Origin of the sequence: Gluconacetobacter azotocaptans (assembly GCF_014174355.1) — a bacterium.
GTDB lineage: Bacteria > Pseudomonadota > Alphaproteobacteria > Acetobacterales > Acetobacteraceae > Gluconacetobacter > Gluconacetobacter azotocaptans.
This window is the reverse complement of sequence record NZ_JABEQF010000014.1, coordinates 1-55587: the sequence shown is the minus strand read 5'-3', so window position 1 is coordinate 55587 and position 55587 is coordinate 1. Positions and strand designations below refer to the sequence as shown.

The 55587-nt window shown below is 66.7% G+C and carries 56 protein-coding genes, 1 other RNA gene and 2 pseudogenes (1 of these 59 only partly in view); 37 read left to right on the top strand and 22 right to left on the bottom strand.

Translation table 11 applies throughout. The annotated features are described in order from the left end of the window. On the top strand, positions 1-262 hold the 3' end of the coding sequence (locus HLH34_RS15150) for a LysR family transcriptional regulator (protein WP_204737763.1). The gene continues 752 nt to the left of window position 1, outside the view; the window shows 262 of its 1014 coding nt (coding positions 753-1014); its start codon lies off the left edge, out of view; its stop codon occupies positions 260-262. Positions 263-264: 2 nt separating this feature from the next. Here HLH34_RS15150 and HLH34_RS19835 read toward each other — a convergent pair whose 3' ends face one another. The 5 genes from HLH34_RS19835 to HLH34_RS19205 all read right to left on the bottom strand — a co-directional run bounded on the left by HLH34_RS19835 (position 265) and on the right by HLH34_RS19205 (position 3783). Continuing rightward, positions 265-720 carry an amino acid permease gene (locus HLH34_RS19835; RefSeq protein WP_408871326.1) on the bottom strand — a complete coding sequence of 152 codons (456 nt, stop codon included), beginning with the start codon at positions 718-720 and terminating at the stop codon, positions 265-267. Positions 721-773: 53 nt separating this feature from the next. Next, positions 774-1547, bottom strand: a complete 774-nt coding sequence (locus HLH34_RS19685; RefSeq protein ID WP_220792203.1) for an APC family permease — start codon at positions 1545-1547, stop codon at positions 774-776. A gap of 14 nt (positions 1548-1561) precedes the next feature. Beyond that, positions 1562-2281, bottom strand: coding sequence for an alanyl-tRNA editing protein (locus HLH34_RS15140; protein WP_183120411.1), 720 nt, complete (start codon positions 2279-2281; stop codon positions 1562-1564). A gap of 82 nt (positions 2282-2363) precedes the next feature. Then, complete coding sequence (locus HLH34_RS15135; protein WP_183120410.1) at positions 2364-3203, bottom strand: helix-turn-helix transcriptional regulator; 840 nt, start codon at positions 3201-3203, stop codon at positions 2364-2366. Between the two features lie 442 nt (positions 3204-3645). Next, positions 3646-3783 carry a LysR family transcriptional regulator gene (locus HLH34_RS19205; protein WP_220792202.1) on the bottom strand — a complete coding sequence of 46 codons (138 nt, stop codon included), beginning with the start codon at positions 3781-3783 and terminating at the stop codon, positions 3646-3648. A 258-nt stretch (positions 3784-4041) separates the two neighbouring features. Here HLH34_RS19205 and HLH34_RS15125 point away from each other — a divergent pair, with 258 nt between their 5' ends. The 3 genes and pseudogenes from HLH34_RS15125 to arfB all read left to right on the top strand — a co-directional run bounded on the left by HLH34_RS15125 (position 4042) and on the right by arfB (position 5723). Then, on the top strand, positions 4042-4335 hold the full coding sequence (locus tag HLH34_RS15125; RefSeq protein ID WP_183120409.1) for a hypothetical protein: 294 nt from the start codon (positions 4042-4044) through the stop codon (positions 4333-4335). A 33-nt stretch (positions 4336-4368) separates the two neighbouring features. Further along, a complete protein-coding gene (locus HLH34_RS15120) occupies positions 4369-5268 on the top strand; it encodes a DMT family transporter (RefSeq protein ID WP_183120408.1) in 900 nt (299 codons plus the stop codon). A gap of 33 nt (positions 5269-5301) precedes the next feature. Next, positions 5302-5723: pseudogene (gene arfB / locus HLH34_RS15115) on the top strand (alternative ribosome rescue aminoacyl-tRNA hydrolase ArfB). A 9-nt stretch (positions 5724-5732) separates the two neighbouring features. On the opposite strand, the gene HLH34_RS15110 reads toward arfB, so the two are convergent. Together HLH34_RS15110 and HLH34_RS15105 are read right to left on the bottom strand one after the other, a co-directional pair. Beyond that, positions 5733-6227 (bottom strand): GNAT family N-acetyltransferase, encoded by a 495-nt coding sequence (locus tag HLH34_RS15110; RefSeq protein ID WP_183120407.1) that lies wholly within the window; start codon positions 6225-6227, stop codon positions 5733-5735. Positions 6228-6276: 49 nt separating this feature from the next. Then, positions 6277-7035 (bottom strand): SDR family oxidoreductase, encoded by a 759-nt coding sequence (locus HLH34_RS15105; RefSeq protein WP_183120406.1) that lies wholly within the window; start codon positions 7033-7035, stop codon positions 6277-6279. A gap of 207 nt (positions 7036-7242) precedes the next feature. Here HLH34_RS15105 and HLH34_RS15100 point away from each other — a divergent pair, with 207 nt between their 5' ends. The 7 genes from HLH34_RS15100 (at position 7243) to panB (ending at position 16250) form a co-directional block, all read left to right on the top strand. Then, a complete protein-coding gene (locus HLH34_RS15100) occupies positions 7243-7914 on the top strand; it encodes a dienelactone hydrolase family protein (protein ID WP_183120405.1) in 672 nt (223 codons plus the stop codon). A 239-nt stretch (positions 7915-8153) separates the two neighbouring features. Beyond that, positions 8154-8420, top strand: coding sequence for a hypothetical protein (locus HLH34_RS15095; protein WP_183120404.1), 267 nt, complete (start codon positions 8154-8156; stop codon positions 8418-8420). Between the two features lie 254 nt (positions 8421-8674). Further along, entirely contained in the window at positions 8675-11278 is a 2604-nt protein-coding gene (locus HLH34_RS15090; RefSeq protein WP_244959993.1) for a mechanosensitive ion channel domain-containing protein, read from the top strand. Between the two features lie 286 nt (positions 11279-11564). Beyond that, entirely contained in the window at positions 11565-13808 is a 2244-nt protein-coding gene (locus HLH34_RS15085; RefSeq protein WP_183120402.1) for an AsmA family protein, read from the top strand. Positions 13809-13963: 155 nt separating this feature from the next. Continuing rightward, complete coding sequence (locus tag HLH34_RS15080; RefSeq protein ID WP_244959992.1) at positions 13964-14815, top strand: EamA family transporter; 852 nt, start codon at positions 13964-13966, stop codon at positions 14813-14815. After that, positions 14812-15372, top strand: coding sequence for a GNAT family N-acetyltransferase (locus HLH34_RS15075; RefSeq protein WP_183120401.1), 561 nt, complete (start codon positions 14812-14814; stop codon positions 15370-15372). Before HLH34_RS15080 ends, HLH34_RS15075 begins: the two co-directional genes overlap by 4 nt. Positions 15373-15419: 47 nt before the next feature. After that, positions 15420-16250 carry a 3-methyl-2-oxobutanoate hydroxymethyltransferase gene (gene panB / locus HLH34_RS15070; RefSeq protein WP_183120400.1) on the top strand — a complete coding sequence of 277 codons (831 nt, stop codon included), beginning with the start codon at positions 15420-15422 and terminating at the stop codon, positions 16248-16250. An 18-nt stretch (positions 16251-16268) separates the two neighbouring features. Here the strand turns inward: panB and HLH34_RS15065 are convergent, their stop codons facing one another. After that, the gene (locus HLH34_RS15065) at positions 16269-16625 is read right to left on the bottom strand and encodes a TfoX/Sxy family protein (RefSeq protein ID WP_183120399.1); all 357 of its coding nucleotides are present in this window, start codon (positions 16623-16625) and stop codon (positions 16269-16271) included. 163 nt (positions 16626-16788) lie between these two features. Here HLH34_RS15065 and HLH34_RS15060 point away from each other — a divergent pair, with 163 nt between their 5' ends. From HLH34_RS15060 to crcB, 3 genes are all read left to right on the top strand, one after another. Next, positions 16789-18027 (top strand): GNAT family N-acetyltransferase, encoded by a 1239-nt coding sequence (locus tag HLH34_RS15060; RefSeq protein ID WP_244959991.1) that lies wholly within the window; start codon positions 16789-16791, stop codon positions 18025-18027. Between the two features lie 62 nt (positions 18028-18089). Next, complete coding sequence (locus HLH34_RS15055; RefSeq protein WP_183120398.1) at positions 18090-18914, top strand: universal stress protein; 825 nt, start codon at positions 18090-18092, stop codon at positions 18912-18914. Positions 18915-18949: 35 nt separating this feature from the next. Beyond that, positions 18950-19390, top strand: coding sequence for a fluoride efflux transporter CrcB (gene crcB, locus HLH34_RS15050; protein ID WP_373318550.1), 441 nt, complete (start codon positions 18950-18952; stop codon positions 19388-19390). A gap of 126 nt (positions 19391-19516) precedes the next feature. Here the strand turns inward: crcB and HLH34_RS15045 are convergent, their stop codons facing one another. The 3 genes from HLH34_RS15045 to HLH34_RS15035 all read right to left on the bottom strand — a co-directional run bounded on the left by HLH34_RS15045 (position 19517) and on the right by HLH34_RS15035 (position 22532). Next, on the bottom strand, positions 19517-20710 hold the full coding sequence (locus HLH34_RS15045) for an alpha/beta hydrolase (protein ID WP_183120397.1): 1194 nt from the start codon (positions 20708-20710) through the stop codon (positions 19517-19519). A gap of 29 nt (positions 20711-20739) precedes the next feature. Then, positions 20740-21528: a class I SAM-dependent methyltransferase gene (locus HLH34_RS15040; protein WP_183120396.1), complete on the bottom strand. Its 789-nt coding sequence runs from the start codon at positions 21526-21528 to the stop codon at positions 20740-20742. Positions 21529-21794: 266 nt separating this feature from the next. Further along, positions 21795-22532, bottom strand: coding sequence for a metallophosphoesterase family protein (locus HLH34_RS15035; protein ID WP_183120395.1), 738 nt, complete (start codon positions 22530-22532; stop codon positions 21795-21797). A 513-nt stretch (positions 22533-23045) separates the two neighbouring features. On the opposite strand from HLH34_RS15035, the gene HLH34_RS15030 reads away from it, so the two are divergent. From HLH34_RS15030 to HLH34_RS15020, 3 genes are all read left to right on the top strand, one after another. Continuing rightward, the gene (locus HLH34_RS15030; RefSeq protein WP_183120394.1) at positions 23046-23909 is read left to right on the top strand and encodes a hypothetical protein; all 864 of its coding nucleotides are present in this window, start codon (positions 23046-23048) and stop codon (positions 23907-23909) included. Positions 23910-24656: 747 nt separating this feature from the next. After that, complete coding sequence (locus HLH34_RS15025) at positions 24657-24893, top strand: hypothetical protein (protein WP_183120393.1); 237 nt, start codon at positions 24657-24659, stop codon at positions 24891-24893. Between the two features lie 167 nt (positions 24894-25060). Further along, the gene (locus HLH34_RS15020) at positions 25061-25441 is read left to right on the top strand and encodes a VOC family protein (RefSeq protein WP_183120392.1); all 381 of its coding nucleotides are present in this window, start codon (positions 25061-25063) and stop codon (positions 25439-25441) included. 36 nt (positions 25442-25477) lie between these two features. On the opposite strand, the gene HLH34_RS15015 is transcribed toward HLH34_RS15020, so the two are convergent. Beyond that, positions 25478-25678, bottom strand: coding sequence for a hypothetical protein (locus HLH34_RS15015; protein ID WP_183120391.1), 201 nt, complete (start codon positions 25676-25678; stop codon positions 25478-25480). Positions 25679-25933: 255 nt separating this feature from the next. On the opposite strand from HLH34_RS15015, the gene HLH34_RS15010 reads away from it, so the two are divergent. The 3 genes from HLH34_RS15010 (at position 25934) to sthA (ending at position 29507) form a co-directional block, all read left to right on the top strand. Continuing rightward, a complete protein-coding gene (locus HLH34_RS15010) occupies positions 25934-26503 on the top strand; it encodes an HPF/RaiA family ribosome-associated protein (protein ID WP_183120390.1) in 570 nt (189 codons plus the stop codon). Between the two features lie 109 nt (positions 26504-26612). Beyond that, the gene (locus HLH34_RS15005; protein ID WP_183120389.1) at positions 26613-27800 is read left to right on the top strand and encodes an MFS transporter; all 1188 of its coding nucleotides are present in this window, start codon (positions 26613-26615) and stop codon (positions 27798-27800) included. A gap of 252 nt (positions 27801-28052) precedes the next feature. After that, on the top strand, positions 28053-29507 hold the full coding sequence (gene sthA / locus HLH34_RS15000) for a Si-specific NAD(P)(+) transhydrogenase (RefSeq protein ID WP_183120388.1): 1455 nt from the start codon (positions 28053-28055) through the stop codon (positions 29505-29507). Between the two features lie 6 nt (positions 29508-29513). Here sthA and HLH34_RS14995 read toward each other — a convergent pair whose 3' ends face one another. The 3 genes from HLH34_RS14995 to HLH34_RS14985 are packed head-to-tail and all read right to left on the bottom strand — an operon-like array spanning position 29514 to position 31606. After that, entirely contained in the window at positions 29514-29852 is a 339-nt protein-coding gene (locus HLH34_RS14995) for a DUF2834 domain-containing protein (protein WP_183120387.1), read from the bottom strand. Positions 29853-29870: 18 nt separating this feature from the next. Then, positions 29871-31031 carry a heparan-alpha-glucosaminide N-acetyltransferase domain-containing protein gene (locus HLH34_RS14990; protein ID WP_183120386.1) on the bottom strand — a complete coding sequence of 387 codons (1161 nt, stop codon included), beginning with the start codon at positions 31029-31031 and terminating at the stop codon, positions 29871-29873. Next, positions 31028-31606 carry a TetR/AcrR family transcriptional regulator gene (locus HLH34_RS14985; protein ID WP_183120385.1) on the bottom strand — a complete coding sequence of 193 codons (579 nt, stop codon included), beginning with the start codon at positions 31604-31606 and terminating at the stop codon, positions 31028-31030. Before HLH34_RS14985 ends, HLH34_RS14990 begins: the two co-directional genes overlap by 4 nt. 162 nt (positions 31607-31768) lie before the next feature. Here HLH34_RS14985 and HLH34_RS14980 point away from each other — a divergent pair, with 162 nt between their 5' ends. The 4 genes and pseudogenes from HLH34_RS14980 to HLH34_RS19675 all read left to right on the top strand — a co-directional run bounded on the left by HLH34_RS14980 (position 31769) and on the right by HLH34_RS19675 (position 35580). Further along, the gene (locus HLH34_RS14980) at positions 31769-32707 is read left to right on the top strand and encodes a S1/P1 nuclease (RefSeq protein ID WP_240161944.1); all 939 of its coding nucleotides are present in this window, start codon (positions 31769-31771) and stop codon (positions 32705-32707) included. Positions 32708-32795: 88 nt separating this feature from the next. Further along, positions 32796-34316, top strand: coding sequence for a S10 family peptidase (locus tag HLH34_RS14975; protein WP_183120384.1), 1521 nt, complete (start codon positions 32796-32798; stop codon positions 34314-34316). A gap of 248 nt (positions 34317-34564) precedes the next feature. Then, positions 34565-35056 (top strand): annotated as a pseudogene (locus HLH34_RS19830) (RNA polymerase factor sigma-54); the annotation flags it as partial. Positions 35057-35316: 260 nt separating this feature from the next. Then, positions 35317-35580 carry an RNA polymerase factor sigma-54 gene (locus HLH34_RS19675; protein WP_183120382.1) on the top strand — a complete coding sequence of 88 codons (264 nt, stop codon included), beginning with the start codon at positions 35317-35319 and terminating at the stop codon, positions 35578-35580. A 162-nt stretch (positions 35581-35742) separates the two neighbouring features. On the opposite strand, the gene HLH34_RS14960 is transcribed toward HLH34_RS19675, so the two are convergent. Further along, positions 35743-36639 carry a LysR family transcriptional regulator gene (locus HLH34_RS14960; protein WP_183120381.1) on the bottom strand — a complete coding sequence of 299 codons (897 nt, stop codon included), beginning with the start codon at positions 36637-36639 and terminating at the stop codon, positions 35743-35745. Positions 36640-36915: 276 nt separating this feature from the next. On the opposite strand from HLH34_RS14960, the gene HLH34_RS14955 reads away from it, so the two are divergent. Together HLH34_RS14955 and HLH34_RS14950 are read left to right on the top strand one after the other, a co-directional pair. Beyond that, positions 36916-37650, top strand: a complete 735-nt coding sequence (locus tag HLH34_RS14955) for an SDR family NAD(P)-dependent oxidoreductase (protein WP_183120380.1) — start codon at positions 36916-36918, stop codon at positions 37648-37650. A 122-nt stretch (positions 37651-37772) separates the two neighbouring features. Then, entirely contained in the window at positions 37773-38372 is a 600-nt protein-coding gene (locus tag HLH34_RS14950) for an NADPH-dependent F420 reductase (RefSeq protein ID WP_183120379.1), read from the top strand. A 92-nt stretch (positions 38373-38464) separates the two neighbouring features. On the opposite strand, the gene HLH34_RS19670 is transcribed toward HLH34_RS14950, so the two are convergent. The 4 genes from HLH34_RS19670 to thyX form a co-directional block, all read right to left on the bottom strand. Continuing rightward, positions 38465-38674, bottom strand: coding sequence for a hypothetical protein (locus HLH34_RS19670; protein WP_264784132.1), 210 nt, complete (start codon positions 38672-38674; stop codon positions 38465-38467). Between the two features lie 46 nt (positions 38675-38720). Continuing rightward, positions 38721-39260 carry an OBAP family protein gene (locus HLH34_RS19665; protein WP_264784133.1) on the bottom strand — a complete coding sequence of 180 codons (540 nt, stop codon included), beginning with the start codon at positions 39258-39260 and terminating at the stop codon, positions 38721-38723. Positions 39261-39403: 143 nt separating this feature from the next. Next, complete coding sequence (locus tag HLH34_RS14940) at positions 39404-41272, bottom strand: HAMP domain-containing methyl-accepting chemotaxis protein (protein ID WP_183120378.1); 1869 nt, start codon at positions 41270-41272, stop codon at positions 39404-39406. 263 nt (positions 41273-41535) lie between these two features. Beyond that, a complete protein-coding gene (gene thyX / locus HLH34_RS14935) occupies positions 41536-42486 on the bottom strand; it encodes an FAD-dependent thymidylate synthase (protein ID WP_183120377.1) in 951 nt (316 codons plus the stop codon). 80 nt (positions 42487-42566) lie between these two features. Here thyX and ssrA point away from each other — a divergent pair. The 5 genes from ssrA (at position 42567) to HLH34_RS14910 (ending at position 46771) form a co-directional block, all read left to right on the top strand. Beyond that, positions 42567-42906, top strand: a transfer-messenger RNA (tmRNA) gene (gene ssrA, locus HLH34_RS14930). Positions 42907-43084: 178 nt separating this feature from the next. Next, entirely contained in the window at positions 43085-43636 is a 552-nt protein-coding gene (locus HLH34_RS14925; protein WP_183120376.1) for an SspB family protein, read from the top strand. Positions 43637-43736: 100 nt separating this feature from the next. Next, positions 43737-45401, top strand: coding sequence for a fumarate hydratase (locus HLH34_RS14920; RefSeq protein WP_183120375.1), 1665 nt, complete (start codon positions 43737-43739; stop codon positions 45399-45401). Positions 45402-45451: 50 nt separating this feature from the next. Then, positions 45452-45844, top strand: coding sequence for a VOC family protein (locus HLH34_RS14915; RefSeq protein ID WP_183120374.1), 393 nt, complete (start codon positions 45452-45454; stop codon positions 45842-45844). Between the two features lie 9 nt (positions 45845-45853). Next, the gene (locus HLH34_RS14910; RefSeq protein WP_183120373.1) at positions 45854-46771 is read left to right on the top strand and encodes an MIP/aquaporin family protein; all 918 of its coding nucleotides are present in this window, start codon (positions 45854-45856) and stop codon (positions 46769-46771) included. Positions 46772-46882: 111 nt separating this feature from the next. Here the strand turns inward: HLH34_RS14910 and HLH34_RS14905 are convergent, their stop codons facing one another. Both HLH34_RS14905 and HLH34_RS14900 read right to left on the bottom strand, forming a co-directional pair. Beyond that, positions 46883-47374, bottom strand: coding sequence for a kinase inhibitor (locus tag HLH34_RS14905; protein ID WP_183120372.1), 492 nt, complete (start codon positions 47372-47374; stop codon positions 46883-46885). A gap of 29 nt (positions 47375-47403) precedes the next feature. Then, complete coding sequence (locus HLH34_RS14900) at positions 47404-47625, bottom strand: hypothetical protein (RefSeq protein ID WP_183120371.1); 222 nt, start codon at positions 47623-47625, stop codon at positions 47404-47406. Between the two features lie 134 nt (positions 47626-47759). On the opposite strand from HLH34_RS14900, the gene queA reads away from it, so the two are divergent. From queA to HLH34_RS14870, 6 genes are all read left to right on the top strand, one after another. Further along, entirely contained in the window at positions 47760-48824 is a 1065-nt protein-coding gene (gene queA, locus HLH34_RS14895; RefSeq protein ID WP_183120370.1) for a tRNA preQ1(34) S-adenosylmethionine ribosyltransferase-isomerase QueA, read from the top strand. Then, entirely contained in the window at positions 48821-49984 is a 1164-nt protein-coding gene (tgt, locus tag HLH34_RS14890; protein WP_183120369.1) for a tRNA guanosine(34) transglycosylase Tgt, read from the top strand. The genes queA and tgt overlap by 4 nt, the downstream gene beginning before the upstream one ends. Positions 49985-49987: 3 nt before the next feature. Then, a complete protein-coding gene (queG, locus tag HLH34_RS14885; protein WP_183120368.1) occupies positions 49988-51082 on the top strand; it encodes a tRNA epoxyqueuosine(34) reductase QueG in 1095 nt (364 codons plus the stop codon). Then, positions 51079-51357 (top strand): ribbon-helix-helix domain-containing protein, encoded by a 279-nt coding sequence (locus tag HLH34_RS14880; RefSeq protein WP_183120367.1) that lies wholly within the window; start codon positions 51079-51081, stop codon positions 51355-51357. Before queG ends, HLH34_RS14880 begins: the two co-directional genes overlap by 4 nt. Before the next feature lie 26 nt (positions 51358-51383). Continuing rightward, on the top strand, positions 51384-52211 hold the full coding sequence (locus HLH34_RS14875; protein ID WP_183120366.1) for a TerB family tellurite resistance protein: 828 nt from the start codon (positions 51384-51386) through the stop codon (positions 52209-52211). A gap of 757 nt (positions 52212-52968) precedes the next feature. After that, positions 52969-55413, top strand: a complete 2445-nt coding sequence (locus tag HLH34_RS14870) for an SIR2 family protein (protein ID WP_183120365.1) — start codon at positions 52969-52971, stop codon at positions 55411-55413. The last annotated feature ends 174 nt before the right edge of the window (positions 55414-55587 follow it).

Here is a 55587-nt window from a genome sequence, read left to right as displayed (position 1 = left end):
AAGCGGGCTCACTTGGCGAAGCGCGTTCGAAGCGGGCAGCATCGAAGCGACAGCCACGACGGTAAGAGCAGATCTCGCCGTGACCGCCTGGCTGTCATCCACCATCCCGGCAGATCTCACCATTCTCAGCGACGCCGGGCTGCCCGATCTGTCATCATTTGCAATCACTCTCCATCTCTCCGCAAAATCCATATCGTCAGCCGCGACTGAAATGGCCCGCGCTTTGCGAGCCACATTTTCACAGTTTCGACAGGCTGCGTGACCTCATAAATGCCGTCGAACCATCGGTTTCAACCACCGAAGACACGCGCCAATTCCGATCCAAATCAGCCCTCCGAGCATTCCCAGCCCGCCACTAGCCACGAGCATGAGCCCGGATACGCCAAGGGCGAGTGGCAGCAAAATAGTCGGAAGCGGCATCCGGAACGGCGGCAATATATCATCGCGCTTTCGCAGACTTATGAGGACCAGGAGCGAGGGAATAAAGTGCAGTACGTAGAGGCATCCGCCGATCGCCGTCGCAAGCCGGAGCGACCCCGTCAAAGCAACCACACCGAGCATCCCCGCGCTCAGCAAGGTCGCGGCCCACGGCACCCCCGTGCTCATCTGGACGCGGGCCAGCGCTCCCGGTAGGAGCCCGTCGCGCGCCATTGCGAAACAAATCCGCGACGTGACCACCAAAACGGCATTTCCCGTTGCCGCCGTCGTCAGGACTGCCACCAGAGCGATCCCCTTTTCCCCGTTGCGACCGAGGAAAATACGTGCGGCATCCGCTAACGGAGCTGACGACTGCGCCACCCCAACGTCCCCAGAGCGACGAAGGCGACGGCAAGGTAGACGAACAGGACAATCCCCAGCGTCAGCAGAATCGCCAGTGGCAGATTGCGCTCCGGTCGCGCCACCTCTTCCCCCGCGGCAGCGACCATGTCGAAGCCGCCGAAGGCTAGAAAGGCCATCAGCGTGGCCGACATGACCCCAGCCATGCCATGGGGCATCCACGGATGGAAATATGTGACCGTGATTGACGGCAGGCCCAGCAGAACAAAACCCGATAATCCGGCCAGCGCGAGGACGATGATCGCCTGCTGGACCTGCCCTGACAGTTTCACACCCACGACATTGATCAGGGTACACACTGCCACAAGCCCGAGGGCACCGAGAAGCGACGGTATACCAGTCAGAGCGCTCAAATATCCCCCGAAACCAAACGTGACGTAGCCACTGATGAAGACATAGGAGCCCCAGAATACCCACCCCATCAGAAATCCCCATTCGTGACCAAGCACTTCGCGCACGAAAGCATAACCGCCCCCTGCCGTGGGATAACGGCAGGCGAGTTCCGCATAAGGCAGAGCGATCAAAAGAGCCACGACGAATGCGAGCCCAAAAGCCAGCAATGCCGCAGGTCCGGAAAGCATCGCCGCATTGCCGATCAGGACAAAAATTCCTCCGCCAATCGTACCCCCGACACCAAGGGCAACGGCAGCCCGCAACCCCAAAGCGCGCCGCAGGCTTACCGATCCAGTTGGGATATCAACCGTATCCATGATGACATCCGCTCCTATGCCAGACCAATGCGGACTCGCCGATTATGACGTCCCTTGTTTTCAATCTTGAGAATGCAGATGGGTCGGGACATGCCAGTTTCAGCCAGATGCGTACCACCGCAGGCTTGCCGGTCCAGGCCACGAATTTCGACGATCCGAATCGTGCCGTCTGGGGTTGGTGGCGGGGCCACGGATCGCGAACGGATCAGACCGTGCTCCTTCGCCGCCTGTTCGATTCCGGCATAGCTATCTGTCACTGGGAGATTCTGCCGGAGCACATCATTGATCGGAGCTTCGAGCGATCGCAGTCGACCATTGTCCGCGTCCGGCACATCGAAATCCATGCGGGCGGTGCCGTCCTCGTTCATCTGAACGCCCGTCACCAAGGCGCCATCGAAATTCTGAAACACAAGAGCATTCAGGATGTGCGTGCCGGTATGCAGTTCGCGCATCATCTGCCGAAAGGCCGGATCGACAACAGCTTCCACGGTACCCGTAATATCCGCATCGGGATCGCTCAGCACGATCCACTGATCCCTCCCGCTTCCTTCAAATCCCGTCACCGGTAGTTCCCCATGCTGCCAGCGCAGCATGCCGCGATCCGCCATCTGGCCACCGCCACCGGGAAAGAACGGCGAGTGCGCCAGCCGGACACGTCCGGGCTGCGAGGCAATGATCTCGGTCTGGAGACACAAGGTCTCGGGATGGTCATGATAAAAGGCACGCGGCGACATACGGTACTCCTGAATCTCAAAATCAGGAGCGTCCGTCTTTTCGAGAAGAAAAGATTGGCGAAAATTGCGTTGGAAAGACCGTTCAGGATTCCACCTGACGGATGGCCTTCACAAACTGCTTGGGCGTGATTCCGTGACAGCGCCGAAAATAGGTTGTGAACGCGCTCTGGTCATAGAACCCAGCCATTACGGCGGCCTGTGCAATGGGTATGCCACGCCGAAGGTAATCACGAGCATGCTCCAAGCGGATCTGCATTAAATATGCGTGCGGGGTCAGACCGATACCACGCTTGAAAAGGCCGATCAGTTGAAACGGAGTTAAACCGACCGACCGGCTTAATTCCTCCAGACTCAAATCATCCGCGAATTGATCCGTCATCCTCTGCATGACCTGTCGGATCAGCATGCGATCTCGTGGGGCACGATCAATAACACTGCCACCATGACCATGGCGTCGAAACAGACTCCCAAAAGTGCCGATTAGCAATTCTTGGCGGCGGAGCCCATTCGTATTGCCATCAAGACAATAATGTAACGATAGAAAACTCTGGATCAGATCAGGATCAAGGAAAATATTTCTATTAAAACGCGGAATATCGTCGATGCCGAGACCTTGCGCCACGACCTTGATCGCGTCATCAGACAGATATAGGGATCGATAGCGCCAGTGCTGACTGCGTCCCATTGTACCCGCGTGGGGCTCGTCCGGGTTGAAAACCAACAGCGATGAGGGGCGCGCCTCATCCACAACGCCGCGGCTTTTGATGATCGATCCGCCTGCCTCGGTAATGGCGATGACAAAGCCGTCATGCAGATGCGGCGGATAATCCTGTCTCGTAAAGTCCGCACACATCAGGCTGAGGCCGGGAAGATCATTGTCGAACCAATATCGCGTGGTATTTCTTTCGTAAGTGCGCGCCAAGACGTCTTCCTGACCAATCAGTTGATGGACCCCGTGCCGCGCCGATCACTCAAGTTCACTGCCCGAAGAAGATATCCGACACACGGATCCCGGTCCCAGCGTGGCTGTTCATTCTACCGTGCGTCCCTCTCGGGCATATCCTGCGTATGATCGCTCACCTTAATCCTCCCTTTTAGTCCGAGTCAGCCATGTCAGGCGAAGAGAAACTGCCCCTCCTTCGTTTTTGAAGGAGGAATCCATGATGGAGGAAAAGAGCATGGTTTCTGCATTGTCTGGGATGATGCAGGGAGACGCAACTTGCCTTGTGAGGGCGTGCTCGTCCAAGTCCCCCCCATATTTCATCGTTAAGAGCAGGAAGATGCCGGGCCTTGCCCAGCAGGCGTTCTCCCAACGAAGTCAGTCTCAGACCACCACGCGCACGCTCAAACAGCGACCGACTCGATTAGTCTTCCAATCGCCTGACATGTTGACTGACCGCTCCCTGCGTCAAACGCAGCTTATTCGCCGCGTTTGTCATGCTGGCGCGATCGGCCACAGTGACGAAGGTGCGAATCAGCAGAAGATCGAGTGCACGTGTCATCTTACCATCATGATTCCTAATGCAACTTACGTCAAATTATCGTTTCTCTAATTTGCGGCACGCCTTACAATTGGAAGCTGGAGGAGAGGAATGCTGCAAAGTTCCCCGTGACTAAACGACGGCAGCTCCACCGTGGTGTGCGGTGCCAACGTGCGCGACGGCTCGAAGAGCCACGTACGCGTCTTCCATATTGCGACAGGTTACGATTCATTTCTTTTATGGTGATAGAGAAAATTCATATCCATGCATAAAATACAGATGAACGGATTGCTGCGCGATATACATGAAACCTATGTGAAGGATCGTTTTGTCACCGTTGGTGGTCTTGACATAATTCGCATTCTCGCAGAATTCGGCGTCAGAGATGAAGATTCTGATGCTCTGGAAACGGTGGGCGACCATCCGGTTCCAGATCCAACATTTACGCGCAAACCGACAACAGAAGGCCATATCTCATGCCCTTACGACTCGTTTAGCCCTCACTTGGAATTTCCACTAAGCCTTGATATTCCAGCGCCTCCAATAGTCTCACCTGCCAAAAAAACGTCCTGATGGCTGCTTCGTAGAGTAAAAAAGGAGAGGATCATGCAATCCCCATCCCTTCAACTCGCCGTCGCAATGGCGCTTTCCGGAACTATTGGTGTCTTCGTCGTGCAAAGCACCCTTGACCCAATAAATTTCGTATTCTGGCGCTGTGCATTCGGCGCTATATCCCTCGGTATTTGGTGTCTGTCTCGTGGTTTGTTTTCTCACTTCCATACGCGCAATATCATCGCGGCCATGGCATGCGGCGCACTCATAGTGTGTTCCTGGGTTTTATTCTTTACGGCCTATGGACTGACGTCGATTGCAACGGCAACAATAATTTATCATATTCAGCCATTTTTTATCATTATTTCCGGAGCCTTGTTCCTCAAGGAAAAAGTGACGCGCTTGCAAATTTCATGGATTATAGCCGCATTTATTGGTGTAGCACTTTCCAGTGGGCTGCTCTTCAAAGGAATGCCTGGTGGAGATCATGCGTTGATCGGCGTGACGCTTGCGTTATTAGCCGCCGCTGCCTACGCACTCATCACCCTCATTACCAAGGGCATCCGCAACCAGCGCGCAGAAATCACGACATTCTGGCAACTTGCAACCGGCGCCGTGCTTTTGGCGCCGTTCGCGAACTATAGCCATCTGCCCGGTTGGTCGGCGTGGGGATGGATCGTGGGTGCTGGTGTAATTCTTACAGGGCTATGTTACGCCTTGATGTTTAAGGCATACCCGCATTTGAGTACCGCAACGATAAGTTCCTTGACGTTCATATATCCGCTCGTGGCGATTCTCTGTGATAATTTAGTTTATGGTCATCGCTTGACAGTCGTCCAGTACATCGGAGCTACATTGATCGCCGTTTCCACCCTGGGAGCGAGGTTTGGATGGAGCATACCGCGCATAGCGGCGCTATGGGCAGGACCACGAGAAGACCTGGACGCAGGCTGACGACAGCGACGCGATACATGCTATGCCACGCGCATGGCAATCCCGATCCTTCCCGGACTGTCCCTGGCCGAGTCCGAGCTGGAGGTCAGCTACATCCTCGCCTCCGGCCCCGGCGGGCAGAACGTCAACAAGGTGGCGACGGCGGCGCAGCTACGCTTCGACGCCGCGCGCTCGCCCGCGCTGTCCGAACGGGTACGCGCCCGCCTGCTCGAGGTCGCGGGCAGCCGCGCCACGCGCGACGGCGTCATCGTCATCACCGCCCGGCGCTTCCGCACCCAGCACGCAACCGCGAGGACGCGGTCGAACGGCTGGCCGCCCTGATCCGCGAGGCCGCGCACCGCCCCGCCTTCCGCGTCGCCACCCGCCCCGGCCGCGCCGCCCGCCAGCGCCGGCTGGACGGCAAGGCCCACCGCGCCAGCATCAAGCGCGGACGCGCCCTGCGGCATGACGACTAGATCGAAAAATCACGACCCCAGTCTCAAGCCGTAGAAGCGTGTATCCACGGCCATTCTTGGAAAGGAACCCGGCAGGGACCGGGGGTCGATCCGGCGAAAACCGTTCTTCTCGTAGAAGCGATGGGCTGCGGCGAATGCGTCCGTCGTCCCCAGGAAGATGTCGCGCACCGCGCGGCCGCGCGCATGGCCCAGCATGTTCTGCAGAAGCGCCTGCGCGACACCATGCTCCCGCCCCCGCCAGGCCGGGGCGACGAACATCTTGCGCAACGCCGCCTGCCCGGCCCCGATATCCTTCAGGCCGACCGTGCCCACGACATGGCCGCCCTCCTCCGCCACCAGGAAATCGCCGACGCCGCTCTGGTAGAAGGACGGAATCGAATGCAGGTCCGGCTGATCTTCCGCCGTAATCGGGATGCCGAATTCTTCCCGCTGGATGGGAAGTATCACACCCATCACACCTTGCGCGTCGGCCGGGACAAAGCGGCGAATGCGCAGCGTGCTCATATGCGGCAGCCCATGAACGTGCCCTGCGCCGGTGATCCGCGCATGACCCTCAGCGCCCGCCCGACACCGTCAGCGACGCGCCCGTGACGTACGACGCCGCCGGCGACAGCAGATACAGCACGGCCGCGGCGATCTCGTCCGGCGTGCCGACGCGCCCCATCGGCACGCCCGACTCGGCGGCGTATTTCGCCGTCTCGGGCGACACCATGTCGGTCGCCGTCAGGCCCGGCGCCACCGCGTTGACCCGCACCCCCTCGCGCGCCACCTCGGTGGCCAGCCCCTTGGTGAAGGTCTCGATCGCGCCCTTGGTCGCCGCATAGGGCACCAGCCCGGGCAGGCCGCCCAGGCGCGCCGCCACCGACGAGATATTGACGATCGCGCCCCCCTTGCCGCCATGCCGGGTGGACAGCCGCCGCACCGCCTCGCCGGCTGCCAGGATGCTGCCCGTCACGTTGACGGCCAGCAGGGTGGCCAGCCCCGCCGCGTCCAGTTCGTCGATGCGGGCCTTGTCGCCCAGGATGCCCGCATTGTTCACCAGCCCCACCAGCGGGCCGAGTTCCGCCTCGGCCGCCGCGAACAGGCCCGGGATCTGCGCCGGATCGCCGATGTCGGCCCGGATCGCCGCCGCCCGTCCGCCCGCCGCCCGGATGGCCTGCGCCAGTTCGTCGGCCTGCGCCGCGCTGTGGGCGTAATTGATGGCAACGGCATAGCCGGCGCCCGCCAGCGCCCGGCAGATCGCCTGGCCGATGCCGCGCGCGCCGCCGGTGACGACGATCGTGCCGGATGCGGGTGTGTCGATGGCGGTCATGAATGCGTCCCTTCCTTCTGGGCGGATGCGCCGGACGCCCCCCGACGGGGGCGACGCGGGCGGGGTCCCGCAACCATGCCGCCGAAGCCCCCCGCGCCGCAACGGGCGCCTGGCGCATAGCGCGTCGCGCACCGGCCCCCCGTTCGCCGGGCGCAACCCGGGCGGCGGACGGGCGTTGACGCCCCCACCAGCCCGGGGGACAGGGCAATGAAGTCCAGTTGTCACACGGACGGACCCTTCCAGACGGTCGAAACCACCACGGTACAGGCCGGCGAGACGATCGGCGTGCTGGGCGTCCCGCGGGAAGCGCACGGGCTGGTTCTGTTCGCCCATGGCAGCGGCAGCGGGCGCTTCAGCCCGCGCAACACCCATGTCGCCCACGCGCTGCACCGCGCCGGGCTGGCGACCCTGCTGGTCGACCTGCTGCGCAACAACGAGGACCAGGACCGCCGGAAGGTGTTCGACATCCCCCTGCTGGCCGCACGGCTGGCCGGCGCCACGCAGTGGGTGCGCCAGGCCGCCCATCTGGCAGCGCTGCCCATCTGCTATTTCGGCGCCAGCACCGGTGCCGCCGCCGCCCTGCTGGCGGCGTCCACCGATACGGCCCGCATCGCCGCCATCGTCTCGCGCGGCGGCCGCCCCGACCTGGCCGGCGCCACCGCGCTGGCCCGCGTGCAGTCGCCGACCCTGCTGATCGTCGGCGGCCGGGACGACGACGTGCTGGCCCTGAACCGCGCGGCCCTGCGCGCGATGCAGTGCGAGCGCGATCTGGTGATCGTCCCCGGCGCGACCCATCTGTTCGAGGAACCCGGCACGCTGGACCAGGTCGTCGATCACGCGACCCGATGGTTTCTGGCACATGTCCGCGAACCGCCCTGATCCGCCAGCCACATGGAAGGGTGCGCCGCGAAAACCCGTTATATATCCTGATGAATCGGGCCCCTGGGCCTCCGGCCCCGGTGAATTCGGGCAAAGCCCGATCCCACCGCCCGCCGCGCCGGCGTAACGCTTCGGTGAGGCCCGGCCCCCGCCGGAAACCCCGGCCCCGCCCGCCTGTTCGGAATAAGGGGCGCGACGCCCGCATCGCGCCCGACACACCAGCACGGAGGCCCGCTGCAATGAAGGCCGCAACCGTCGATCCGGCCCCGGGTGGGTCCGGCCCCCTGATGGCGACACACCTGCCACCCGCCGACTGCGCCGCGCCCGCGTCGATGGCGATGCCCGTCCCCATGCCCGTCACGATCATCGACATGACATCGCAGACCCGCGCCACGGTGGCGATCCGCGACATCATGCCCGGCGTGCAGGCCGATCTGGACGCCCTGGGGCGCGTCATCCGGCTGCGGGTCCAGCAGGTTCCGCCGGACCTGCTGCCGACGGCCTGAAGCACCCCGCCCGCCACGTCGCGTCACCTGCGCCCCCGGTCCGGGGGCAACCCACCCGCCGCGCGGCACGTTGTCCCGTCATCCCCGCGGTCGGGGCGGCGCGCCGGAAGCCTGCGCGCGCCGCCCCCGTACCACCCGCCCCACGGCCGCCAGGCCCGGCCGGAAACGACCAGCACCGACCGGAGGCCCCGTCACGCCGCCGCCTGGCCGCCCCCTTGCCCACAGGAGGTTCCATGCAAGCGGATGCACGCGGCATGCATCGTCACCCTGACCCCACCCCGCCCTCACGACACGGCACCGGCCGGCGGCGCGGACCCCGCGCCCTGGCGCTGCTGCCGGCGTGCCTGATCGCCCTGCTGCTTCCGCTCGTGCCCGGCCAGGCGCAATCCCCCGCGCCGCCGCCCGCTCCGCCTCCAACCCAGGCCCAGTCCGCGCCGCCCGACCAGGCCCAGATGGACCAGGCCCGCATCCGGCACCTGGTCGGCACGTTGAGCGATCCCGATCGCCGCGCGGCCTTCCTGCAGGACCTGCGCACTCTGGGCGACCTGCCCGATCCCGCTACCCTGCGCGAGGCGCCCCCCGCGGCGGCCGCGCCCGCCGCCCGGGTCATCACCGCCCCCGTCATCACCGTTCCGGCCCGCACCGCCCCCGCGACACCTGCTCCGGCCTCGGCCCCGGCCGCCCCTGCCGCTGCCCCTGGTGCCGCCCCCGCCGCGCCGGCCGCGACGCCCCCGGCCGCCGCCCCGCACCAGCTCGCGCTGGCGCCGGGCAGCCTGGGCGCCGAAATGCTGACGGGCCTGACCGGCGCGGCCCTGACCGTGGGCCAGAGGGTCAAGGCGTTCGGTGGCCTGTTCGTCGACCTGCGGGATGTCGGCACATGGTTCGGCCGCATGGTGCGCCACCCCGGATCACGCGCGCTGCTGACCGGCCTGTCGTGGCGGCTGGCGCTGGTCATGCTGGCCGGCATCGTGGTGGAACGCGGCCTGTCCATTCCCCTGGCGCGGCGGGTGCGGCGGCTGGACGCCCGCCTGGCGGGCCAGATCCAGCCGCCGCCCCCGCTGCCCGTCGCGCCGCCCGCCGACACCCCCGACACCACCCACCCCGACGACGTGCATGACAATGCGGACCGGGCCGCCGCCGCCCAGCGCGAACGCGACGCCCGCCTGCGCCGGCGCACGGTCCGGACGCTGCGGCTGGCGCCGTGGGTGCTGCTGCGGCTGGTGCTGGACGTGCTGCCGCCGGCAGTGTTCTTCGGCGTGGCCAACCTGGCCGCCCCGGCCCTGACCGACGAGCCCCGCATGCTGGCCGTCATCCTGATCGTGGCCGATTCCTACGCCATCGCCCGCCTGGTGAACGTGGTGCTGAACGCCCTGCTGTCGCCGCGCCTGCCGCACCTGCGCCCCCTGCCCCTGCGCGACGGGACGGCGGCCCTGCTGGCCTGGTGGATGACCGGCCTGGCGCTGGTGCCCATCGTCGCCCTGTGCGTGGCCAACGTGGGCCAGGTGCTGGACCTGCCCGACCGGGGACAGGACGCCATCGGCCGGCTGATCGTGCTGGTCGAGCATCTGCTGGTCGCCACCCTGATCGTGCGCGTCCGTCGGCCGGTCGCCAACGTCCTGCGTCCCCTGCGGCAGATCCACCCCCGCCTGGCCAACAGCATCTTCGACGGGCTGGCCGACGGCTGGTGGATCGTGGCGCTGGTGCTGGATTTCGCGCTGTGGCTGGTGTGGGCCGCGCAGATCCCCGACGGCTACCAGCGGGTGTGGCGCCTGTTCCTGGCCGCCGCCGCCGTGCTGGTCGCCTTCCGCGTGCTGGCCATCATCCTGTTCGGCCTGCTGGACCGCACCTTCCAGCCGGGCCCCGACGCCGACGGCCGGCTGTCCGACCTGTCGCGGCGCGGCGCGCGCTATTACCCCATCGCCCGGCGCGTCCTGGCCTGGGCGCTGGCCGCCGCCGGGCTGGTCGCGCTGATGCAGGCCTGGGGGATGCCGGCGTTCCAGTGGTTCGGCGACGGGCGCATCGGCCGGCGCCTGGTCTCGGCGGCGGGCACCATCGTGGTGGCGGTGGCGGTCGGCCTTACGCTGTGGGAATACGTCAACGGGGCGCTGGACCGGCAGATCGACCGCTACGCCACCAGCAACCAGAGCCTGCGGGCCATGCGGCTGCGCACGCTGGCGCCCATCCTGCGGACGGTGCTGATGGTGTGCCTGGTCATCGTCCTGGCCATGACCATGCTCAGCCAGATCGGCCTGGACATCGCGCCGCTGCTGGCCGGCGCCGGGATCATCGGCGTGGCGGTGGGCTTCGGGTCGCAGAAGCTGGTGCAGGATTTCATCACCGGCATCTTCCTGCTGCTGGAAAACGCGATGGAGGTCGGCGACTGGGTCACCGCCGGCGGCCTGTCGGGGGCGGTGGAAACCCTGTCCATCCGCACCCTGCGCCTGCGCGCGGCCGACGGGTCGGTCCACATCATCCCCTTCAGCGCGGTATCGACCGTGACCAACACCAATCGCGGCCTGGGCAACGCCGCCGTCAGCGTGGACATCGCCCCTGACCAGGACGCCGACCACGCGGGCGAGGTGCTGAAGGACATCGTCGCCGGCATGCGCCAGGACCCGGCCTTCGCGCCCGGCATGCTGGGCGACCTGGAATACTGGGGGGTCAACGCGGTCTCGGCCCAGGCCGTCACCCTGGCCGGCCAGGTGCGCTGCACCGACACCGCCCGCTGGGGCGTGCAGCGCGAATTCAACCGCCGCCTGGCCCAGCGCTTCATGCACGAGGGCATTCGCCTGGCCCGCCCGGTCAGCACCGTGCAGCTTCTGCCCCCGCCAGGCGGGACGCCGGCCGGAACGCCCTGAACGACCGATCCGAACGCCGGGCCGGCGCAACCCGCCGCGCCCCGCTGCGTTCCCCCCGGGACATGCATGCCAGACGCCCCGCCCGGCCGGCCGACCTTCGGATCGCATCCCCGCCCGGGCGGGGCCGGCCGGCGCGCGCGTGACCAGCGCGGCGCACCCCCGCCCGGCGCGCAGGTCCCCCGCGCGCCAGCCCCCCGCGCGGCAATCCCCATCGGGCGAATCCCAGTCACGCCCACCCCCATGGCGTCCCTTTCCACGGCGCCGGCGCCCGTCGCGCCTGGCCAGGATGCTGGACCTTGCCGTCCTGGTGCTGATCTGCGTGCTGGTGCTGCTGCCCTGGTCGTGGGACTGGTTCGTGCCGCTGATCGATTCGCGCGCCACCGCCCTGCTGAACCGCCGGACCACCATCGCCCACCTGCACGTCCGGCCGGGGCGCGTCGTCATCCTTACCCTCGACGGCCTGACCATCGGGCAGCCCTGGGGGTTCGAGGACGAAGGCCGGCCCTTCGCCACCGCGCGCCAGGTCGTCATCTGGTTCGACCTCTGGACCTACCTGCACCAGCACAGGATGTCCTTCCCTCTGGTCGCGGTCGATACCCCCCGGGTCAGCGTCGTGCGCCGCGCCGACGGCACCGACAACATCACCGCCGACGCGCCCTCGGCCGCCACCGGCCAGCCGGCCCTGCCCGACATCGGCGACCTGCGCGTCACCAACGGCCGGATGGATGTCACGGACGCCCGGCGCGGCGTGGACCTGACGGTGGGGGTCTACACCACCCCGCCCGACAACGCGGACCCGGAGGGGCCTCGGGGCCGGATCGTCGCCGACCTGCATGGCACCTACGACGGCCGGCCGGTCGACGGGCACCTGGTCAGCGGCGGGCCGCTGACGCTGGCCCGGTCCGACCGCCCCTACCCCATCACGCTGATGGTGCACGGGGGCCGGACCCTGGCGGCGCTGGAAGGCACCCTCGTCAACCCGCTGGCCCTGGCCGGCGCGCCCGTGTCCGTCCACATGTCGGGCCACGTCTCGGGCCCCGACCTGTCGCTGCTGTCGTCGCTGACCGGCCTGCCGATCCCCAACACGCCCGCCTATTCGGCCGCCGGCGCCGTGGACTATGACGGCGCCACCCTGCGGGTCGACGACCTGCGCGGCAAACTGGGGTCGAGCGACCTGGACGGCACCCTGCGGCTGGATCTCCATGCCGCCGTGCCGGCCCTGGAGGCCGACCTGCATTCCCTCCACGTGGATCTGAAGGATCTGGCCGGGCTCCTCGCCGCGACCGACGCGGCGGACCTGCTGCGCGATCTCTCGTTCGCCGCGCCGTTCCCCGTCGCCCGGCTGCGCGCGATCAAGGGCCGGCTGCGCTACCGCGCCGCGCAGATCACCCGCCACGCCACCCGCCTGGATCATGTCGAGGCCGACATCGCCCTGCACGACGGCGCGCTGGACCTGCGCCGGCTGGCGGCCGGGCTGGACGGCGGCACGCTGTCCGGAGCCATGGCCCTGACCCCCGCCGACCCACCCGACGAGACCGCCAGCGAGACCGCCAGTGAGACCGCCCCGGGGGCCGCCACCGAGGTCGCCAGCGAAACCGCCACCGGGGCCGCCACCGGGGCCGGGATCACCGCCCGCCTCCTCATCGACGCCACGCATCTGGACCTGGCGCGCCTGACGCGGGCGGTCGCGGATACCACCGGGGCCGATATGCCCGGCGTCAAAGGTATCGTCGGCGGCCACGCGCGCCTCGACGCCACGGGGCTGTCGGCGGCCGGCCTGCTCGCGCACGGCACCGGCCGCCTGGCGCTGGCGCTGGATCGCGGCGGCGACCTGTTCGCCCTGCTGCCCGCCCTGCTGGGCCTGCCCATCGGCCGCCCCGTCCTGTCCGCGCTGGGCTTTCCGAAACCGACCGACACGCGCTGCCTCATCGCCGACCTGCCGCTGCGCGACGGCCTGCTGTCGGTCGCGACCCTGCTGGACACCGACGCCGGCCGCACGCTGGGCCGCGGCACCGCCGACCTGCGCCGCGACACCCTGGACTACACGCTGGCGACGCAGCCCGCCCGCCCCCGCCCGACACCCCCGGACACCGCCCAGACCGTGTCGTCCCCCGACACCGCCCGCATCACCGGCCCGCTGGCCAACCCGTCGATCCTGCCGGGGGCCGAGACCGCTTCCGCGCGGGCGGCGGCCGGTGGCCCCGACCTCGTCACCCTGGCGCCGGCACTGCTGGCGACCCTCCAGCCCGGCAGCGGCGTGGCATCGGCCTGCACCCGCACCCTGCGCGCCGCCCTTCCGGCCCCGCCCGCCGCCCCGCCCCCGACACCGCGCCCCATCGCACCGGCATCCCACCCGACGCCGCGCAAGCCGCCCCCCGCCCGGCCCGCCCGGCACCCGTCCGCCAGACGCCCTCCGCCCCCCGTCGCCAAGCCCGAGCCCGCCGACCCGCACAGGCTGGATGCCCCCGAAATCCGGGCGATCTGGATGGCGCGGCAGTCGCGGACGCCACAGCCCGGCAACAGGCCCTGACGGCACGGGTTTCGCCCTTGCCCCCCGAAGGTGCGGCCCCTTGGAAACCCGGGATTTTATATCCGCCCATTGGGAAACCGGTTCAAAGGCGCTATGCCGGACCCGAACCGCCGGACGGGATCGCCGGCCCGCCCATCACCGCACGGATACCGGCCATGACGCCACACCACCTGACCGCCGGGATCTTCGCCATCATGTTGTTCGCGGCCCTGCTGCACGCCACATGGAACGCCATCGTCAAGGGCGGGCGGGACAAGCTGATGACCACCGCCCTGGTCACCGGGGCGGCCGGCGTCATCGCCGCCGTCCTGCTGCCGTTCGTGCACCCGCCGGCCCGGGCAAGCTGGCCTTACCTGGGCGCGTCGATCGTGTTGCAGATGCTTTATTACGTGCTGGTGGCCAGTGCCTATCGGGTGGCGGACATGGGCCGCGTCTATCCGCTGATGCGTGGCACCGCCCCGGTGCTGGTGGCCGGCGCGGGCGCGCTGTGGGCCGGCATGGCCCTGCCCGGCGCGGCCTGGGCGGGCATCGGGCTGATCTGTTGCGGGGTGCTGGCCCTGACGCTGGCGGGGCATGGCCAGGGCGGCCGCGCCGGCACCGTGCTGGCGCTGCTGAACGCGGTGGTGATCGCGACCTACACGCTGGTCGACGGCACCGGGGCCCGGCTGTCGGGCGCGCCGGCGGCCTATACGCTGTGGCTTTTCCTGGCCTCCAGCCCGCCCCTGCTGGTCTGGATCGCGGCGACGCGCGGGGTGGGCGCGCTGGGGGCCCTGCGCGGCGGCCTGCTGCCCGGCCTGGCCGGCGGGGCCGGAACGCTGGTGTCCTACGGGCTGGCGCTGTGGGCGATGACCCGCGCGCCCATCGCCGTCATCGCCGCCCTGCGCGAAACCTCGATCGTCTTCGCCATGCTGATCGCCGGCATGATCCTGCACGAACGGATCGGCCGCACCCGCATGGCCGCCGCCGCCGTCATCGCGACCGGCGCCGTCGTGCTGCGCCTGGCATGACGCGCGCCCCCGCCCCGCCGCCGGCCGCGGCCACCCTGCGCACCGCCCGCCCGGCGGACGCCCCCGGCCTGCCCGATGTCGAACGCTCGGCCGGCGCGTCGTTCCTGGCCCTGCCCGACCTGGCCTGGATCGCCAGCCACGACGTCATGCCGGCCGACGGCCACCTGGAAGCGATCGCGCAGGGCACCTGCTGGGTGACCGAGGATGCGACCGGCCTCACCGGCTTCCTGACCGCCGGCGTGGCGGCCGAGGACGGCCGCGTCCTGCACATCCGGGAATTGTCGGTCCGCGCCGACCGGCAGGGGCAGGGCCTGGGCCGCCGCCTGCTGGACCATGCCGCGCGGCATGCCGCCGCCCACGGCCTGTCCGCCGTGACGCTGACCACCTTCCGCGACGTGCCGTGGAACGCGCCGTTCTATGCCCGCGCGGGCTTTACCCTGCTGGACGACGACGCCCTGACCCCGCGCCTGCGCGCCATCCTGGCCGAGGAAGCCGCCCACGGCCTGCACCGCCGCTGCGCCATGCGCCGCGAGGTGGGCCAGGCGCATTGCCCTTGACCCGCGCCCGACCTTCCCGCGCCCCCACCGACAAGGCGGATCTGCCGATGCGAACCACGCTCTTCGACCTTCAGGCCATGAAGCAGGCGGGCCGGCGAATCGTCATGCTGACGGCCTACGACTTTCCCTCGGCCCGGCTGGCCGAACGCGCGGGCGTGCCGATCGTGCTGGTCGGCGATTCGCTGGGCATGGTGGTGTACGGCCACGACACCACCCTGCCGGTCACGCTGGACGACATGATCCGCCACGCGGCGGCGGTGGTGCGGGGCACCAGCCACGCCTTCGTCGTCGCCGACCTGCCCTTCCTGACCTACGCGACCGAGGCCGACGCCATGACCGCCGCCCGCCGCATGATGCAGCAGGCCGGCGTCCAGGCCGTGAAGCTGGAAGGCGGCGCCCCGATCGTGCCCATCGTCCGCCGCCTGACCGAGCTGGGCGTGCCGGTGATGGGCCACCTGGGCCTGACGCCGCAGGCGCAGCACACGCTGGGCCTGCGCGTGCAGGCCCGGCAGGCGGCCGAGGCCCGGCGGCTGCTGGCCGACGCCCGGGCGCTGGAAGACGCCGGCACCTTCGCCCTGGTGCTGGAACTGGTGCCCGCCCCGCTGGCCGAGGCAGTGTCGCGTCGGCTGCGGATTCCGGTGATCGGCATCGGCGCGGGCGCGGGCTGCGACGGGCAGGTGCAGGTGTGGCACGACGTGCTGGGCCTGTACGACGGCAAATCGCCCCGCCATGCCCGCCGCTACGCCGACATCGGCACCGCGATCGAAACCGCTCTGCGCCAGTATGTGGACGAGGTCCAGTCCGGCGCCTTCCCCACCCCCGCCCACAGCGCCCGGATGGACAAGGACGAGCTGGACCGCGCCCTGGGCGAAGACTGAGCCCGCCCTTCCCGTTCGTCAGGCCCGCACGCGGCCCTTTTTCCCGGCCCGGGGCGGCAGCCCCGCCGCCGCGCGGGCGATCCAGCCGCGCAGCCCGTGGGCGTCGGCCAGCAGGGCGCCGGGCAGCACGACGTAGGATTTGCTGGGCGGCGCGTCGGGTTCGTAGCGCAGCGGCGCCGCCCCGGGCAGCGCCAGCATCTCCACCCGGTCGGCGCCCGCCAGCTTCAGCGCCAGCCCCACGTTCGACAGCGACGCGACCGGCCGCCCGTCCGCATAGCCCATGATACCGCCGAACATCGGGCGGAACGACAGCATCACCCCGGCGGGCGCCGCCCGCTGCATCGCCTGCTGAAGCTGTTTCGGCTCGGCGTCCACGCCTTCTCCTCCGGTCGCGAGAATCGTTTCGGGATATTACGGAAATAACGCTTCGTTTTCCATCCTTTCGGGCTGTATGTTCTGGCCCCCGTCCGTTATATCGGCCTCCGCAAGCGTGGGTGCGATGGTGGGCGCGACAGTGGGATGGTGGCAGAATTCATACATGCAGATTGAACGTTCTTCTGCCCGGACCGCAGCCCACGACACCCCGTCCATCGACGCCGACACGTCCGTATCCGCCCTTCCAGCGTCGGCCCCTGTCACGATCGTGCCCGTCGAGGGCAAGCGCCTGCTGTCGGCCTTCGTCACCCTGCCGCGGCGGCTTTATGCCGGCCAGCCGGGATACGTCCCGCCGCTGGACATGGAACAGCGCGACCTGGTGGAACCGAAGAAGAACGCCTTCTTCCGGCGCGGCCGCGCGCGCCTGTTCCTGGCGATGCGCGACGGCCGGCCGGTCGGCCGCGTCTCGGCGCAGATCGACGACCTGGTGGCCCCGCGCGAGGGCCAAAATGTCGGCTTCTTCGGCGCGCTGGACGCCATCGACGATATCGCCGTCGTGGCCCCCTTGCTGGACGCCGCCTGCGCGTGGCTGCGCGCCCAGGGGGCCAGCGTGGCGCGCGGGCCGTTCCTGCTGAACTACAACGGCGAATACGGGCTGATGGTGGACGGGCAGCAGATGCCCCCCATGATCGCCATGCCGTGGCACCCGCACTGGCTGCCCCCGCTGGTCGAGGCCTGCGGCTTCGCCAAGGCGATGGACGTGCTGGCCTACCAGATGCAGATGGGCCCCGAGGCCGAGGCCGCGCTGCCCCTGCCGTCGGGCCTGCGCCTGGGCGAAGGCCGGCTGGGCAGCGTGACCACGCGCGGCCTGCGCAAGGGCCGCCTGGCCGAGGACGCCGAGATCCTGCGCCGCCTGTACAACGACGCCTGGCGCCGAAGCTGGGGCGCCGTCGACCTGACGCGCGAGGACATCACCACCATGGTCGCGCAGATGCAGCCCCTGCTGCGCCCCGAGCATTACGTGCTGATCGAACAGAAGGGCGAGCCCGTGGCGGTGGCCCTGGTGGTGCCCAACATCTACGACGCCGTGGGCGACCTAGGCGGCGCGCCCTCGCCCCTCGGCTGGGTCCGGCTGGCCATGCGGCTGCTGCGCCACCGCTTCCATTCGGCCCGCGTCATCCTGCTGGGCGTCAGCAAGGACCTGGAAGGCACGGCGCTGGGCGCCATCCTGCCCGCGCTGATCATCGGCGAGCTGATGCGCCGGGGCCGCACCCTGCCCTATCGCATGATCGAACTGGGCTGGATCCTGGAAACCAACATGCCGATGCGCCGCCTGATCGAACGCATCGTGCCCGAACCGTGCAAGCGCCACCGCGTCTATGAAAAGCCCCTGACGCCCTGACCGCCCGCCCCCGGCCCGGCCCGGCCGGGTTCGGGGCAGGGCCAAGAGGAAGGGTCACCCCCATGAACGGAATCCTGGTCATCCTCAACCGGCCCGAGCATGCCCCGGGCCTGCTGGCGGCCGCCGCCGAGATCCTGCACCGCGTCGGCGGCGCCCGGCTTGACGTGCTGGCCGCCCGCGAACCGCCGCAGGACACCATCCTGCCCACCGAGAACATCCTGACCGAACAGCGCACCACAGAGCTGCGCGACGCGCAGCGCGGCTGGGCAAACGACCTGCACACCCGCTTCCGCGCCTGGCTGTCGGCCGCGCGGGCCGACGGGCAGGTCTCCCCTTCGGTCGAGGCCAACTGGCTGGACCCCGAGATTTCGGTCGGACGCATCATCGCGGGCTATGCCGGCGACGCCGCGCTGATCGTGATCGGCTTTCCCCAGCCCCACGACAGCGACCAGAAGCGCCGCGCCACCCACGCCGCCCTGTTCGACTCCGGCCGGCCCGTGCTGTTCGTGCCGCCGGGCTGGAACCGTCCGGTCGGCGCGCGCATCCTGCTGGCGTGGAAGGACACCGAACCCTGCCGCCGGGCCTTCGCCTCGGCCGGCGCCGTGCTGCGCCAGGCGGAACATCTGGCCCTGCTGCGCCAGTCGGACACGCCGCCGCCGGCCGGGCTGCCGCCCACCTGCGCGCCGCTGCCGGGCCAGGCCCGGACCGCGCCCCCGGCCTCGCCGATCGACGCGGCCGAACAGATCCTGGCCACCGCGCACGACGACGGGTGCGACCTGATCGTCATGGGCGCATTCGCCCACGGCCGGCTGCACGACCGCCTGCTGGGCAGCGTCACCACCCATATCCTGGACCGCCCGGACATTCCCACCTGGATGCAGCACTGAACGCCCCATCCGCGAAGACAGGAAAATACCGCGTGCTGGACCCGCATAAACTGCTGACCACCCTGGCCATCGGGGCCGGCGGCGCCCTGGGCACGATCGCCCGCTACTGGGTGGGGCTGGCCACCGCGCGCTGGAGCCAGGCGCTGCCGTGGGGCACGATCCTGATCAACACGACCGGCTCGTTCGCCATCGCGTTTTTCGGCACGCTGACCATCGCCGCCGGCCGCCACCCCGCGTCGGACCTGACGCGCCTGGTCTTCATGGTGGGACTCTGCGGCGGATACACCACCTTCTCGTCCTTCAGCCTGCAGACCCTCGACCTGCTGCGCGGCGGCGCCCCCGGACGCGCCGCCCTGAACGTGGGCCTGTCCGTCGTCCTGTGCCTCATCAGCGTCTACGCCGGCTTCCTGGCCGCCGACGCCCTCAATCACTCGGGCCCCGCCCCGGACCGGCAGAACGCAGCCGACCGCGCGTGAGGCCCCTCAGGGCGCTGCCCTGAAACCCGCCAAAGGGCATCACCCTTTGGAAACCCGCTCGTTTCATCCATAAGCAGGGTCCAGGGCCTCAGGCCCTGGCGGGTTCGGGCAACGCCCGACGTGACCTTACCGGCCGACGGGTGAGCAGGACGGCTGAACCGGCCCGCCCGCCATCACCGCCCGCGTGAAGGCCGCCGAATCCGGAACGGACGCCATCACCGTCTGGGAATGGTCCAGCCCCTTGTAGAGATGCGCCTGAACGATCGTTCCCGCGCGGCAGGCATCCTTCACCAGCAGAAGCTGCCCATCGGGCGCGACGTCCCGGTCCCTGGCCCCCGTGCCCACGAAAAGCGGCGTCCGCAGCTTCAATGTCGGGAAGGCCATGGCACGGAAACTCGGCGCCAGGGCGGTGTCAATCCCCGGCGCGAAGGCATTGGCCTGCGTCAGGTGATCGGCCTTGACCCTGTCGAACAGGTCGGGAAAACAGACCGAGGACGCCGCATGGAACGCCTTCATCGCCCTGGGGGTGAAGGCCGCCGACGCATCGAAGGACGGGTCCAGCCCGGCTGTCGAAGCGCCCATCAGCAGGGCATAGGCCACCAGGGGGTCGTCCTTGGGCGCCTTCTTCCCGTGCGCGCCGGCCGTCAGCGCCTTCGCGATCTGCGGCGTCATGTAGGGAATGCCGGTGGCCACCGTGCCGCGAATATCCAGCGCGGGCGCGTACTCCGGCGCATAGGCGGTGGCCGCGAAGGCAGCGCCCGCCCCCTGCGACTGGCCGACGATCATGACCCGGTTGCGCAGATCCGGCAGTCCGGACAGTGCGGCGCGGATGCCGTCGAGCACGCTGTAAGCCTCGGCGCGCGCATTCAGATAGGGGTGGGTGCCGTCACTGCCCAGCCCCTGATAGTCGGTGGCGACGATCGCAAAGCCCCGATGCAGCCATTCGGCCAGATAAGTCTTGTCGCGCGCGGAATGCGGGTTGCGCGACGGGGCGCAGATATCGGCGATGCCCACCGTGCCATGCGCCCACGCCACGATCGGCCATCCGCCGGCGGGCGCCGGACCGGCGGGATAGATCACCTCGCCCGTGACCGGCACCAGGCCCGATCCGGTCACGCCATCGGTCGACAGATAGCTGATCGTCAGGGCCTGCCCCGCGCCCGGCACGCTGTCGGCCGCCGCAAGCGGGGCCTGCGCGGTCAGGCTGCCGGCCACCGCCACAGGCTGCACGACGGGTGCCGGGGCAGGAGGCGCCGCCTGCTGGCACGCGGCCAGGGCCGGCATCAGCACGCCGATCATCAGGACAGGCAGTCGTTTCATGAGCGCGGCTCCGTCAGGAAAGGAAGAGATCAGGGCTTGCGGAACTTCAACACCACCTGGTCGGTATGGCCGCGAATCGACGGGTCGAAGACGGGAAGGCTGTGCGTGTCCTGCCCATTGGCCAGCACCTTGCTCTCGCCCTCGAAATGGAACCCGACGGCCTCGACCTGCCGACGAATGAGGGCCGGGTCGATACGATGCAGCGTGCGGACGGCGTCCGGGGTCATGCCCGGATTGGCCACATGGTCCACCACCATGAAAATGCCGCCCCGGCGCAACGCCGCGAACACCGCCTTGTCCAGCGCCAGCGCCGCATCGGCCCCGCTGCCGTAATAGACGTCGTGATAGTTCTGCGATGTCCAGGCGAGATCGAGCGGTTTGGGAATGCTGATCGCATCCAGCGGCTGGACCAGCACCGTCACGTTGCCGAAAGACGCATCGGCGGCGATCGCCTTGACCGCATCCGCCGCGTCCGGCTTCTTCGCTACCCGTTCGGCCGGGACGACGGCCCACACATGGCCGTCCGCGCCGACGACATTGCTGAAGATCCGCGTAAAATAGCCCCTGCCGGGCATGATGTCCGCGACGTTCATCCCGCGCCGCAGGCCGGCAAAGGCCAGCAGGGCAGCCGGCTTGCGGTTGGCATCCGCCGCGCGGTCGGCCTCGGGCCGGTCGCGGTTGCCCAGCGCTGCGGCAATGCCCACACTCGTGCCCCGCCGCGACAGCGACAACGCCGACTGCGCCGAAGCCGGCACCGCCGCCCCGGCACCCAGCGCCGCGACAACGGCAAAAATGACGAAAGACCTGCGAGCGGTCATGCGACCCACCTCCTTGCACGATGTGACCCGCAGCCTAACAGGAATTGCCGTTTCGGAAAGACAGGGCATAGCAGGAACCAGCCAGCCCCCAAATCATGAACAAAAATATAACATCCTGAACCATAACTGTACTGCCCGACCCAACCCGCCTCATCTGCCCATTACTTGATTCGCAAAAACCGCAATCCACGACTGGTTACGCCTCAACTCAGACGTTTAAGCTGTGCGTCGCGAGTCGCACGGAAAGCGCCTGCTCTCAGCACCATTTAGCGGGGCATTCGACCTGTTCGCACTCCGAATGCGATTTCGGGCCGACCGGCATGCTCAGCTTGTTGCGCAGCCGCTTCGAAATCATAGGGAATTGCCCGTAGATCGACATTCCATCCTGCGGGCGACCGGGTTACCAGAGCATATCGCGCGTGTGGACTGCCTGCCTCCATGACATGTGCGACCGGTCGATCGTCGTCATAGGCAGGCATACCAACGCTGCCAGGGTTAACGATGAGAATGCCGTCGATCATGACGACCCTCGGGATATGGGTGTGCCCACACAACACGAGTTGAACGTCACCGGCCCCGACCAGGCGGCGACGGATAATGTCAGGACTATCCAGCCGGGCATGGCCCGTCGAGACATCTTCCAGGAAGTAATCCAGGTCCCCTCCCGCAGGACTGCCATGACAGGCGAATACCCGGCCTTCCAGCAGCGTCAATGAACCGTGAAGCGATCCGAGCCATTTCCAGTGTTCTTCCGACAGTCGAGGGCGCGCAAAGGTGTCGGAGGCGCCTGTCCCGCCTGTGAGCAACTGGCGCTCGTGATTGCCAGCTAACGTCACGGCAGGAAGCGACATCTGAAGATCGGCACTACGGGCAGGGTCGAACGGCCCGGAAACCAGATCGCCCAGATTGACGATCAGGTCGGGATTTTCATTTGTAATATCGCGCAGCACGGCTTCAAGAGCCAGGCTGTTACCATGGACATCGGCTATCACAGCAATCTTCATGTTGCGAGCATATTCGACCGCGTTAAGGCAGTCTATGCGGTCAGAAGATCATGAACCCCGGTAAGGCGTCCACTTTCCTAATTTTTCAGCCGAACATTGCTGTCAGTCCGCCTTCGCCTCATGTCGGACTTACAAGACACTTTATTGCTTTCCGCATAGCGGACATGAGGTGTACGGCCTCCCACGGCTAAGTTTGACCGACAGCAAAAATTCCGCTTCGCCGATCTGCACCATCTATCTGCTTGACGGAATGTAGCACACAGACGGCAATCGCCTTTGTTGCGATCTATGACTACTGAGGCTTGGCAGTCTGAAAAAAATAATATTGTCGGACTGTGAACATATCACGCGAGGAAACAAACCAAATCGACTAATTTTCAGATTGATACATCACGGTGGAAAACCGCCCAGGCTTCGTCCGTGAAAATCTGCGTCGCATTGCTTTCGGTCATTCCTCATATATAGGAGTAACCTTCAGATCTAACAGATCCTAATACCTATTGGAGTGAATAGATGCCGACATCACTAGAGATTTCGAGTAGTCAACTAGACGCTATCATCTCGTCCCTAAACCAGATTGCGAAGCACTCGAATGGATGGGACTGGCATACTGGCATTCCAACGGCAATTGGAGCTTTACTCGGCTTCGGCGCGGCGCAATTACAGGACTGCCTCAGGACCCGTCGTGACAAACGCAAGGAGGATCGCAAGCGGCGGGAGGATGAACTTGCACAGATTGGAGCGACGTTTGTGGCTTTGACCTTCAATCTTGAGTCCGCAATCCACACCGTGATGCAGCAAGTTCTCCCTCATTATATGGCGAGCCGAGGTGCTCTCGACATTTTTGAATCCGCTGCGAAGCAATCAAATCTCCAATCCGAACTTCACAAGAATATACAGAAATTCCTCCCAGACGCATTTCGCCGGGTTCCAGAACCACATCTAGTTGCCATTGACGCATTCAGCGATCTTTCGTTTTTGCTTAATAAGCATGCCGACTTGGTAAAAGGGTGTGGTTGGATAGAGTCATTCGCACGAGACCTCCGCATCATCCTTCGCGAACGAAACAAACTCATCGACGCCGCGACAGTCCCAGCGACAAAAAAAGGTCGTAGTCTCGAAGAACTTCATATCGATATTAAAACACAAACCTCAATATCGAGGGTTGAGATCGGGAACAGCTTTCAGTTTCTCGAAGTTTCTGTCCAAATGATCGATAAAGTTATTGCCATTCAAAAATCTGATTACAAAAGTGTGGTAGGGTCAAAGCTTGGAATTATATATCCACCAGTTCTCTCAGACGTTCGCAAAAACTTAAAAGCGGCCTTGCAGGTAGAAGGTATATGGCGGGAAATGGAAGCATCCTACCCTGACTAGGCCCCGTTAGATCTTGATCCAATCTGCGACTGCGGCGAGATGAAGGATAACGAGGAATGAATGCTGACGATACTGGCGGGAATGTCAAATTCCGTCATCTGGGCGGGGGATGCATTCTCAATGCGCTATTCTGTAATGTTGCGCAACAGCGGATCATTTGATTACCCGCCAGAACTGCATCGTCGTCAATAATCCGCAGCAGCGTGAAAGACTGCTTCTCTCGGTTTGGGGCCCTAAAGCGGGCCCTTCCGTTTACCCGGCCATTGCAGCCATGTTTGCAACGGTATAATCGCCAAAGAAAGGATGTTCCCTTAACCCATCCAAGGACCATCCCTTTGGAAACCCAGGACTTCATAAAACGAATGGGATGCAAGGGCCTCGGCCCTTGCCGGGTTCGGGCAGCGCCCGAACTTAGGGTGCCTCACTGCCAGCAAAGGGAAAGACCACTCGTGTCAGCACCCGCGGGGTTGGCGACAAGCGGTGTCTTGCCGGGCGCCGTTCCGTTTTGCCGCAGCAGGAAGGCGACCAGCGATACCGTGTCGTCGGGGGGACAGCGTGCCCAGCGCCATCTGTGGCATGGCCCGCCGGATATAGGTGAAGAGGTCGGCCAGTGGCGCCGTGGCAAGCCTCGGCCCCTTGACCCCCGCCCCCCGATCAACAGATTGGTGTCCAAAGGCCGATGGCTTTTGGCGGGTTTCAGGGCAGCGCCCCGAGGCCGGCCCCCCGCTTCCAAGAGGACCTGCCCCAATGCTCTATTTCATCAGCCTGTTCTGCTCGCCCCTGGGGCTGCTGCTGGCAGGTCGTCCGTTCCAGGCGGTGCTGAACGGGCTGGTCTGGTTCGCCTCGCTGTTCGGGCTGTTCTTCATGCTGGTGCCCGGCCTGCTGCTGTGGGCCATCGGCGTCGCCCACGCCTTCGCCGTGATCAACGCCCGCGCGGCCGACCGCCGCGCCGACCGGTTGGCCCGCAGCCTGCAAGAACGCTGAAAGCCTGCTTGAAAATACACGCCAAATGCACGCCGGGCCCGATCACGAACCCTCGCCGTCGCACAGGCGTGATCGCCGGCCCGCGCGCCGCCGTGCCATCATTTCCGCCTTGCATTGCACCGACCCAGGCCGGATGACAGCCGGGCCGGACGACACGGGGGCCGGTCATGATCGACCATGTCTCGATCGCGGTGACACACATTCCACGCGCCCGCGCCTTCTACGACCGGGTGCTGGCGCCGCTGGGCCTGGCCTGCACGGCGGGCGACGAGACATCCTATGCCGGCTACGGGCTGGAAGGCGACGCGCCGTTCTTCTGGCTGACCCTGCAGGACGCCCCGGTGGGCCGCACCCATGTCGCCTTCACGGCCGACAGCCAGGCGATGGTGCAGGATTTCCACCTGTCCGCGCTGGCGGCGGGCGCGCGCGACCACGGCTCGCCCGGCCTGCGCCCCGCCTATGGGCCGGATTATTATGCCGCCTACATCCTCGACCCCGACGGCCATAATATCGAGGCCATCTGCCGCATCCCGGGCGACATCACCTGACCCTTGGCGTGAAAACCAGAAGGGCCGTCCCGCGCGTCAGCGTCGGCGCACGCGGCGCAGGCGCGCGCGATGGGCGGCGTGAATCTGGGCCGGGGTACGGGTGGCGGGGTCGCGACGTTCGGCCTCGGCGGTCGACAGGGCGGACGACACGGGGGGCGTCGGCTCGGTCGGGGCGGAGACGATGGCCCGGGGCGGCGCGTCGGGCGGGCCGTCCCTCTTGATGGTTTGTGCCGGCATCGTCTGTCTCCGGTTCCGGATCGTCCAACACCCACGCACCGTGCGTGCGGCCGGATCCGTGTCATAGTGTAACGCACGAACCGGCCTTGCGGTAAGAAGCTTTTTTGTCAGGCAGGCCATACTCTCGCGTCATGCCCCGCCTGCCGCCCGGCCGCAACCACGGGGCCGGAACCGCGTGGCCGCCCCCACGTTTCCATGGAACGGCACCGCCCGTGTTGCCCATCGGGCGCGCCTCGAACCACGAGGACAAGGCCCATGATCGTTCCCCTGCAAATCACCTTCAAGGGCCTGGAGCCCTCGCCCGCGCTGGAGGCCCGCATCCGCGACCGCGCCGCGCGCCTCGACCGGTTCGAGGACGACATCATGGGCTGCCACGTCACGATCGCCGCCCTGCACCGCCACCAGCAGCGGGGGTTTCTGTATACGGCGACCATCGAGATCTTCGCCCCCGGCGGCCCTATCGTGGTCTCGCACGACAACCCGCGCGACCCGGCGCATGCCGACCCCTACGTGACGGTGCGCGATGCCTTCGACGCCGCCGTCCGCCGGGTCGAGGACCATGTGCGCACGCGCGGCGACCGCGCGGCGCTCCGCCCGTCCCCGCTGGCCCGCGGGCGGATCACCCTGCTGGACGCGGCGGCCGGCAGCGGCGTCATCGCGACCGACGACGGGCAGGACATCGCCTTCGACCGCACCAGCGTCGCCGGCGACGCCTTCGACCGCCTGCGGGTGGGCAGCAAGGTGCGCCTGGCCCCCGCCGAGGATTCGGACGGCCTGCGCGCCGGCATGGTCTATCTGCTCGATACGCCTTATCCCGCCAGTTGAGGCCCGTCTCCGTCCGGACGGGCGCGATCGGCTCTTCGGCCCGGTGGCGATCCGTTCTATGCGTTGTCCGCCCGCAATCGACGGACGACGCATCCAGGACGGACCCCGCATGACCCGACACCCCCACACCGCCCGCCACACGGGATGGATCTTCTTCGCCCTGGCCCTGGGCGGCTTCGCGATCGGCACGGCGGAATTCGCGGCCATGAGCCTGGTGCCCATGATGGCCGCCAGCCTTGGCGTCTCGGTGCCCGAGGCGGGACATGCCATCGTCGCCTATGCCGCCGGCGTCTGCGTGGGCGCGCCGCTGATCGCCCTGTTCAGCGCGCGGATCAGCCGGAAGATCATGCTGATCGGCATGATGCTGTTCTACATGCTGGGCAACGGCCTCAGCGCGGTCGCCCCGACCTATGGTGCGCTGCTGGCCTTCCGCTTTCTCAGCGGCCTGCCGCACGGCGCCTATTTCGGCATTGCCGGGCTGGTCGCCTCCGGGCTGGTGCCGCCCAACCGCCGCGCGCAGGCCGTGGCGCGGGTGGTGCTGGGCCTGACGCTGGCCACCATCGGCGGGGTACCGCTGGCAAACGGCATCGGGCAGCTTGTGGGGTGGCGATGGGCCTTCTGCCTGATCGCGGCCATCGCCCTGGCCACGGCGCTGCTGATCCTGGCGCTGGCGCCCGCCGACACCCCGCGCCCCGACGCCAGCGCGATGACCGAGCTGCGCGCGCTGGGCATGCGGCAGGTCTGGCTGACGCTGGCCATCGGGGCCATCGGGTTCGGCGGCATCTTCTGCGTCTATACCTACCTGGCCTCGGTCATGGCGGCGGTCACCCACGCCCCGCCGGCCCTGCTGCCCGTGGCGCTGGCGGTGTTCGGCGCGGGGCTGACGGTCGGCACCGTGGCCTGCGCCTGGGCCGCCGACCGCCGCATGATGCCCACCATCGGCGGCACGCTGCTGCTGAATGTGGCGGCGCTGGCGGCGTTTTCCGGGTCGGCGCACGACATGCGCACGCTGCTGCCGGTCCTTTTCATGATCGGCTGCGGCGGCGGGCTGGCCACGGTGATCCAGTCGCGCCTGCTGGACATCGCCACCGGGGCCGAGGCCCTGGCCGCCGCCCTGAACCAGAGCGCCTTCAACATCGCCAACGCCCTTGGCCCGTGGCTGGGCGGCCTGGCCATCGCGGCCGGCTGGGGCTGGACGTCCGTCGGCTGGGTCGGCTGCGGCTTGGCCGCCACCGGCTTCGCGATCTGGGTGGTGACCGTGGGCGACATCCGCATCGCCGAAAAACGGACGACCTGATCCCGCACTCCTCCAGATCCGGGCCGAGGAAGGTCGGGCCTTGCCCGAACCCACCAGGGCCTGAGGCCTTGGACCCCGATCATAGGTCAACGAATGGGATGCAAGGGCCGAAGCCCTTGCCGGGTTCGGGCAGCGCCCGACCTTCCTTTTCCCATATAACCGCCCGCCCCCTGCCGCCCCGTGACGCATACGCGCGTTGCCCTGCAGACCGCGCCCGCCTGACAGGCGGGCCACAGCGGGCAGGAGGCGTGCATGGCAGACCCCCACGCGTACGATCTCGTCGTCATCGGCAGTGGCCCCTCGGGCCGGCGCGCCGCGATTCAGGCCGCCAAATTCGGGCGTTCGGTGCTGGTGATCGACCGGCAGGCGCGTGTCGGCGGGGTCTCGGTCCATAGCGGCACCATCCCGTCGAAAACCCTGCGCGAAACCGTGCTCAACCTGACCGGCTGGCGCGAGCGTGGCTTCTACGGCATGGCCTATCGGGTCAAGACCGACATCGACGCCGACGACCTGCGCGCCCGCCTGGCCAAGACGCTGGATTACGAGGTCGATGTGCTGGACCACCAGTTCTCGCGCAACGGGGTGGCCGTGCAGCGCGGGCTGGCCCATTTCGTGGACGGGCATCGCATCGGCATCCTGACCCCGGCCGGCGACACCCGCACGGTCTCGGCCGACAAGGTCGTCATCGCGGTGGGGACGCGGCCCCACCGGCCGGCGCATGTGCCCTTCGACGACAGCATCGTGCTGGACAGCGACGGCATCATCAGCCTCGACCGGCTGCCGCGCGCGCTGACGGTGGTGGGCGGCGGGGTCATCGGCATCGAATACGCCACCATCTTCAGCGCGCTGGACGTGCGGGTGACCCTCATCGAATCCCGCGACAGCATCCTCGATTTCGTCGATCGCGAAGTGATCGCCGGCTTCATGCACCAGTTGCGCGACCATGGGATGAATTTCCGCCTGGGCACGCGTCTGGAGGCCATCCGGATCGAATCCGGGCAGCCGGTGGCGATGCTGGAAGGCGGGCAGCGCGTGCGCGCGGACATGCTGCTGTATACCGGCGGCCGCGCGGGCGCGACCGACCAGCTCAACCTCGCGGCCTGCGGGCTGCAGGCCGACACGCGCGGCCGGCTGAAGGTCGATCCGAAGACCTTCCAGACCGCCGTCCCCCATATTTACGCGACCGGCGACGTGATCGGCTTTCCCTCGCTGGCCTCGACCTCGCTGGAGCAGGGGCGCATCGCGGCGTGCCACGCCTTCCAGCAGCACGTGCCGCCCGCGCCCGAATTCTTCCCCTACGGCATCTATTCCGTGCCGGAAATCTCGACCGTGGGCATGAGCGAGGAAGACGCCCGCGCCCGGGGCGTGCCCTACGAATGCGGCATCGCCCGCTTCCGCGAGACCTCGCGCGGGAACATCATGGGGCTGCGCGGCGGCATGCTGAAACTGGTGATCGCGCTGGACACGCGCAGGCTGCTGGGCGTGCACATCATGGGCGAGGGCGCGACCGAACTGATCCATATCGGGCAGGCGGTGCTCAACCTGGGCGGCACGCTGGATTATTTCCTCGACGCCACCTTCAATTATCCGACCCTGGCCGAAGCGTACAAGGTCGCCGCCTTCGACGCCTGGAACCGCATCACGCCGCGCGACACCTGCGGGCCGTCCGAGCCGCCGCCGCCGGACCCGCCGGGCGCTGCCCCGTGACCGGCCTCAGGGCGCTGCCCCGGGGCGCGCTCCCTCCATCGTCACCTGCCGCAGATACAGCATCAGCGGCAGGCCGAACGACACCCCTACCAGCAGGGTCGCCGCATAGACCGGCCACAGCCGCTCCAGCCGCCCTTCCCTGCGCTCCACCCCGGCGAAGCGGAACAGCACGATCGCGGAGATCACCACATCCGCCGCGCAGAACAGGCTGATGCGGTTCGCCGCCAGGTCGCGCAGGAACCGCCCGCCGCCCAGCCCGTGGTCCAGCAGCCAGGGCAGGAAGAACGCATAGGGCACGACCACGCCCGGCACGCACAGGCCCAGATACAGATGCCGTATTTTCATTGATGATCCCATGTCTTTTCAGAACAGATGCACCCAGGACGACGCCGGCCTGTTCCGCCGCATCCGGGCGAAGCCCAGGCACAGCCGCCGCAGCGGCCACAGCCCGGCCAGCCAGACCAGCACCCCCACGCCGTACTGCGTGCCCATCGGGAAAAACACGGCGCCGATCACGGCGAACAGCCACAGATGCGCCAGGTAGAACGGCAGCGGCGCCCGCCCGAACCCGGCGCAGAACCGCCCCACCCGCCCGGGCCGCGACAGGGCGCGGAACAGGCACAGATTGCCCCCCAGCATCGCCAGCACGAACACCGGCGCGGGCGGGTATTTCACCAGATTGAAGAATTCCCGCCACGACCCGTCGCGCGGCGGGCGCAGATTGCCGAACGTGCCATGCCAGCGCAGCAGGATGGCCGCCAGCAGGCAGACGATGCCGATCCACGCCACCGCCCGCAGCGTCGCCGCCCGCCACCCGATCAGGAACCGGGCGAACACGTGCCCCAGCAGGGCCACCCCCAGCCAGGGCAGCACCGGATATTCGACATACAGCCCGCCCGTCTGCCCCGCCACCAGCCCCAGCCGCGCCGGCATCCCCACCGGCCGGCCCGCGTCGCCGGGCAGGAACAGCGACGGCGACAGCACGCACAGCCCCGCCAGCGCCAGCATCGCCGGCAGCACCATCGCCGCGCGTCGCCGCATCAGGGGCTGCATCAATGCCAACACCATCGTGCAGATCCCCAGCGTGGTCAGCACCGTGACCGGCAGGCCGATCGCCGGCCCCGCGCCGGGCCAGCCGCCGGGATGCGCGCCCGTCCGGTCGCCATGGATGCCCACCACCCATGCCGGCACCTCGATCACCCAGCTCAGCAGCACCAGGATCAGCCCGCGCAGCGCCACATGCCCGGCCAGCCGCCGGCCGGGCCAGTCCGCCCGGCGGCTGGCCAGCAGCGCGACCCCCGCGCCCATCCAGAAGAAGAACCCCGGTGCGCACAGGTCGGACAGGACGCGGAACCCAAGCTGCAGCAGGTCGGCCGCGCCGGTGCCGTACCGTGTCCAGGCCCCTGCCCAGAATTCGACCGAATGGCGGCGCACCACCAGCGCATTCACATGATCGGTCGCCATGATCAGCATGATCGCCCCGCGCGCGGCGTCGATGCCTTCGATGCGTTCGGGCCGGTTCATGCGGCCTGCCCCGCCGGCGGCAGCAGGTCGAAAAACGCATCGACCACGCCGGTCAGGCGCTCGGCCTCGTCCGTCGCGGCCAGTTCCAGCGTCGCGCCGCGCAGCAGCGCGATGGTCATCCCGCCCAGCAGCCGCGCCCGCTCGGGCGGCGCGCCGGCGTTGCGAAAGCGCAGGCTGATGGTCTCCAGCCAGAAGTGCGCGGTGCGCCGCGCGTAATCGCCGAACCGTTGCGGGTCGCGCGTGGCGATGGCGTACATTTCGTAAAACAGCCGCAGGGTCGGGCGCATGTCCGGGCTGGCCAGATGCCGCCACAGCGCCCGATAGATCGCGCGCGGGTCGCCATGCGTGGGCAGACGGGCCTCGACCTCGCGCGCCGCGGCCTCGCGCATCGTGTCGAACACGGTGCACAGCAACTGCTCGCGCGATCCGAAATGATACAGGATCGTCCGGTGACTGGTCCCGATCGCCGCCGCCAGCGGCCGCAGCGAAAACGCCGCCACGCCGTTTTCGCGGACATAGGCGATGATTTTCTCCAGCAGCCGGGGCCGCAGGTCGGGGTCGACGGGCCGGGCCATCGGGACGCCTCCATTCATGATCCGATCGGTTCATTAATAAGCCGCACCGGTCGCGCTTGTCCAGCGGCCCGACCTTGCCGGGATTGCACATTCCCCGGCGAAACGAATAACTGTCGTTGGCAAACGCGGGCCGGGGGGGTCGCGGGACGAAGGAGAACGGGAATGGGTTTACGTCGGGTGGGTCTACGAGTCCTGGGCGGCATGGCGCTGGCGGCGGGCCTGGGCGCAGGGGCGGCACGGCCCGCCCTGGCCTGGGGCGGCAACGGACATGCGATCGTCGCCGACATCGCCGAGGCCCGCCTGACCCCGGCCGCCGCCCGGCAGGTCGCCGACCTGCTGGCCCTGGAAGGGCACCAGACGATGGACCAGGTGGCGTCGTGGCCCGACACGATCGGCCATATCCCGCACGACAAGGGCGGCGCACCGGAAACGCTGCCCTGGCATTATGTCGACATCGACGTCGACGCCCCGGCCTACGCCGCCGCCGATTGCCCCGACCGCAACTGCGTGGTCGAGCGCCTGCCCGAACTGGCCCGCGTCCTGGGCGACGCGCATGCCCCGCGCGCGAAACGGCTGGTCGCCCTGAAATGGGTGGTGCATCTGGTGGGCGATCTCCACCAGCCGCTGCATGCCGCCGAACGCGACCATGACAAGGGCGGCAACATGGTCAAGGTCAGCTATTTCGGCGAAACGCGGAACGGGCACCTCAACCTCCATTCCCTGTGGGACGAGGCGATCCTGGAGCATGAAACCGGCCTGGCGACCGGGCCGCATTATTCCATCGACCTGGCCCGCGCCCGCCACGAGGCCGACCTGCTGAACGCCGCGATCACCCCCGGTCAGGCAGCGGCCTGGGCGCCGCAGGGCCTGCCCGGATCGCTGGACGCCACCGTCACCGCCTGGGCCAACGAAAGCCACGCCCTGGCGCGCGACGTGACGTATGCCGACCTGCCGAAGACGGGCAACGCGCTGGGCGACGCCTACGACCAGGCGGCGTGGCCGGTGATCCAGGTTCGTCTGGAACAGGCGGGCGTGCGGCTGGCGGACGTGCTGAACGCGGCCCTGCCGGCGCCTGTGCCCACGCTGGTCCAGCCGCGCTGACCGCAACGCAAAGGCCTCGGCCCTTGCCGGGGTCGGGCAGCGCCCGGCCTTCCCTTCCCCATTCCCCATACAACCACAAGGATCGTTCATGCCGCGCACCCGCCTTGCCGCCCTGCTGCTGGCCTCGGCCTGCCTTGCGACTCCTGCCTTCGCCGCCGACAAGCCGGCCGAGGCCCCCAAGGCCGACGCGCCGAAGCCCGACGCGGCGGAAGGCGGCCAGGCCGGCCTGCTGCCCGCCGATTCCATCACCCGGCATCGCCTGACCATCGGCGGCCGTACCATCGCCTACACCGCCCATGCCGGCACGCTGAGCCTGCGCGACGACGACGGCAAGCCGGGGGCCAAGGTCTTCTACGTCGCCTACACGCAGGACGGCGCCGCCGCGCAGAACCGGCCGGTGTCGTTCTTCTTCAACGGCGGGCCGGGCGCGGGCACGGCCTACCTCAACCTGGGCGCGGCCGGCCCGCGGATGCTGGAATTTCCCGCCGACCAGCCCACCGACGGCGGGGCGGCCCATCTGGCGGACAATCCCGACAGCTGGCTTCCGGCCACCGACATGGTGTTCATCGACGCGGTGGGCACCGGCTACAGCCGCCCCATCGACCCGCACAAGGCGGCCGCCGCCTATTACGGCGTGACCAGGGACGGCGGGGCCTTCGCCAAGGCCATCGAACTGTGGGTGGGCCAGAACGGCCGGCAGGCGTCGCCGCACTATCTGGTGGGCGAAAGCTATGGCGGCATCCGCTCGATCCAGGTCGCGTGGCAGTTGCAGCAGCAGCAGAACCTGATCGTCAACGGCATCGTCATGATCTCGCCGGCCATCCAGATGCAGTTCCTGGACACCGCCAACAACCCCGTGGCCTCGGCCATGACGCTGCCCACCTTCATCGCCGCCCATCTGGACGCGACGCACCAGTTGACGCCGGCCGCCGTGGACGACGCCTATCGCTACGCCTTCGGCCCCTATCTGACGACGCTGGCCAACACGCCGCCGCAGGGCGCGGACGCGCAGAAATTCTATGCCGAGGTCGCCCGGCGCACCGGCCTGCCCGAAGCCGTCGTCGCCAAGCAGCGCGGCGCGCTGGACCCGATGTCCCACGACGTGCGCAGCCGCGACGGGCGGTTGTACGGGCTGTACGATTTCACGCAATCCATCGCCGACCCCTACCCCGAGGGCATCGACAACAACGACAGTCCGGAAATGACCCTGTCGGGCTTCGGCCGCGCCTACGGCAACGCCTTCGCCGGCTATGCGGCGAACGAACTGGGCTTTCGCACCGAACTGACGTACGACCTGCTGAGCATGGAGGTCAACGGTGCGTGGGGCTGGGGCGACAAGGGATCGCCCATGACCGACCAGGTGGCGCTGCTGCGCAAGCTGCTGGCGCTGGACCCGGGGCTGCATATCTTCGTCGCCAACGGCTATTTCGACATGGCCTGCCCCTTCGGCACCACCCGCTGGACCCACGACCACATCCCCGTCGGCGCCGACCGCATCGGCCTGCACATATATCCCGGCGGCCACATGCTCTACACCCGCCCCGAAAGCCGCGCCGCCCTGTGGCACGATGTCGAGGGCTTCTACACCGCCGCCGCGCGTTCCAAATAACCTCCTGCCCGCCGGCTTGGCCCCCTGAACGTCAGATACGGCGGGGCGGGCAAGGTCGGGCTTTGTCCGAACCCACCAGGGCCTGAGGCCCTGGACCCCGGTCATGGATCGACAGACCGGCTTTCAATGGCTGGCAGGGGGCACCCCCCTGCTGGAACGTTTCGACCTCCCGACGCTCGCGGGCGAAGGCCCGGCCCGCCGAAGCCGGGGGGCTGGACGACGCCACCCTGCGCGTGCCGGCCGGCCCCATGACCATCCGCGAACGGCTGCTGCGGCAGGTGATGCGGGCGATGCCCGACGGCACCGACCGGCGGATCGGCGCGATGCTGATCGACGAACTGGACGCGGCAGGGCGGCTGACCGCCGACCGGGCGGAACTGGCCCGCCGCCTGAACGTCGCGCCCGAACGCATCGAGGCGGTGCGCCAGCGGCTGATGCGCTTCAACCCGGTGGGGGTGGCGGCGATGTCGCTGGCGGAATGCCTCGCGGTGCAGTTGCAGGCGCGCAACAGGTTCGACCCCGCCATGGCGGCGCTGCTGGCCAACCTGGACCTGCTGGCGCGGGGCGAGCGGAACCGGCTGCGCGCGGCCTGTGGCGTGGACGCCGACGACCTGGCCGAGATGATCGCCGAACTGCGCGCGCTGAACCCGCGCCCGTGGGCCGAGGACGCGGCCGACCCCGTCCAGACGCGCATCCCCGACCTGATCGTGCAGGAAGGCCCCAACGGCACGTGGCGCGTGGCGGCGGCGCAGGACCTGTCCCGAGACGGTCGGGCTGAACGCCGCCCTGGCCGGCCGGCTGGGAACCCTGCGCCACGAGGACGAACGCAGACGTGTCGCCGGCTGGCTGTCGGGCGCGCGCTGGCCGGTACATGCGCTGGTGCGGCGTCAGCACAGCCTGATGGTGGTGGGCGAACATATCCTGTTCCGACAGGCCGATTTCATGATGCGCGGGCCGGAGGCGCTGCGCCCGCTGACGATGCGGCGCATCGCCGACGACCGTGGCCGCCCGCGCCCACATCCGCCGCCTGATCCACGAGGAATCGCCCGACGCGGTGCTGTCCGACGCACGGATCGTCCAGGCGCTGCACCAGATCGGCTTCGCCCTGTCGCGCCGCACGGTGGTCAAATACCGCGAGGCCCTGGGCATCGGCTCGTCGTTCGAGCGCCGCAAGCTCTACCGCGCGACGGACCATCGCAGGAGGGGCCGGGTGTCGCCCGAACCCGGCAAGGACCGAGGTCCTTGCATCCCATCACATTCATAACGTCGGTGGCCTTGGGGGACGATTATGCCGTTCGCAAAAACGGCTGATTGGGCGGGAAAGCGGAATGTCAGGTTCTGGTGGAAAAAATCAAGAACCCGACATTCTGGTGGTGCCCCTTGTCGGATCATTCGTTCTCTGTCGGCACATCAGCCCTATCGGGCGTCAGTCGCGCGATAGGGACAGCCCCGCGAGAAGCAAGGCGTGCGCGGCAAGTCTGCGGGATACGAACTCAATGAAGAGCCGCACGCGCTTCGTCTTGCGTGTCTCCCCCTGCGTGAGAAGCCAGAGCGTTCCATGCCCATGCAGGTCGGTGCCAGGTACTCTCACCAGCAGCGGGTCGGCATCGCCGACGAAGCATGGCAGTTTCGTCATCCCGATCCCCTGCCGTGCTGCGACAATCTGCGCTTCAGCGTCCGGCGTCCTGAACGGAGCCCCCGTGGTGCGAACCTCTCCTTCTCGAGCCCAGCCCGGAAGTCCATCATTGTTTATGACGATCCAGCGCATCGGGTCAGGCACACCCGCACGCCAGGAGGTCAGGCGATCGCGAGACATATAGATGCTGCTGAACAAGGCAGGCCCAATCACGCCGTGAAGATTGAGTGGCAGTGTTTCCCGGTCCTGCACGATACGGATGGCGACGTCAGCTTCCCGGTTCGTCAGATTCGCGACTTCACCGGCTGGCAGGAGTTCCATCTCGATGTCCGGATGCATCCGCGCGAAATCGGCAAGATCCGGCATCAGCAGATGTGTTGCGAGGAACGGCGGTAGCGTCACGCGCAGACGTCCGCGCACGCTCTGGTCGCGACCGAAAACGCGCGTCTCCAGTTGGCGCGATGACGCTTCCATCTGGTTCGCGAACCCGAGGATCTCCTCACCCGCTGCGGTCAGGCGGTAGCCCGAGGGCAGCTTTTCGAACATATGCGCCCCGAGGTGTTTCTCGAGCTGTGCGATGCGGCGCAGCACGGTCGAGTGATTGACCCCGAGGTGGCCGGCGGCAGCCCGTACCGAGCCGCCGCGCGCGACGGCCAGGAAGTAACGAACATCGTCCCAGTCAATCATGGTGCACTCCGGCACCGCTGGGTGCGCCTTTCACAGCCCATATCCGACAGATCGTGCTTCATAACAACCCATCATTAGAGCAGATAGCAACCGGTTTTCCTCGGTTTCCAAACAGCGAGCACCGATCGTCCGACCCGACGTCCATCGGCGGTCCGGATCGATTTCGCACCACCGATATGCGCGATTGCGCACTCAACGCCTGAAGACAGCCGCCCCATTTTGATCCTCACGGGGAATGTCCCGAACAATCAGAGACGAAACCCGAAAGGAAAAGTCATGGGAAAGCTCGAAGGTAAGGTTGCAGTCATCACGGGTGGATCGAGCGGCATGGCGCTGGCGAGCGCCAGGCGGTTCGTTGAAGAAGGCGCCTATGTCTTCATCACCGGCCGAAGGCAGGAGGCGCTTGACGAGGCCGTCAGGCTGATTGGCCGGAACGTGACCGGCGTGCGCGGCGACGCGGCCAATCTCGACGACCTCGACCGCCTGTTCGACACGGTCAAGCGGGAAAAGGGCAAGATCGACGTCCTGTACGCGAGCGCCGGCACGGGCGAAGCCGTCCCGCTGGGCGAGATTACCGAGCAGCACTTCGATGCGACCTTCAACCTGAACGCGCGCGGCACGCTGTTTACGGTTCAGAAGGCGTTGCCGCTGTTCAACGATGGCGGATCGATCTTCATGACCGGGTCAGTCGCTTCGATCAAAGGTTTCCCGGGTTACAGCGTGTATGCGGCGAGCAAGGCGACGCTGCACGCTTTCGCACGCGGGTGGCTCAACGAACTGAAGGGCAGGAACATCCGGGTGAACGTGCTGCATCCCGGACCGATCGCCACACCGATGCAGGACCAGGTTCTGACCGAAGAAGCGAAGCAGATGTTTGAATCCCTGATCCCACGGGGAAAGATGGGACGCCCCGAGGAAATTGCGACTGCCGCACTGTTTCTTGCTTCAGATGATTCGAGCTTCGTGAATGGGGTGGAGTTGTCTGTCGACGGCGGCTTCTCGGCCATCTGAACGCGCGCCGGATCGCGGGAAGCGGCTGACCGGCGGAATGAGCGTGTCCATGGTGAGCGACTTCCGCGCCGCACGGTCGGCCTGCCCGCAGCATCAATATGAACACGGATTGGAAAAGCACAATGAGCTACACGATTGTCGGATTTGGCAAGATCGGTCAGGCCCTCGCCCACGCCTTCGCCCGTAAAAACATCGACGTGACCGTCGCGAGCCGCCGGCCACCTGAGGTATTAGCGCCGCAGGCCCGGGCGATTGGCCCTACGGTCGTCGCCAGGTCGCTGCGGGATGCGCTTGAGGCCGACACCATCATCCTGGCGGTCCCGTTTGAGCAGCATCGCGAAGTTGCGAAGGCCCTGCCGGACTGGAAAGGCAAGACAATCATCGACGCGATGAACTCGCTGGCTCCCCTTGAGGAGATGGACGGTCTCCTGTCCTCCGCCTTCGCCGCAAAGGCATTCACCGGCGCCAGGTTCGTGAAAGCGTTCAATCACCTGATTGCGGCCACCCTGGCGACCGATCCGGTCGTCGAGGGCGGCCACCGGGTCGTCTTTCTGTCGAGCGACGACGAGGATGCGACCGCTCCCGTGGCGGCCCTGGCCAAGCAACTCGGATTCGCCCCCGTCAAGCTGGGAAAGATCAACGAAGGTGGCGCATTGGTCCATGCACGTGGCCGCGTTTGGGGCCCGCTGATCTTCCAGGATTTGTTTAAAAAGGAGCAGTAATCGTTTTCCGGCCGGCTGATCGTATCTGTCAGGTACGAACCCCAAAATACCGGCCACCGAACCCGGCAAGGACGGCGTTCATTCACATCATGCTAACGTCTGTTCCTGAGCGGCATCTCGTTGAGAACGAGCTGGGGTGATGTACCGTCCTGCCACCCGTCGGCGCCCGGGTCGGGCCGGGGGGCCGTCCGTGCCAGATCGGCGCGGGCTTTCTTCACGGCGGCGGTGCTGATTCCAAGTTCCCTGTCCCGGCTCCGAACCAGTTCGGGCTTGAGCTGACCGTCGGCCGTGAATCCCATCATCAGTTGCGGGATGCCCCAGGGGGAGCGCGGAATTCCTGTCGACCTGTCACGTATGCCATGTTTTGCCATATGTGGAGACCAGGCCGGCGATCGCCGTATGTTCGACGGCTTGCGGAAGGCCTGGCATGACCAGTTCGCCCGCTGTCGTCTCGTGCCTGTGGCTGTGCCAGAGCGGTTTTTCCTCTTCAGGCAGAGGCTTAAAAAGGCGTTCGGAAACGATATACTCGATACCGATCAGGCGGGAATCGGATTTGTTTCCGTCGTAAATCACGCACTGGAAAAATTCTTCGTTGATGTGCGTGCAATAATGATGGGCCTCGATCTGGCGGCCCATATCGTCAGCATAAAAATGAAACCCGTTCAAACACATGTTGATCGAGCGGATGGGGCTGTCATTCTGGAGCAGATCAGCCCCCATGCCCAGCATGATGCTCTTCGTGGACTTCTTCGCCCCCGGAATATCGCCGCCATGCTCGGCGGGCTGCTGCGCATGAGCGCGTCCACACGCGCAGGACAGGAGAGCGGCGCCGGAGCCCACCAGACGGACAAAGCCCCGGCGCGCAAGAGAAGGATGACGGAGAGGCATGTCGGAATCCTCGTGTGGGCAGAGAGCGAACCCTTGCCGATGCTATTGGTTCCGCGCTGCCCCCTGAGGGGCGTTGCCGTCGCCCGTGTGTGCGCATTCCATCGGGCCGCAGGGCGCACCGGGAATGTCCCGCAGAAAGGCGGTCATTCTTCGTGAGCGGCCAGCAGCACCCGGCCCGACGCCGCGTGGTCGGGGAATGCGGCGTGCTGCCCGGCGACGTCGGTTTCCGGCAGGCTGAACTGCCTGACCAGCCCGTTGAGCCTGCCGCTTTCGTCCGCCAGGCTGCGGGAGGTCGCGTGGAACTGGTCGGCGACGGTGGTGTTCTGCTGGGTCGTCTGGTCCAGCGACCCCACGGCGGCGTTGATTTCCGCCAGGCTGGACGATTGTTCGCGGGCCGCGATGGCGATGGCGTCCAGGTGCTGGCCCATCTGGCCGATGAACGACGCGATCTTCCGCAGCGCCCTGCTGCAATCCTTGACGCGGCCCGCGCCCTCCTGCACGTCGGCGGCGGTCTGGCGGATCACCGTCCGGACATCCAGGGCGGCTTTGGCCGATTTCTGCGCCAGCGACCGCACTTCGGTGGCGACGACGGCAAAGCCCCGGCCGGCCGTCCCGGCCCGTGCGGCCTCGACGCTGGCGTTCAGCGCCAGGATATTGGTCTGGAAGGCGATGCTGTCGATCACGTCGACGATCGCGGCAATCTGCGCCGAGCCCTGTTCGATGCGGTTCATGGCCGCTTCGGCGTCGTTGGTGATGGCGGTCGACGTCGCGGCGGACTGGCGCGCCCGCGCGCCGATCTGCTGGGCGTCCTCGGACCGTTTTGCGGTATCGCCCACGCTTCGGGTGATGCCCGCCACGGCGGCCGCCGTCTGTTCCAGGGCCGCCGCCTGCGTTTCGGTGCGGCGCGCCAGGGTGTCGGCCCCGGCCGCCAGCCCGTGGGTGCCGTCGCTTATGACGTGAATGGCGCCGGACATCTGGGAAAATGTCGCGGCAAGCTGCGCCAGGGACTGGTTGAAATCATGGCGCAGGGGCTCGAACGCCTTTGAAAATTCGGTCTCGATCTGGAAGGACAGGTCGCCCCCGGCCATCCGCTTCAGGCCGGCGGCCAGGGCGCCCGTGGCCTTGCGCAGCCACTCCCGGGCCTCGGCTTCGGCTTTTTCCTGAATGGCGACCCGTTCGGCCTCGGCGTGCCGGCGCTGGATTTCGGCGTCCTGCTCCAGCTTCCGTTTTGCGATGGCGGCGGCGCGGAACACGTCCAGCGAACGGGAGATCGCGCCGATTTCATCCCCCCTGTGCGCCAGCGGAAAAGTCAGGTCCGTCTGGCCGCCGGCCAATCTGGTGATGGACACATTGATTTTCTGAAGGGGCCGCAGAATGTTGTACACCACCACAAGGACGGCAACGACCATGACAACGAACAGGGCGACATAGGCCGCATAGACCCGCCGCAGCGTCGTCCTGTAGGTCACGCCGGAATCCAGCGCATAGGACGCCGCGTTATTGATGCTGCCGTTCATGAATGACGTGAGGGTGCCGGACACTTTCTCCTGCAACTCGATCAGCTGCTGGCCTTCGTTCAGAAGGGCATGGCTCTTGTCCTGCGCGACGACCCAGTTCTTGAACGTCGTGTCGTGGTACTCTTCATATTCGGACCATTCTTCCTGAAGATTGTGGAACAGGGCCTGATCGTCGTCCGAATTGATGAAAGGCACGTAGGCGTCGATAGCATGCGCGATCTTTTCGGAAATCGCGCTGCTGTTGCTGGAAAGCGTTGCGAATTCTTCGGGCGATGACGTCGTAAGCTGCTTGATCTCGACCGCGCGGAACGTCCGGATCTGATTGTCGATCGCGGCCAGGATCTTCAGGCTGGCAAGCGACTGGTGGGCGATCTTTTCCACCCGGTCGTTGACGCGGGTCAGGCCGTTTATCGAAAACTTTCCGGAAACAATGCAGGAAACGGCAATCAATAATAAAATGATGCCCAGGGACAGTTTAATACCAGGCGAGCGCACGGGGCATCCCTTCGATTATTTTCTCGTCTTTCTGCCGATGCCGTGAACCCGATATCCGCCCCCGCACCGCGACGTAGACCACTTGCATGAGTCTATGAAATCTTCAGGGGGCCGCATAATGAAGTTTATATTTAACGGGTAGCGGTGCAGGCTGCTTTGTGCCTGTGCCCGGGACGTCCTGAAACGGACGGAGATGCAAGGGCCAAGGCCCTTGCCGGGGCCGGGCCGGGCCGGGGGCCCGGCCTTCCCCCGATGCGCCGCCTTCAGCGGGCGCGCGAGCCGATTTCGGGCAGCAGGGCGATCAGCTCCGCCGCCTCGCGCTTCGACAGGCCGGCCGCCTGCAGGTCGACCGTGCCGTCGCCGGCCAGGACCGCGCGCAGGGCGCGCAGCGCCGGGCCGGACAGCAGGGCGGCTTCCTGCATGTAGTCGCGGAAGGCCTCGAAGGTCTGGGGCACCCAGCGTTCGACCAGCGTCAGGATGGCGTCGGCATAGGCGCGGATTTCGTACTGGGCGTGGGCGTCGGCGCGCAGCCGCAGGAAATGCAGCAGGTTCCACAGATTGATCTGCCAGTAGAACTGCGTCATCACATTGACCGGCAGGGTCATGCGCGCCAGTTCGCGCGCCACCACCGGGCGCGTGGGGTCGACGACGTTGCCGGCCTCGTCCTGGTTCAGCATTTCCAGATAATGGTCGTAGCAGCGCGTGGCATCCTCGCGCAGCAGGGCCAGCACCTGTTCGGCGGCGTCGGCGGGCAGGCTGTCGCCGCGCCCCTGCTTGTTGCTGGACGACTGGCGGGCGATGTCCTCGGGCCGGGGGAAGTAGAATTCCTTCTCCAGCACCGAATAGCGCGCGGAATATTCGTTGATGCTGGCGGTGCGGTGGCGGAACCACTGCCGGGTGACGAAGATGGGCGCGCGGACGTGGAACTTGGCCACCGCCAGCTCGAACGGGCTGGTGTGCCGGTTGCGCATCAGGTAGCGGATCAGTCCCCGGTCGTCCGAGGTGCTGCGCGTGCCCTTGCCGTACGACACCCGCGCGCCCTGCACGATGCCTTCGTCGCCGCCCATATAATCGATCAGACGGACGAATCCGGTCTCCAGCACCGGCAGGGGGGTGTACAGCGCGTCCTCGGCGGCGGGGACGACGGTGCGGCGGGTCTGGGCCCAGCCGGCGCGGGCGGCGTCGATTTCCGATTGCTGGTCCGTTGAAAACATCTGCTTCCGCCTTGTCCGTGAGGTCCGAGGGGGGCGCATATCACGAAACCTCCCGCTTCGCGACCGTGGCGTGCGCCACACCGCTTGCCAACGGCGGTCGCCGACCCTATATCCCATGGTGCCGGAGGGGTTCGCCCCTTGGCTATGGCGATAAACGGCATGTGGAATAATTGTTGTGGACCCGGGGGCGGTACCCGGCGTCTCCACCAGAACGCTCTCCGCTACGACCCTTCGGGGCAGGGAGCCATGGGGACGAAACAGGCTCGACACGCATGGTAAAGACCTGCCTTTTGCCCGGTATTGTACCACCGTCATCGGGCTAAATCACAAGTGCCAACGATAACTCTGAGGTGCTCGCTGTCGCTGCATAAGTGACAAGCGCGGTTCGGGAGGGCACCGGGCAACAGAAGCCCTCCCACTTTATCGCCCGGACGTGGCATCATATCCGCTTCGTGAAGCTGATCCGCAGGTCCATCCCTTGCCAGGGGGCGGCGTTTGACGCATGGCTTGAACCTGTGGCACGGCGTGGCGCGAAGCAGCAAGGCCATCAGGCGCCGGCCGCCCGATCACGGGGGCCGGACGGTACGGAGTAGTCCGCATGTCCGACGATCACGATGAGGAAAACGGTTTCGACACCGTGATTCCCGACAGCCTCATACCCTACGACGCCTGGATCGAGGACGCGTACCGCGACGTCATGCTGCGCGCGCTGGATCATGTGGGCCGCGAGGGCCTGCCCGACGGGCATCATTTCTACATCACGTTCCTGACCGGCTGGCCGGGTGTGGAAATGCCCGCCCGCCTGCGCGCCCAGTACCCGCACGAGATCACGATCGTGCTGCAGCACCAGTTCTGGGACCTGAAGGTGGACCGCGCGGCGCAGACCGTGTCGGTCGGCCTGTCCTTCGGCGGCGTCGGGTCGATCCTGGTCATCCCCGTCCCCGCCATCACGGCCTTCGCCGACCCCCACGTCCGGCTGGCCCTGCGCTTCACGGCGCCGGAGCCGGAGGAGGAGGACGGTGAAACCACCCCGCCGGACGCCGAGGCCACCGCCCCCGCCCCGGCAGGGGACGAACCGGCCGAAACGCCGGCCTCGTCGCAGGTGGTCAGCCTTGCGGCCTTTCGGAAGAAAGGACCGGGCCAGGGCTGAACCGCACGTCATCCGGAGCGCCCGGATGCGGCCGGGCGTCCCGTGAACCGCTACCACCCGGAACCAATCCGGGGGAGACAGGCACAAGGGAGATCGTCCGTTGAATGTTTCAACCACCCCGCCGAAGCCGGCGCTCAAGCCGTTCGTCTATGGCCCCCTCTTTCCCCTGCACGACGACGACACGCCGTGGAAGAAGCTGGAGATCGAGGGGGTGCACACCACGGTCTGCGACGGGCGGACCGTGCTGCACATCCGCCCCGAGGCCCTGAGCGCGCTGGCCGCCCGCGCCTTCCACGACATCGCGCATCTGCTGCGCCCGGGCCATCTGGCGCAGCTGGCCAAGATCCTGAAGGACCCCGAGGCTTCGGACAACGACCGCTTCGTGGCGCTGGACCTGCTGAAGAACGCCTGCATCGCCGCCGGCGGCGTGCTGCCGATGTGCCAGGACACCGGCACGGCCATCGTCTACGGCAAGAAGGGCCAGCGCGTCTGGATCGACGGGAACGAGGAGGAAGCGTTCTCGCGCGGGGTGTACGACACCTATACCCGCACCAGCCTGCGCTATTCGCAGATGGCCCCGCTGTCGATGTTCGAGGAAGCGAACACCGGCACCAACCTGCCGGTGCAGTTCCATATCTCGGCCGCGCCCGGCGACTACCATGCCGAGCAGATGGACCTGATGTTCGTCGCCAAGGGCGGCGGCTCGGCCAACAAGACCTTCCTGTTCCAGGAAACCCGCGCCCTGCTGTCCAGCAAGGAAAACCTGCTGAAATGGCTGGACGTGAAGGTCCGCACGCTGGGCACCTCGGCCTGCCCGCCCTACCATCTGGCGGTGGTGATCGGCGGCATGTCGGCCGAACAGACGCTGGAGACGGTGAAGCTGGCCTCGACGCGCTGGCTGGACACCCTGCCAACCCAGGGCAGCCCCCAGGGCCACGCCTTCCGCGACCTGGAGATGGAGCAGGAGATCCTGAAGCTGACGCAGCGCCTGGGCATCGGCGCGCAGTTCGGCGGCAAGTATTTCTGCCATGACGTGCGCGTGGTGCGCCTGCCCCGCCATGGCGCGTCGCTGCCGGTGGGCATCGGCGTGTCGTGCTCGGCCGACCGGCAGGTCAAGGCGCGCATCACCGCCGACGGCTTCTTCCTGGAACAGCTGGAGGCCGACCCCGCCCGCTTCCTGCCGGAAACGACGGACGAGCATCTGGACGGCGAGGTGGTTCCGGTGGACCTGAACCAGCCGATGAGCGAAATCCGCGCCCTGCTGTCGCGCTATCCCGTCCGCACGCGCCTGTCGCTGACCGGGACCATGGTGGTGGCCCGCGACATCGCCCATGCCAAGTTCCGCGAACGGCTGGAACGCGGCGAGGGCCTGCCCGACTACCTGAAGGATCACCCGGTCTATTACGCCGGCCCGGCCAAGACGCCCGACGGGCTGCCCACCGGCTCGTTCGGCCCGACCACGGCGGGGCGCATGGACAGCTATGTGGCCATGTTGCAGGAAGCCGGCGGGTCGTTCGTCATGCTGGCCAAGGGCAACCGGTCGAAGGCCGTGCGCGAGGCCTGCCATACATACGGCGGCTTCTACCTGGGTTCGGTCGGCGGGCCGGCGGCGCGGCTGGCGAAGGACTGCATCCGCAAGGTCGAGGTTCTGGAATATCCGGAACTGGGCATGGAGGCGGTCTGGAAGATCGAGGTCGAGAATTTCCCCGCCTTCATCGTCATCGACGACAAGGGGAATGATTTCTACGATGGCCTGACGGGCTGAGGCCGGGCGATCGCGCCCTGCGGCCCGACAGCTAGGGAGATCCCTGTTCCATGCGCTTTACCGTCGATCGGCTGGACCACATCGTCATCACTGTCCGCAACCTGGAGGTTTCGGCGTCCTGGTATCAGCGGGTCCTGGGCATGGAGCGGGAGGAATACGGCCGCAACAACCGGACGGCGCTGAAATTCGGCGGCCAGAAGATCAACCTCCGCCCCCATGGGGCGGAGGGCTGGGCCACCGCCGACGACGCGCTGCCGGGCACCAACGACCTGTGCTTCATCACCGCCGTGTCCAGCGGCGACGTGATCGAGCATCTGGAAGGCTGCGGCGTCACCGTGACCGAGGGGCCGGTGGCCCGTCTGGGCGCGCTGGGGCCGATCACCTCGGTCTATTGCCAGGACCCGGACGGCAACCTGGTCGAAATCGGGTCCTATCAGGGGTAGCGCCCGCCCATGACCGGCACGCCCCCGCCTCCTTCGGCGCCCGTCGCGGCGCCGGTGGACAATCCGGCGCTCTATCCCCATCCGCAGGACCGTCCGCTGGCCGGCGCGCCGCATCCCGGCCGGCTGGTCCATCCGCGCCTGTATGCCTGCGAATGCGCGGGCACCATCATGCTGATGATCTTCGGGGTCGCCACCAACGTGCTGCTGGGGGCGGCGGCCAGCCCGGTGGGGCGGGTCCTGGCGGACTATCCCGCCCTGCAGGTCGCGTTGCAGGGGCTGTTCTTCGGCATGGGGGGCTCGATCGCGGCGCTGTCGCCCTTCGGGCGGGTCAGCGGCGGGCATGTCAGCCCGTCGGTGACCCTGGCCTTCACCCTGGCCGGCCGGCTGGCCTGGCGAGACATGATCGGCTACATGGCCGGGCAACTGGCGGGGGCCGTCATCGGCACCGGCCTGGTGGCGCTGGCGGGCCTGCTGTGGCCGCGCTGGGGCGGGTGGGCCGGCGCCACGCATTTCGCCGCCACCGTGCCCTATGACCGCGTGCCGCTGTCCTGGGCCTTCACCGGCGAGGCCTGCACCACCGCGCTGCTGATCACCGCCCTGCTGTTTACCGGCGGCCATGCCCGCCTGCGCTGGGCCACGCCGCTGCTGGCCGGGCCGCTGTTCTTCACCCTGAACCCGTTCGAGGCCTGGCTGTCGGGCGACAGCACCAATCTGGCGCGCAGCCTGGGGCCGGCGCTGTTCTCCGGCCAGTGGCAGGGGTTCTGGATCTATTGCGTGGCCCCGTTCCTGGGGGCCGCGGCGACGGTGCTGATGATGCGCCTGCAGGTATTCGGCGAAATGCACCTGCACGAAGCCCGCATCGCCCATTTCGGCCACCACGGCCGCGCCCCTTTTCTGTTGCCGTGGCGGCGCAATACCGGGGCGTGAGGCGCGTTTCCTCGGGCTTCGCCCGAACCCACCAGGGCCTGAGGCCCTGGACTCCAGACGATTGGTTTCCAAAGGCGACTGCCTTTGGCGGGGTACGGGGCAGCGCCCCGCCTAGCCGTCCTTGCCGAAAACCGCCGTCAGGCTGGCCGAGCCCAGGGAATGGCTGTGCACGAAGAAGCCCACCATCGCCCCCGATGCGTCGGACGGCAGGGTCAGGGTTTCGGTGTCCAGCGCGTGCACGGTGAAGATGTAGCGATGGGCCGGCCCCGGCGGGGGCGCCGCGCCGCCGTAGGCGTTGCCGCCAAAATCGGTGCGGGTCATCGACGCGCCTTCGGGCAGGTCGGCGTCGCCCGACCCCGCGCCGGCGGGCAGGGACGTCACGGTGGCGGGGATGTTGACCACCACCCAGTGCCACCACCCCGAGCCGGTCGGCGCGTCGGGGTCGTACAGGGTGACGACGAAGCTGCGGGTCCCTACGGGGGCGCCGCTCCAGGCCAGCGGGGGCGAGATGTTGCCGCCGCGGTAGCCCATGCCGTCGAACACCTGCGCGTCGGGCAGGCGGCCGCCTTCGGTGAAGGCGCGGCTGGTCAGCGTGAATGTCATGTCAGTGTCCTGTCGGTCGGGAAGGCGTTTTACCAGTTCTTGCTGACCAGCCAGAATTCTTCCGAGGTCAGGGTGATGACGCCGCCGCCGGCCGGCGATTCGGCCGCGGCCTCGGCCAGGGCGGCGATGCGCTGGACCATCAGGGTCTTGCGGACATGCGCCTCGGACGTCTCGGGGTTGGCTTCCAGCACGCTCAGCGCGACCTTGCAGGCTTTGGCGACGCGCGCGGCGTCCAGTGCGGCATAGGACATCGGTTCGGTTCCCGTTTCATGCCCGGGGGCGGCCCCCGGATGCGTTCGCCCCATTCTGGCGGTGGGGGCGCGCGTTGTCCAACCGTCACGCGATGCTGGCAACGGGCGGCGGGATTCCGTAAACGGGGCGTCCGATGACCGATCTTGCCTCCGATTTCGATTTCGACCTTCCGCCCGCGCTGGTGGCCGACCACCCGGCCCGCCCGCGCGATTCCGCGCGCCTGCTGGACATCCCGGTGGCGGGGCCGTTCCAGGACCGCATCGTGCGCGACCTGCCGTCGCTGCTGCGGCCGGGCGACCTGCTGGTGGCCAACGACACCGCCGTGATCCCGGCGCAACTGGACGCGCGGCGCGGCGAAGCGCGGATCGGCATCACGCTGGACCGCATCCTGCCCGACGGCACCTGGCACGCCCTGGCCCGCAACGCGCGCCGGTTGCGGGCGGGCGACGTGCTGACCTTCGCCGGGGTGGAGACGACGGCCGGCATCGTGTCGCGCGATGCCGAAGGCGGCGTGATCCTGCGGTTCGACGCCGAGGGCCCGGCCTTCGATGCGTTCCTGCAGACGGCCGGCGCCCTGGCCCTGCCGCCCTATATCGCGCGGCCCGACGGCCCGACCGAGGCCGACCGCGACGATTACCGCACCATCTTTTCCGAACATCGCGGCGCGGTGGCGGCGCCCACGGCGGGGCTGCATTTCACGCCCGGCCTGCTGGCGGCGCTGGACGCGGCGGGGGTGGCGCGGCGGACGCTGACCCTGCATGTGGGCGCGGGGACGTTCCTGCCGATGCGGGGCGACAGCATCGCCGCCCACCGCATGCATGCCGAACGGGGCGTCATCACCGCCGAAACGGCGGCGGCCATCAACGCCACCCGCGCCGCCGGCGGGCGCATCGTCGCGGTCGGCACCACGACCCTGCGCCTGCTGGAAAGCGCCGCCGAGCCGGACGGCACAATCCGGCCCTTCGACGGCGACACCGCCATCTTCATCCGTCCGGGCTACCGCTTCCGGGCGGTGGACATGCTGATGACCAATTTCCACCTGCCGCGCTCGACCCTGTTCATGCTGGTCTGCGCGTTCGCCGGATACCAGAGAATGCGTGACGCCTACGCCCATGCCGTCGCCGACGGCTATCGGTTCTATTCCTACGGCGACGCCTGCCTGCTGCACCGCGCCCCCTGCCCCGGCGCGCCGGCATGAGCACCGCGTTCCGCTGGGTGGCGCAGGCCCGCGCCGGACGCGCCCGCGCCGGGCACCTGCACACCGCCCATGGCGTCGTGCCCACGCCCACCTTCATGCCCGTCGGCACCGTCGGCACGGTGAAGGCGATGACGATGGACGCCGTGCGCTCCACCGGGGCGGGGATCGTGCTGGGCAACACCTACCATCTGATGCTGCGTCCGGGGGCCGAGCGCGTGCGCGCCCAGGGCGGGCTGCACCGGTTCATGGACTGGCCCGGCCCCATCCTGACCGATTCCGGCGGGTTCCAGGTCATGTCGCTGGGCGCGCTGCGCAAGCTGGACCAGGACGGAGTGACGTTCAATTCGCACATCGACGGGTCGAAGCACCGGCTGACGCCGGAACGCTCGACCGACATCCAGAACGCGCTGGATGCCACCATCACCATGTGTTTCGACGAATGCCCGGCCCTGCCCGCGCCGACCGAGACCATCGCGCAGTCGATGCGCCTGTCGATGCGCTGGGCCGCGCGCTGCCGCGAAGCCTTCGTGCCGCGCCCGGGCTATGCCCAGTACGGCATCATCCAGGGCGGGACCGAGCCCGAACTGCGGGCCGAAAGCGTCCGCGCCCTGACCGATATCGGTTTCGAGGGCTATGCCATCGGCGGCCTGGCGGTCGGCGAGGGGCAGGCGCTGATGTTCGCGACGCTGGATTCGACGGTGCCGCTGATCCCGCAGGACCATCCGCGCTACCTGATGGGCGTCGGCACGCCCGACGATTTGCTGGGGGCGGTGGAACGCGGTGTCGACATGTTCGACTGCGTGATGCCCACCCGGGCGGGGCGCACCGCGCGCGCCTATACCGAACGCGGGACGCTGAACCTGCGCAACGCCCGCCATGCCGACGACCTGCGCCCGATCTCGCCGCATTGCGACTGCCTGGCCTGCACCCGCCACAGCCGCGCCTACCTGCATCACCTGTTCCGCGCGAACGAGATGCTGGGGCCGATGCTACTGACCTGGCACAACATCGCCTATTACCAGCGCCTGATGCGCGGCATCCGCGCCGCCATCGTCGAGGGCACGCTGGACGCGCACGGCGCATGGCTGCGCGCCCAGTGGGCGATGGACGACTGGTCGCCGGACGAGATGCCGCCCCCCGACATTCCCCCGGTTCCCTGACCCATGGCGGACCTCTCGCCCGACGCGGCCCTGGCCCTGCGTGAGCGGATCGGCGACCGCGCGCTGGCGCTGGGGTTCGACGCGGTGGGGTTCTGCGACGCCGCGCTGGGGGACGAGGCCCGGACCCGCCTGGCCGATTTCCTGGCGGCCGGGCATCACGGGTCGATGGGCTGGCTGGCCGACCGCACCGCCCAGCGCGGCGACCCGCGCGCCCTGTGGCCGGCGGCACGCAGCGTGATTGCGCTGGGCCTGTCCTATGCGCCCGGCGACGACCCGCTGGCGACGGTGGGCCGGCCCGACCGGGGGAACATCTCGGTCTATGCCCGCAACCGCGACTACCATGACGTGGTGAAGGGGATGCTGAAGCACCTGGCCCAGTTCGTCGTGGCCGAGGGCGCCCGCGCCGCCGCCCGGGACGCCGGGCCGGGCGCGGCCGTGCCCGAGGTGAAGGTGTTCGTCGACACCGCCCCGGTGATGGAAAAGCCGCTGGCCGAACGGGCCGGGCTGGGTTGGCAGGGCAAGCATACCAACCTGGTGTCGCGGCGGCACGGAAGCTGGCTGTTCCTGGGCGAGGTCTACACCACCCTGGCGCTGCCGCGCTCCGCCCCGTCGGGCGGGGGGTGCGGCACCTGCCGGCGCTGCCTGGACGCCTGCCCCACCGGGGCGTTTCCCGAACCGTGGCGGATGGATGCGCGCCGCTGCCTGTCCTATCTGACGATCGAGAACCCCGGCCCCATCCCCGAGGAATTCCGCGCCCCGATGGGCAACCGGATCTATGGCTGCGACGACTGTCTGGCGGTGTGCCCGTGGAACCGCTTCGCCACGCAGTCGCGCCAGATGAAGCTGCTGGCGCGCGACGAACTGACCGCCCCCCGCCTAGCCGAACTGGCGGGTCTGGACGATGCCGCGTTCCGTGCCCTGTTCGCGGGGTCGCCGGTCAAGCGGATCGGCCGCGACCGATTCGTGCGGAACGTGCTGGTCGCCATCGGCAATTCGGGCCTGACGGCATTGCGGCCCACGGCGCAGGCGCTGTGCAACGACGCCGACCCCGTGGTGGCCGAGGCCGCGCGCTGGGCCGTCGGGCGGCTGCCGGCATGACCGGCGGACCGGCCTTCCGCCTGCCCGGCGGCCGGGCGCTGGCCAAGCGCAGCCTGGTCCTGTCCGGCCATCGCACCAGCGTGGCGCTGGAGCCCGAATTCTGGACGGCGCTGGAGGCCATGGCCCAGGCGCACGGCCTGGGCCTGCCGGCGCTGATCGCCCGAATCGACGCAGCCCGCGACCCCACCCGCCCCTTGGCCTCGGCCCTGCGGGTGGCGGCCCTGCTGGAGGCCCGGGCGCAGACCGGGGCAACCTTGGAAGGTGATTTGGGTTGAAGGGCCGTGCGTGCTAAGCAGGGGCCATGGCGATCTGGGGAAAGCTGTTCGGCAGTGTGGCGGGGTTTGCGGTCGGCGGGCCGGTCGGCGGCCTGCTGGGCGCCGTGCTGGGCCATGCGGCCGATAACGGATCGATCCTGCAAACGCCGGTAGGTGGCTGGACCGATCGCTGGGCGCCGCGCGGCAACGCCGACCCCAACGGGGCAGCGGCCTTCGTGGCCGCCAAGCTGGCCGCCGTGATGGGCAAGCGCGAACAGCTTTACGGCCTGGTCATCGTGATTCTCTCGGCCAAGCTGGCCAAGTGCGACGGGCCGGTGAACCGGTCGGAAATCGACGCCTTCAAGCGCCGCTTTCAGGTGCCCGCCGACAATGCAAAGGAGGTCGGGCGCCTGTTCGACCATGCCCGGCAGCGCGTGGACGATTACGAAGCCTTCGCCCTCGAACTGGGCCGCGCCTTCCCCGACCGCCCCGAAATGCTGGAAGACGCCCTGGGCGCCCTGTTCGCCATCGCCCGCGCCGACGTGGGGCCGGAAGGCGAGCTGCACCCGGCGGAACTTCAGTTCCTGCGGCGGGTGCATCGCGCCTTCGGGCTGAGCGCCGGCGGCTGGGACCGCGCCGAGCACGGCGGTGCCCGCCCCGGCGTCAGCGAAATCGACGCCTACACTGTACTGGGCATCGCCCGCACCGCCACCGACAGCGAAGTCCGCGTCACATGGCGCCGCCTGGTGCGCGAACACCACCCCGACGCCATGGCCGCCCGCGGCGCCACCCCGCGCGAAGTGGACGCCGCCGCCGGCCGCATTGCCCAGATCAACGCCGCGTGGGACAGGATCAAGCGCGACCGGCGGTTGTGAGGGGCTGCGTTTAAAACGGTTCCGTCGGCGATCCGACGCCGAGGCTGGGCAACACACGCCGGGCTTACCACTTCGCGACATTCTCCCCCTTTGAAACAGCCTCTACGTCGCAAGGTCAGCTCGGGCTCTGCCCGAACCCGGCAAGGGCCTCGGCCCTTGCATCCCATTCGTTTCATAAAGTCCTGGGTTTCCAAAGTTCCCTGCCCTTTGGAGGTCAAGGACAAGGCCACATGTGCGCAACGATGATAATTTTTCCTTGGCGATTCCACCGGTGCAAACGCGGATGATTGGGTGAGGTGCTGCCGGTCCGTTAGGAAATGAGATTGCGAGGAACCGGACATTCGAGACGCATCGTAATTTGGCCGGTGGCAGTCGGTCCGCTTTCGGGCACGAAATTCTCAGTAGCGGACGTTGGCATCAGATGCCTGCCGGCAGCTTTCGCCCTCATGTCGGACATAGGTGCCTAGGAGAGTTCTCCGCATAGCAGACATAAGCATCACAATCTCTTTACCGCCGAGTTGAACAATAAGGAGCAAGAACGCTTTTGGATGTGTAGTCGCACAAAACGGATATTGACATGCAGAAATGTTGAGGACCGACCTTCGACAAGGTCTTTATCCTTGGGTCCGAGCATTACATAATCGGCCGTTCATGCATGTCGAAGTCATCTGGACTGCGTCGACCAAAGCTTCTCGACATCTCTATGAGAAGATATAGTGTTATTTGGAAATAAAATCAAATTTAGGAGCTGGGATCTATGGAGCGAAACTCTTTGGATGAGTTGGCAAGGCGTCTCGACCTAGCTCGCAAGGGCGGTGGTATTCTGTTTTGCGGCGCTGGGTTTTCTGCAGATTGTCTGAATTTCAAGCCTGATGAAACACTCGGCACGGGTGCACAACTGCTAGACCTCTTTAATACCGCACTCCATCAGACCCCCCCATACAAAGATCTGCAAAATGCCGCAGATGCACTACAGGAGAAGATTGCCGACAACGGCATGATGACGCTTCTAAAAGAGCAATTCACGGTTTCTGACTCGACCGGTGATATGACCGATCTGTTGCGCTATCCTTGGCAAGTGGTCTACACGACAAATTACGATAATGCGCTCGAAATTGCGGCGCAGGCCGCGCACAGACAGGTCGACCCTCTCAACAACACCGATGATCCCAAAACGGCCACGACAAACCTCGAAATTATCCATCTGCACGGCTATGTGCGGAAATGGGACATACATAACTTTCGCGAAAGCTGCGTACTCGGTGCCGAAAGCTACTCGAAGCTCACCCATGTAAAGAACTGGCTTGAACGTTTCCGCCGTGACATTGATCAGGCCCAGATAGTGGTTTTTGTCGGGTTCAATGCTGGCGATTTTCATCTTAACCAGGCGATCAACGACCTGACAGGTTTACGTGCCAAGGCCTTCTTCATCAATCGCCCGACTGCCGAAGCCAACCCTGATGTTGTAGCAGCTCAAAAGCGGCTTGGCACCCCTCTTTTCATCGGTAGGATCGGGCTTGCCACCACCATCAAGCAGCTTTTAGCCAAAAAAACACCGAAAGAGCCACACCTTACCAGTTTCGTGAAGTACACACCTCCGGATCCCGCTGCAACGGTTCCCACGCGAGCGCAGATCGAAGACTTGTTTCTCTATGGTAAGATCGAGCCCTCACAACTCGCGCGGGACGCATCCAACGATATATCAGAGTACCACATACAACGCAGCGCCATCAAACAAACACTTGATTCTATCACATGTGATACCCGAATCGTACTTTATGATGGTTACGCTTGTGATGGTAAGTCCATACTTACAACCGATCTTGCCTATCGCCTATCAGGCGCAAGACCTGTCTACCGGCTGCGCCAAGCTTATGAGAACATACTTAACGAAATCGCAGAAATTCTTAGCTACGTACCGAACGCCGCACTGATCATTGAGAACTGCTTTGATCTGCCGAGGGAACGGCTTGTGAGCATCGCACGTCAGTTTGATGGTCAAGACGGCGTTCTGATATTAACAAGCCGGGCCGTGGCGCTAGATGCCAGCCCTGATAGCCTCAAGTCGCTTCTCGACTTCCGCAGTTTTCAGAAAATTACTTTGGCCAGTCTCTCTCAGAGTGAAGCGCGCGATCTGAGCGACTTGGCCGATCAAATCGCCGGATGGCGTGATTTTCATAAGCTTGATCAAGATGCGCGGCTTCGTTTCATCAACGATACTTGTCAGGCGAGCCTACCGCATTTCCTCTTGAGGTTACTTCAGTCGGATTACGTTTCCGAACGGTATCGAGAAGAATTCAACAAGCTATCACTTAATAAATCTGAACGCGAAGCGATTATTGCCGCACTCTATGTCACCAATATCGGCGAAAATGCACCGCTTACCTTCTTATCCAATGTGATGGAAATAGACTATGGTGCGCTCATCGACAGGATCAATGCGAGGGCCGGTGATGGCGCTTTTCGCCTCATCCGCCGGAACGCCGGAATTATCGAAACAATACCCTCAATCGGGGCTCAGAACATTCTTCAAAATTTGTTCGACGACATCGAAATCGTTGATACCATAGTCTTCGTGCTGAAAAACCTTGCCTCAGTCAGTCGCAATTCTTTCGAGCAGCGCATGTTCGAACAACTGATGCGTTTTTCCATCCTTTCCAAGGTCGTCGCTGATAGCGACGCAATTGACAGGTTCTTCGAACATAACAAGCAGGAACTGCAAATCAGACGAAGGCCACTTTTCTGGCTTCAATGGCACATGGCCAAATGCGAGGTCGACGCCTTTAATGACGCGGAAAAGTTTCTCGAGCAGGGATATAGTGAAGCCTCTGAAATCGAACGCCGCACCAGAACGACTTACGACCGTCGTCAACTCAACGACCGGCGCGCAAAATTTCTAATGATGCGAGCGGCAAAAACCACCCGTACCACAGCCGACCTATTTAGAGATTTCAAAGAAGCAGTTACCCTTACTGACAAGATTCTACGCCAAAACGACCCACAGCACTATCCTTTCGAGACTCTCGCAGAGATCGTGCGAACGTATAATCTGGTAAGTGTCCGCTTGGACAGTGGGCATAAATTCCAGATCAATAGCTGGCTAGAGTCACTCGTAAACTATGGCCGCGAGCGAATTGGCGTGCTGGTATCCGGATATCAAAAGGACAAGGCTCAATCGGCGCTCGATAATGTTGCCATATGATAGTGAGAGATCGAATAAGAGATGGAAACAGCATTTCGTCTGCATCTGCGACTAGAGACCGTTCTAGAGCATAATCTGATCTAATTGAGTCGTTTTTGGATTCCCATATTGGTCAAAATCTGATTCATCCTGATTGCCGGGATGGGGGCCGGCGATCATGACCCGAGCACTATC

Excerpts from the sequence above, each read along its gene's own strand:
- HLH34_RS14875 (WP_183120366.1), top strand. The coding sequence starts at position 51,384 with ATGGCGATCTGGGGAAAGCTGTTCGGCAGTGTGGCGGGGTTTGCGGTC.
- HLH34_RS14900 (WP_183120371.1), bottom strand. The coding sequence starts at position 47,625 with ATGTCCTATGCCGCACTGGACGCCGCGCGCGTCGCCAAAGCCTGCAAG.
- HLH34_RS15095 (WP_183120404.1), top strand. The coding sequence starts at position 8,154 with ATGAAGGCCGCAACCGTCGATCCGGCCCCGGGTGGGTCCGGCCCCCTG.
- HLH34_RS14995 (WP_183120387.1), bottom strand. The coding sequence starts at position 29,852 with ATGAAAATACGGCATCTGTATCTGGGCCTGTGCGTGCCGGGCGTGGTC.
- HLH34_RS15040 (WP_183120396.1), bottom strand. The coding sequence starts at position 21,528 with ATGACCGCTCGCAGGTCTTTCGTCATTTTTGCCGTTGTCGCGGCGCTG.
- HLH34_RS14985 (WP_183120385.1), bottom strand. The coding sequence starts at position 31,606 with ATGGCCCGGCCCGTCGACCCCGACCTGCGGCCCCGGCTGCTGGAGAAA.
- HLH34_RS14910 (WP_183120373.1), top strand. The coding sequence starts at position 45,854 with ATGACCGGCACGCCCCCGCCTCCTTCGGCGCCCGTCGCGGCGCCGGTG.
- HLH34_RS14905 (WP_183120372.1), bottom strand. The coding sequence starts at position 47,374 with ATGACATTCACGCTGACCAGCCGCGCCTTCACCGAAGGCGGCCGCCTG.
- HLH34_RS15080 (WP_244959992.1), top strand. The coding sequence starts at position 13,964 with ATGACGCCACACCACCTGACCGCCGGGATCTTCGCCATCATGTTGTTC.
- HLH34_RS19670 (WP_264784132.1), bottom strand. The coding sequence starts at position 38,674 with ATGATGGGATTCACGGCCGACGGTCAGCTCAAGCCCGAACTGGTTCGG.
- HLH34_RS15120 (WP_183120408.1), top strand. The coding sequence starts at position 4,369 with ATGCAATCCCCATCCCTTCAACTCGCCGTCGCAATGGCGCTTTCCGGA.
- HLH34_RS15045 (WP_183120397.1), bottom strand. The coding sequence starts at position 20,710 with ATGAAACGACTGCCTGTCCTGATGATCGGCGTGCTGATGCCGGCCCTG.
- HLH34_RS15055 (WP_183120398.1), top strand. The coding sequence starts at position 18,090 with ATGAACGGAATCCTGGTCATCCTCAACCGGCCCGAGCATGCCCCGGGC.
- HLH34_RS15075 (WP_183120401.1), top strand. The coding sequence starts at position 14,812 with ATGACGCGCGCCCCCGCCCCGCCGCCGGCCGCGGCCACCCTGCGCACC.
- HLH34_RS15030 (WP_183120394.1), top strand. The coding sequence starts at position 23,046 with ATGCCGACATCACTAGAGATTTCGAGTAGTCAACTAGACGCTATCATC.
- HLH34_RS15090 (WP_244959993.1), top strand. The coding sequence starts at position 8,675 with ATGCATCGTCACCCTGACCCCACCCCGCCCTCACGACACGGCACCGGC.
- sthA (WP_183120388.1), top strand. The coding sequence starts at position 28,053 with ATGGCAGACCCCCACGCGTACGATCTCGTCGTCATCGGCAGTGGCCCC.
- HLH34_RS15125 (WP_183120409.1), top strand. The coding sequence starts at position 4,042 with ATGAACGGATTGCTGCGCGATATACATGAAACCTATGTGAAGGATCGT.
- HLH34_RS15025 (WP_183120393.1), top strand. The coding sequence starts at position 24,657 with ATGCTCTATTTCATCAGCCTGTTCTGCTCGCCCCTGGGGCTGCTGCTG.
- queG (WP_183120368.1), top strand. The coding sequence starts at position 49,988 with ATGGCGGACCTCTCGCCCGACGCGGCCCTGGCCCTGCGTGAGCGGATC.
- thyX (WP_183120377.1), bottom strand. The coding sequence starts at position 42,486 with ATGTTTTCAACGGACCAGCAATCGGAAATCGACGCCGCCCGCGCCGGC.
- HLH34_RS14975 (WP_183120384.1), top strand. The coding sequence starts at position 32,796 with ATGCCGCGCACCCGCCTTGCCGCCCTGCTGCTGGCCTCGGCCTGCCTT.
- HLH34_RS15140 (WP_183120411.1), bottom strand. The coding sequence starts at position 2,281 with ATGTCGCCGCGTGCCTTTTATCATGACCATCCCGAGACCTTGTGTCTC.
- HLH34_RS14870 (WP_183120365.1), top strand. The coding sequence starts at position 52,969 with ATGGAGCGAAACTCTTTGGATGAGTTGGCAAGGCGTCTCGACCTAGCT.
- HLH34_RS14980 (WP_240161944.1), top strand. The coding sequence starts at position 31,769 with ATGGGTTTACGTCGGGTGGGTCTACGAGTCCTGGGCGGCATGGCGCTG.
- queA (WP_183120370.1), top strand. The coding sequence starts at position 47,760 with ATGACCGATCTTGCCTCCGATTTCGATTTCGACCTTCCGCCCGCGCTG.
- HLH34_RS19665 (WP_264784133.1), bottom strand. The coding sequence starts at position 39,260 with ATGCCTCTCCGTCATCCTTCTCTTGCGCGCCGGGGCTTTGTCCGTCTG.
- HLH34_RS15020 (WP_183120392.1), top strand. The coding sequence starts at position 25,061 with ATGATCGACCATGTCTCGATCGCGGTGACACACATTCCACGCGCCCGC.
- tgt (WP_183120369.1), top strand. The coding sequence starts at position 48,821 with ATGAGCACCGCGTTCCGCTGGGTGGCGCAGGCCCGCGCCGGACGCGCC.
- HLH34_RS19205 (WP_220792202.1), bottom strand. The coding sequence starts at position 3,783 with ATGACACGTGCACTCGATCTTCTGCTGATTCGCACCTTCGTCACTGTG.
- HLH34_RS15110 (WP_183120407.1), bottom strand. The coding sequence starts at position 6,227 with ATGAGCACGCTGCGCATTCGCCGCTTTGTCCCGGCCGACGCGCAAGGT.
- HLH34_RS15100 (WP_183120405.1), top strand. The coding sequence starts at position 7,243 with ATGAAGTCCAGTTGTCACACGGACGGACCCTTCCAGACGGTCGAAACC.
- panB (WP_183120400.1), top strand. The coding sequence starts at position 15,420 with ATGCGAACCACGCTCTTCGACCTTCAGGCCATGAAGCAGGCGGGCCGG.
- HLH34_RS14950 (WP_183120379.1), top strand. The coding sequence starts at position 37,773 with ATGAGCTACACGATTGTCGGATTTGGCAAGATCGGTCAGGCCCTCGCC.
- HLH34_RS14880 (WP_183120367.1), top strand. The coding sequence starts at position 51,079 with ATGACCGGCGGACCGGCCTTCCGCCTGCCCGGCGGCCGGGCGCTGGCC.
- HLH34_RS15005 (WP_183120389.1), top strand. The coding sequence starts at position 26,613 with ATGACCCGACACCCCCACACCGCCCGCCACACGGGATGGATCTTCTTC.
- HLH34_RS15035 (WP_183120395.1), bottom strand. The coding sequence starts at position 22,532 with ATGAAGATTGCTGTGATAGCCGATGTCCATGGTAACAGCCTGGCTCTT.
- HLH34_RS14915 (WP_183120374.1), top strand. The coding sequence starts at position 45,452 with ATGCGCTTTACCGTCGATCGGCTGGACCACATCGTCATCACTGTCCGC.
- HLH34_RS14960 (WP_183120381.1), bottom strand. The coding sequence starts at position 36,639 with ATGATTGACTGGGACGATGTTCGTTACTTCCTGGCCGTCGCGCGCGGC.
- HLH34_RS15010 (WP_183120390.1), top strand. The coding sequence starts at position 25,934 with ATGATCGTTCCCCTGCAAATCACCTTCAAGGGCCTGGAGCCCTCGCCC.
- HLH34_RS15060 (WP_244959991.1), top strand. The coding sequence starts at position 16,789 with ATGCAGATTGAACGTTCTTCTGCCCGGACCGCAGCCCACGACACCCCG.
- HLH34_RS15105 (WP_183120406.1), bottom strand. The coding sequence starts at position 7,035 with ATGACCGCCATCGACACACCCGCATCCGGCACGATCGTCGTCACCGGC.
- HLH34_RS14955 (WP_183120380.1), top strand. The coding sequence starts at position 36,916 with ATGGGAAAGCTCGAAGGTAAGGTTGCAGTCATCACGGGTGGATCGAGC.
- HLH34_RS14925 (WP_183120376.1), top strand. The coding sequence starts at position 43,085 with ATGTCCGACGATCACGATGAGGAAAACGGTTTCGACACCGTGATTCCC.
- HLH34_RS15085 (WP_183120402.1), top strand. The coding sequence starts at position 11,565 with ATGCTGGACCTTGCCGTCCTGGTGCTGATCTGCGTGCTGGTGCTGCTG.
- HLH34_RS15015 (WP_183120391.1), bottom strand. The coding sequence starts at position 25,678 with ATGCCGGCACAAACCATCAAGAGGGACGGCCCGCCCGACGCGCCGCCC.
- HLH34_RS14990 (WP_183120386.1), bottom strand. The coding sequence starts at position 31,031 with ATGAACCGGCCCGAACGCATCGAAGGCATCGACGCCGCGCGCGGGGCG.
- HLH34_RS19685 (WP_220792203.1), bottom strand. The coding sequence starts at position 1,547 with ATGGATACGGTTGATATCCCAACTGGATCGGTAAGCCTGCGGCGCGCT.